The following is a 43,309-nucleotide window of genomic DNA, read 5'->3' on the forward strand; positions in this document are numbered from 1 at the left end:
CGTCCGCACCGCCCGCCGAACCGACCGGCGGGCCTGTGGGCGGGGCTCCGTGTCCCCGGGCCGCGCGACCCGTCCGCGCTCGCGGGGCACCGCGCGGCAGGGTCGGGCGGTGCGGTTCACCCTGCTCCACCCCGACCCCGCCCGCGGCGGCGGCCTGTACCCGACCGACGTCGAGGCGGACCCAGGCACGGCGCTGACCGCACTGCGGCCGGCCCTGGCGCGCCTGAGCGGCTACGGCGGCTGGGCGGACGCACGGGTGCCGGTGTCCGTCGACGGGGTCGTCCTGGACGACCACCACCTCCTGGGGCAACCGCCGCTGGTCGACGGCTGCGTACTGCGCGCCGGCGTCGGCCGGCGACCGGCGGCTCTCGTGGCCGCGCACGCGCCGTGGCACGTGGCGGTCGTCGCCGGACCCGACTGCGGCGGGCTGCTCGCGGTTCCCGACGGGTGCACAGTGAGCATCCGACCGCCGACCGGAGCACCGGGCCGCAGACCACGCCACGACGGCGACCCGCCGTGGCGCGACGACGTTCTGGTGGTCGAGGACCCGACGATCGGGCACCTCCAGGTCCGCCGACGCGGCGACCGGGTGCAGGTGCGGCACGACGGCCGGGTCCGATGGCGGCGGTGGCGGCCGGACCGTCCGCGGCGCTGCGGCGCCTCCACGCTGGTCCTCCGGGGCACGCGCGCTCCCGAGCCGCACGAGCCCGCCGAACCAGGGCTCCTCGCCCGTCCCGCCACCTGGCTCACGCCGCTCGCCGGCTCCGTCGCGCTCGCCCTGGCTCTCCGGCAACCCGTGCTCGCCCTCGTGGGCCTCGCGGCGCCGCTCGTCACGCTGGGCACCGCCATCGTGACGAGGCTGCGACGCCGTTCCGCCGGCGGACCGCCCTCGGCTCGCGGACCCACCCGCGCCGTTGAGCTCGCCACCGGCCGCACCGAACGCGCGTCCGACCACCGGCACGCGCCGCTCGGCGCCGTCGACCCCGGGGCGGGGTCGGCGGCGGGTCCCCCGCTGCTTGGCGTCCGCGGCCCCGGGTCGGCCTCCATGGGAGACCCGCCGCGGCTGGATGTCGCGGCCACCGGGCCGGCGTCGCGGCTCCCGGGGCGCGCCGTCGCGACGCTGCGGGACCCTGCGGAGCTCGCCGTGGCGACGCTGCGGGCGCGCGGCACCGGCGCGCGCCCCGCGATCGTCGAGCCGCCGTGGGACCCGGGCGGGTCGCTGGCCGTCGTCGGACCCCGCGACCTCGCCATGCCGGTCGCACGCGCGGTCGTGGTCGGGACGCTCGGCACCCACCTGTCCGCGACGCTCACGGTGCGCACGCGACGCTCCGAGGACTGGGCCTGGTGCGCCTGGGCGGCCGACGGCGACGGTCTCGATGCCCTCGTCGTGGCCGACGACCCGCCCGACCCGGCCGCGCTGGCCCGGTGGCGATCGTCGGCATCGGCGACGCAGCGCCTGCTCGTGCTGGCAGGCAGCGCCGCCGACGTGCCGGCATGGTGCCGCGCACACCTGGCGGTGGGACCGCGATCGGTGCGGCTCGACGACGGCTCGGGCCCGGTGCGCGAGCTGCCCCGGCACGCCGTCTCGGCGGCGCACGCGCTCGCCCAGGTCCGCGCCGCGGCCGCCGCTCGCGCGGGCGCCAGTGGGCACGGCAGCGGTGACGTCCCGGAGCAGGTGGCGCTCGGCGCGCTCGACGGCATCCCCGCTCCCGAGCGGGTGGCCGAGGCGTGGTCGTCGCGCCGGCCGGGCCTCGTCGCGGCGCTCGGTGTCGGCACGGGCCGGCGCACGTTCGCCGTCGACCTCGTCGCGGACGGGCCGCACGTCCTCGTGGCGGGGACCACCGGCGCGGGCAAGTCCGAGCTGCTCGTGACGCTCGTCCTCGCGCTCGCGGTCACGCACCCGCCGGACCGCCTGGCGATCCTCCTCGTCGACTTCAAGGGCGGCACGGGCCTGGGCCCGGTGGCCGGGCTCCCGCACGTGCTGGAGCACGTGACCGACCTCGACCCGGCGCACGCGCGACGGGTCCTCACCGCGCTGCGCGCCGAGCTCCGCCGACGCGAGTCCATCCTCTCCGGGGCCGGCGCCCGCGATGTGCGCGACCTGGACGCCCCGGGGTCGCCCCCGCGGCTGCTGGTCGTCGTCGACGAGCTCCGCGCGCTCACCGAGGACGTCCCGGACGCGTCCGCGACGCTCACCCGGATCGCCGCCCAGGGCCGCGCGCTGGGCGTCCACCTCGTCCTGGCCACGCAGCGGCCGGCCGGGGCGATCGGAGCGGACCTGCGCGCCAACGTCGCGCTCCGGGTCGCCCTGCGCGTCACCGACACGGCCGACTCCACGGACGTCCTCGACGCCCCCGACGCCGCTCGGATCGACCCGGCCACCCCGGGACGCGCCTGGGTGCGCCGGGGCACGCGGTCGCTCGAGCCGGTCCAGGTGGCCCGGGCGGTCGCGGCGAGCGCGGAGCCGGCCGTCCGCCCGGCCCGGGCGTGGTCCAGCGGCGGCGCCTGGACACCCGGGGCCGTCGAACCCGGCGCGACGGGCCTCGAGACACCTGCCTTCGCGCCGGAGCCGCCACCGATGACGTCCGCCACCCGGCAGACCGCCGTCGACGCGGCACAGGACGCCGCCGCGAAAGCGCCGCGCCACACCGTTGACGACGTCGCGAGGTGGGTGGACGCTGCGGCGCGCGCCGCTCGTGGGCGGCCGAGCGCAGGCCGACCCCCCTGGTTGCCCGCGCTGCCCGCCGAGGTAGGGGTGGCCGACGTCCCCCACGGTCCGGGGTTCCCGATCGCGGTCGCGGACCACCCCGACGAGCTGCGCCGCGGCGCCGTGCGCTGGGACCCGGGCGCCGGACACCTGCTGGTGCTCGGCGGCCCCCGGTCGGGCCGGACGACGACCCTGGTCACCGCGGGGGTCGGTGCGCTCGAGCGCGGCTGGCACGTGCACGCCGTCGGGCTGCCCGCCGAGGCGATCGGTCAGCTCCGCGGCCGCGACCGGTACGGCGGTCTCGGCAGCGTCCTGGAGCCGGACGACGCGCGCGCGACCGCTCGGCTGCTCGAGCTGCTCGCCGACGCCGCCGCGCCGTCCGTGCTCCTCGTCGACCGCCTGGACCTGGTCCTCGAGTCCCTCGGCGGGCTCGCTCGCGGCGCCGGCGCGGACCGGCTGACAGCCCTCTGGCGCGGGGCCGCGCGAGGGACCGCCGTCGCCGCCGGTGCCGACGCGTGCGCGTCCGCGATGCACCACGCCGGCGCGTTCGCCCAGCGTCTCGTCCTGCCGCTGCCGGACGCGACGCTCGACGCCCTCGCGGGCGTGCCCGCGGCCCTGGCCGGCCGGCGGTCGACGCCGGGCCGGGCGGTCCACCTGCACGCGGCCGGCGCGGAGCTCTGCCAGGTCGCGCTGCCCCGCCACCCGGACCAGGAGGCGGGCCCGCGGCGCTCACGGCACGCGGACGAGCGGTTCGACGGTGCCGTGATCGTGGGACCCGCGTTCGACGCGGAGAAGAGGGTCGCCGGTCCCGCGATCGTGGGACCCGCGTTCGACGCGGACGCGAGGGTCGCCGGCTCACCCTGGGCGACGAGGCTCGGGCAGACCGGACCGGGCAGCCCGGTCCACGCCACGCCCGCGGACCACGCCGAGCATCGGGCCGGCCCCGTCCTCGTCCGCACCCTGCCCGACCGCGCCGACCTGCCCGAGAGGTTGCCTGCTCCGTCGGCGACGCTCGAGGTCCCGCTCGGCCCGGGCGGCGACGATGCCCGGGTCGTCTGGGTGGACCTGACGCACGGGCTGCTCGTGGCAGGACCGCCGGGATCCGGCCGCAGCACCGCCCTCGAGCTGGTGGCGCGGACGCTCGTCCGATCCGCGCGGCACCCGCTGCGGCTGGTCGATCCGTCCGTCGCCGATGCCCCGGCGATCCCCGGGGTGCGGGACGTCGGACCCGCGGACCTGCTCGACGCGTGCCGGGCGACGAGCGGACCGCCCGTGGTCCTGGCCGACGACCTCGACGACCTCGAACGGGTCCACCCGTCGCTCGGCGACCTCCTCGCCTCCGTCGGGGCCGCGAGCATTGTCGCCGCGGTCACCTCGGCGTCGGCGGTCCACGCGCTGCGGGGAGCTGTCCCGACCCTCCTGCGACGCCGGCGCGCCCTCGTGCTGGACGTGCACGACCCGGCGTCGGCCGAGCTCGTCGGCCCGCGCGCTCCCTGGAGCGTGGACCCACGCCGCCGCCCGCCGGGCCGCGGTGTGCTGCTGCGCGGGCGCGACGCGCTCGTCGTGCAGGTCTGGTCCCCTACTCCGGGGCGTCCCGGGGCGAGGTCGTGACGGCGACGACCGACGGCAGCAGCAGGCCGACGCCGACCAGGGTCGCGACGACCAGGACCACGACCGCCCAGGCGGACGGCTGCGCCCCGAGCCAGCCCAGCGCGAGCACGACCAGGAGGATCTGCCACATGATCACCGGCGACCGGGCCCAGCGACGCCCGCGCCAGAGCCCCCGCGCGGCGAGCAGGAGGAGGAGTGCGATGCCGATGCCGAATGCGGCGAGGAACAGGCTGGCGCCCGGCATCGTCGCCGCGCCGCGCACCACGTCCGCGGTCCAGGCGATGCCGAGCCCGAGGAAGGCGGCGGCCTCAAGGATCACCAGGAGGCACACGAGCAGCAGGAGGGCGGGGCGTCGGTCGGTCACACGCAGGAGCGTAGGCACCCGTCCTGACCTGGGTCGATCCGCTCCGGGCTCGGCTGCGCTGATACCACGCCGTGAAGGTGTCTCACGCCACGACGTGACGCCGATCACCCCGTCCGATCGGCGCGTTGACCTGGACATATGTCCAAGAATGCCCCTCACCTGCAGCAACACGCGGGCTCAGGGCGCACACGGGTGAATCACAGGTGTGACGAACGCCTCAGTCGTTACGGAGATGAAACCTTCCCGTAACCCCTTGTGCAGTCCCCATACCGGTGCGAGCCTTGTTGCAGCAAGGAACCCACCCCCGATCTCACGTTCAGACACGCGCGCCCTGACCCCGGGCGCCGGCTCGGCGTGTGCCTAGGAGAGCAACCATGGATTGGCGCCACCGCGCAGCGTGTCTCGACGAGGACCCGGAGCTGTTCTTCCCCATCGGGAACACCGGCCCCGCGCTGCTCCAGATCGACGAGGCGAAGGCCGTCTGCCGCCGCTGCCCCGTCGTCGACACGTGCCTGAAGTGGGCCATCGAGACCGGTCAGGACGCGGGCGTCTGGGGCGGCCTCTCCGAGGACGAGCGCCGAGCCCTCAAGCGCCGCACCGCGCGCCAGCGCCGCGCCAGCTGATCTCTGGCTCCACCGGCCCCGTCACGCTCCGCGTGGCGGGGCCGAGCCACGTCCGGGCGCGTCAGATGAGCGAGGCGGCGTCGCGCGGTGCACGGAGCCGCGCCTCGATGACCACGGACGTCCCGCCGCCCTCGCGGCCGGTCCACTCGATGGTCCCGCGCATCTCGTTGGTGACCAGGGTCGAGACGATCTGCGTCCCGAGCCCGGTGCCCGCGCCGCGCTCGGTGGGCAGGCCCGACCCGTCGTCGGCCACCTCCACCCGCAGCTGGTCGTCCTGACGGTCGACGATCACCTCGACCGTCCCGGACTCCCGCCCCTCGAACCCGTGCTCGACGGCGTTGGTGACCAGCTCCGTGAGGATCAGGGCCAGCGCGGTGGCGTCCTCGGCCGGGATCGACCCGAACGACCCGCGCACCAGCGTGCGGACGTGGGCTCCCTCGGTCGCGACGTCGGCGGCGAGCCGCAGGCTCCGACCGACGAGGTCGTCGAAGGGCACGCTCTCGTCGAGCGTCTGCGACAGCGTCTCGTGGACGAGCGCGATCGTCGCCACCCGCCGCATGGCCTCGCCGAGGGCCTCCTTGGCCTCCGGCGAGTCGACCCGGCGGGACTGGAGCCGCAGCAGCGCGGCCACGGTCTGCAGGTTGTTCTTCACGCGGTGGTGGATCTCGCGGATCGTCGCGTCCTTCGTGATGAGCTCGCGCTCGCGTCGTCGCAGCTCGGACACGTCGCGGCACAGGAGCACCGCGCCGACGCGCTGGCCGTGCTCGGTGAGGGGCACGGCCCGCAGCGAGAGCGCCACGCCGCGCGCCTCGACGTCCACGCGCCACGGTGCCCGGCCCATGAGCACCAGCGGCATCGACTCGTCCACGGTGTCGTGCTGCTCGATGAGCTCGGCCGTCACCTCGACCAGGGACCGGCCGACGAGGTCGCCCACCACCCCGAGCCGGTGGAAGCAGGACAGGGCGTTGGGGCTGGCGTACAGCACCTCGCCCTCGGAGTTGAGGCGCACGAGCCCGTCGCCGACACGAGGCGCGCCACGCCGCGGACCCGTCGGCGCGTCGGGCGCGGGGAACTCGCCGCGCCCGACCATCGCGAAGATGTCGTCGGCAGCCTCGACGTAGTTGAGCTCGAGCCGGCTGGGCGTCCGGGCGCCGCCCAGGTTGGTCTGGCGCGCGAGCACCGCGATGGCGCGGCCGCGGCGGACCACGGGGACGGCCTCCTCGCGCACGGCGTAGGACCCGAACCAGCGCGGCTCGCGCGAGCGCTGCGCGGCACGCTCGTCGAGCGAGCGCTGCAGCTGCGGCCGCTGACCCTCCGGGGCGCTCGAGCCGACGACGTCGTCGTAGTGCACGGTCGCGCCGGTCGACGGGCGGCACTGCGCGATCGCGACGAAGTCGCCGTCCGCCGTCGGCAGCCAGAGCACCAGGTCGGCGAACGCGAGGTCGGACAGCACCTGCCAGTCGCCGACGAGCAGGTGCAGCCACTCGAGGTCATGGGCGTCGAGCGCGGCATGACGAGCGGCGAGGGTGCTCAGCGTGGACACGGGGACCAGGGTAGGTGTCTGCGCAGCGGCGGCGGGCAGGACGGCCAGGTCGTGGGCAGATAGCCTCGGACCACACCCCGACCCCTGAAGGACCCGCCGTGCGACTGAGCGTGACGCTCGACCTGCCGACCGACGCCCATGCGGCGGCGCGACTGCTCGCCGACCCCGACTACGTGCACGAGAAGGTTCGCGCCAGCGGCGCGCTCGAGCAGCACGTGGACATCACCGGCTCGCCCGACGACGCGTTCACCGTGACCACGCGCCGCGCGCTGCCCACGGACCAGATCCCTGCGCACCTGCGCAGCTTCGTCGGCACCCGGATCGACGTGCGCCAGGTCGAGGCGTGGGAGGCACCCGGGCCGGACGGGTCGCGGGTCGGCAGCGTCGTCGTGGAGATCGCGGGGGCACCCGTGCGGCTCAGCGGGCGGACCGCGCTCGCGCCGGCGGCCGCGGGGTCCACCACCGTCACGTACGACGGCGAGCTGCGCGCGACGGTGCCCCTCTTCGGCTCCGCGATCGAGCAGGCGACGGCCGGGGCGATCCGGTCCGCCCTCGAGGTCGAGCAGGATGTGGCGCGGCGTTGGATCGCGGGTCACGGACAGGCGCCGCAGCCGTAACGATTCGGTAACACGGACCGGTGTCCATATCGCTCTGACCTGCGCAAACGTTGGTGTGGGATCGCTACCACGCCGCAACACGCACCCGCGCTCCTTGACACCTGCGGGGCCGCCGACGACAGTATCCGCAGCGCGTGGGAACGCTCCCGCATCACTGCGGATGGGAACGTGTCCACGCCGGGTCCACACGGCCCAACCCGACGTCCGTCCGCGCCCCCTGCGGCGAGCGGTCGGCGGGTGCCCTAGGGGTACGGCGAGGACGCCGTCCGACTGACAAGGGAGTCACAGTGCGCAAGACCACTAGCAAGATGTGGGCGGCCGCGGCGGGGGTCACGGGCATCGCCCTCCTCGCCACCGCCTGCTCCGGCAGCTCGGACACGCCCAGCGACGAGGGCTCCGACGGCGGTGCAGCCGAGAACATCACGCTGACGCTCGGCACCTTCAACGAGCCCGGCTACACGGACGAGATGTTCAAGGCTTACGAGGACGCCAACCCGGGCATCACGATCGAGAACAAGAAGGCCGCGACCTCGAACGAGGCCCGCGACAACCTGAACACGCGCCTCGCGTCGGGTTCCGGTGCCTCTGACGTCGAGATGATCGAGATCGACTGGCTCCCCGAGCTCATGCAGTACCCGGACAAGTTCGTCGACCTGACGGACCCGGCCCTCGACGGCCGCTGGCTCGACTGGAAGGTCGCGCAGGCCACGACGCCCGACGGCGTCCTGCTGGGCTACGGCACCGACATCGGCCCCGAGGCCATCGCGTACCGCTCCGACCTGTTCGCCGCTGCCGGCCTGCCGACGGACCGCGAGGCCGTCGCCGAGCTGCTCGGTGGCAAGGACGCCACGTGGGACAAGTACTTCGAGGTCGGCAAGCAGTACCAGACCGCCACGGGCAAGCCCTTCTTCGACGCCGCCGGTGCCATCTACCAGGGCATGATCAACCAGGTCGAGAACGCGTACGAGGACAACGACGGCACGATCATCGCCGCCACGAACCCCGACGTGAAGGACATCTACGACGCCGTCACCAAGGCCTCGGTCACCGACAACCTGTCGGCGCACCTGGGCCAGTGGAGCGACGACTGGACCGCCTCGTTCCAGAACGACGGCTTCGCGACCATGCTGGCCCCGGGCTGGATGCTCGGTGTCATCGAGGGCAACTCGGCCGGCGTGACCGGCTGGGACATCGCGGACGTCTTCCCCGGCGGCGCCGGCAACTGGGGCGGCTCGTTCATGACGGTCCCCGCCCAGGGCAAGCACACCGAGGAGGCGAAGAAGTTCGCCGCCTGGCTGACGGCTCCGGAGCAGCAGCTCCAGGCCTACAAGAACAAGGGCACGTTCCCGAGCCAGACCGAGGCGCTGTCCTCGGACGAGCTGCTCAGCTCCACGAACGCGTTCTTCAACAACGCTCCGGCCGGCCAGATCCTGGCCAACCGCGCCGTGGGCATCGTCGCCCCTTTCAAGGGCCCGAACTACTTCGCCGTCAACGACGCGATGCAGTCGGCTCTGACCGAGGTCGACGTCAACGGTGGTGACCCCGCTGCTCAGTGGGACACCTTCGTGAGCGCGGTCAACGCACTCGGCTGACCCTAGCCAGGGGCCGGGCCGGTGGGTCACCCATCGGCCCGGCCCCGCCAGCGTAGGCTCCTGCCCACCAGCACGAAGGACTCCTGATGGTCACCTCCACCACCCCGCCTCAGCTGGACCGCGGTCCGCAGCCTGACCCCGAGCGCCTGCCGCGCCGGGTCGGGTTCAGCCAGACCCTCGGTCGCTGGGACGTCAAGGTCTCCCCCTACCTCTACATCTCCCCGTTCTTCCTGCTCTTCGCGCTCACGGGCCTGTTCCCCCTCGCGTACACGGCCGTGGTGTCGTTGCACGACTGGAACCTCATCGGCGGCAAGGGTGACTTCGTCGGGCTGCAGAACTATCTCTTCGTGCTCCAGGAGCCCAACTTCTGGAAGAGCATCCGCAACACCTTCAGCATCTTCTTCCTGTCGACGATCCCCCAGCTGATCATCGCGATCGTGCTCGCGGCCCTCCTCGACGCGAACCTGCGTGCCCGGACGTTCTGGCGCATGGGTGTGCTGCTGCCGTACGTCGTGGCGCCGGTCGCGGTCAGCCTCATCTTCGGCAAGCTGTTCGCCGACAAGTCCGGCCTCATCAACACGGTGCTCGGCTACATCGGCATCGACCCGATCGGCTGGCACGCCCAGATCCTGCCCAGCCACATCGCGATCGCGACGATGGTCGACTTCCGCTGGACCGGGTACAACACCCTCATCCTGCTGGCCGCGATGCAGGCGATCCCGCGCGACCTCTACGAGGCGGCCGTCCTCGACGGTGCCACGCGCGTGCGCCAGTTCTTCTCCGTCACCGTGCCGATGCTGCGGCCGACGATCATCTTCGTCGTCATCACCTCGACCATCGGTGGCCTGCAGATCTTCGACGAGCCGCGCCTGTTCGACCAGACCGGCCAGGGTGGCCCGAGCCGTCAGTGGATGACGACGACCATGTACATCTACGAGCTGGGCTGGGGCAACCAGAAGAGCTTCGGACGCGCGTCCGCGGTCGCCTGGATCCTGTTCCTGATCATCGTGCTGATCGGCATCATCAACTTCTCGATCACCCGACGGATCTCGTCCGACACCTCGTCGACCAAGCGGAAGAAGGTCTCCCGATGAGCGCCCCCTCGCTCCCGGTCATCCGGCAGACGGCCGGCCGCGGCGCCGCGCGTGCCGCCGGGCGGAGCCGCTCCACAGCCGCCGGGTCCGAGCGTCGTCCGGGCTGGGTCACGTACACCCTGCTCGCGGTGGCCATCGTCCTGGCGATCGCGCCGCTGTACTACGCGTTCCTGCTCGCGTCGTCGAACTCGGCGTACATCGCGCAGCACCCGATCCCGTCGCTGATCCCGCAGGGCGAGTTCTTCGACAACGTCGGCAAGGTTCTCAACGGCGACATCCAGTTCTGGAAGGCGCTCGGCAACTCGATCATCGTCGGCACGATCACCGCGCTCTCCGTGGTGCTCTTCTCGACGCTCGCCGGGTTCTCGTTCTCGAAGCTCCGCTTCCGCGGCCGCAGCGGACTGCTCGTGTTCGTCATCGCCACCACGGCCGTGCCGACGCAGCTGGGCATCGTGCCGCTCTTCATCGTGATGTCGCAGCTCGGCTGGACCGGCAAGCTCGTCGCCGTCATCGTGCCGGGCCTGGTCACGGCGTTCGGCGTCTTCTGGATGACGCAGTACCTGGAGTCGGCGCTGCCCTACGAGCTCGTCGAGGCCGCCCGCGTGGACGGCGCGTCGATGATCCGGACGTTCTGGCACATCGCCCTCCCGGCGGCGCGCCCGGCGGCCGTCATGCTCGGCCTCTTCACGTTCGTCGCCTCGTGGACGAACTTCTTCTGGCCGTTCATCGTGCTCGGACCGCAGAACCCGACCCTGCCGGTGGCCATCCAGCTGCTGCAGGCGTCGTACTTCAAGGACATGTCGCTGATCATGGCGGGCGTCACCGTCTCCACGATCCCGCTCATCATCCTGTTCTTCGTCGCCGGTCGACAGCTCGTGGCCGGCATCATGCAGGGTGCCGTCAAGGGCTGAGCCCCGCACACTGTTCACGGCACGTCCCGGACGTCGCGTCGTCACCGACCGGCAGCCCGGCCGACGGGTTGGGCGGGGTAATCCCCCAGCACCCCGCCCACCCCGTCACCAGCTCGTCATCGCTGCTTCGGCAGCCACAGGAGGGAAGACCAACGGTGGTCGACAACATCCCGGTCCACGTGGACCCTGCGCGGCCCCCCGCGCCGACGCTCGAGCAGGTTGCCGAGCGCGCAGGAGTCTCGCGCTCGACAGCCTCTCGCGCCATCAACGGCGGCCTGCGCGTGTCTCCCGAGGCCCTCGCCTCGGTCGAGGCCGCGGTCTCCGACCTCGGCTACACCCCGAACCGCGCCGCCCGCTCGCTGGTCACCAAGCGCACGGACTCGATCGCCCTGGTGGTGCCCGAGCCCGACGAGCGCGTCCTGTCGGACCCGTTCTTCGCCGGCACGCTCAACGGCCTGAGCACGGCCCTCGTCGACTCCGACATCCAGGTCGTCCTCGTGATCGCGCGCCCCGGCGAGAGCGAGCGCACCGTCCGCTACCTGCGCAACGGGCACGTGGACGGCGCGATCGTGGTGTCCCACCACGCCAACGACGAGCTCGACCGGGCGCTGCAGATCTCGCGCGTGCCCAACGTCTTCGTCGGACGGCCGCTGTCCGCCGACGAGCGCGACGTGCAGTACGTCGACACCGACAACGTCGAGGGCGGCCGGCTGGCCACCCAGCACCTGATCGACCGGGGCTGCCGGCGCATCGCGACGATCGCCGGACCGGCCGACATGTCCGCCGGCATCGACCGCCTGACGGGCTGGCGCAACGCCATGCAGTCCGCCGGGATGAGCGACGACGCCGTCGTGCACGGGGACTTCACCATGGCGTCGGGCACCATCGCCGCGCGCGAGCTGCTGGCCCGGCACCCCGACGTCGACGCCATCTTCATCGCGTCGGACCTCATGGCCGCCGGTGCGCTCACGGTGCTGGCGGAGCACGGCAAGGACGTCCCCGGCGACGTCGCCGTCGTCGGCTACGACAACCTCGGCGTCGCCGCGTCGACCACTCCCCCGCTGACCAGCGTCATCCAGCCGGTCGTCGCGATGGCGCGCGCGGCGGGCGCCCGCCTGCTGGACCAGCTCAACGGCGCGCCGCCGTCGCCGCCGCTCATCTTCGCCCCGGAGCTCGTCATCAGGGCGTCGGCCTAGCTCGTCAGGGCGTCGGCGCAGCGGGAGCGCGCCGAACGGTCGCGAGGGCCCGGTGGGATCTCCCACCGGGCCCTCGCCTCGTCCGGGCGTCAGTCGGCCGCGGGCGGCACGTGGCCGAAGCGGTGCAGCGTGCGGCTCACGGCCTGCTCGCGGACGACCGTGAGCAGCTCCCGCGCCCCGCTGGCCAGCACGGGCCCGTCGAGCACGGTGACCTCGCCGACGCGCACGGCAGCCGCCTCGCGCAGGCCGGGCGCCGAGCCGATGACCCGGACCCGCCCGCTGACGAGCCCGGCGCGCACCCGGCGGGCGAACGCCTCGTCGGACTCCGTGGCCGCGTCGCTCACCGTCACCGGGACACCCGCGGTGGACGCCGCGTGCCGCACGCGCGCGACGTCGCGGTCGCGGGCGTCGGAGCCGACGCGCACCACGAGGTGGGGCACCGGCCGGTAGCGCAGGATGTTGGCCTCGACCCGCAGCCCGGACGGGTCGTGCTCGCGCGCGAGGTCGTCCGCCCACACCCGGTCGTCGTCGCGGGAGGCCCACGCGAGCCAGCCGGCGTCGTCCTGCGGGACGTCGGGCGCGTCCTGCCACCGACCGATCTGCGCGACGTAGTGCGGGCCGCCGGCCTTCGCGCCGGGTCCGACGGTGGACGCCTTCCAGCCGCCGAAGGGCTGGCGCTGCACGATCGCCCCCGTGATGTGCCGGTTGACGTACGCGTTGCCCACCTCCACGCGGCTCAGCCAGTGCTCGATCTCGTCCTCGTCGAGCGAGTGGAGGCCGCCGGTCAGGCCGAACGCGACCGCGTTCTGCAGGTCGATCGCCTCGTCGAGGGTCTCGACGCGCATGACGCCGAGAACCGGCCCGAAGCACTCGGTGGTGTGGAACCACGAGCCGGGCGCGACGCCGTGCTTGACGCCCGGGGTCCACTGGCGGCCCTCGTCGTCGAGCTTCCGGGGGGCGACGAGCCACGACTCCCCCGCGTCGAGCGTGGTCAGCGCCCGCAGCAGCTTGCCCGACGCGGGCTCGGTGAGGGGACCCACGGCGGTGCCGAGGTCGGTCGCCGGCCCGACCCGCAGCGACGCGACGGAGTCGGCGAGCTGGCGGCGCAGCCGGTCGGACCGGCCCGCGGTGCCGACGAGGATCGCGAGCGAGGCGGCGGAGCACTTCTGACCGGCGTGCCCGAAGGCGCTGCGGACCAGGTCGGCCACCGCCAGGTCCACGTCCGCCGACGGCGTGATGATCAGCGCGTTCTTGCCGGACGTCTCGGCCAGGACGTCGAGGTCGGGCCGCCAGCCCGCGAACAGCTGCGCGGTCTCGATCGACCCTGTCAGCACCACCCGGGCGACGTCGGGGTGGGTGACCAGGCGTCGCCCGACGTCGCCCTCCGGGCTGAGCACGACGGTGAGGATGCCGGCGGGTGCTCCGGCGGCGTCGAGCCCGCGCTGGATCGCCGCCATGGCGACCTGACCGCAGCGCGGTGCCTGGGGCGCGGGCTTGACCAGCACCGGGCTGCCGGCGGCCAGCGACGCGAGCACGGAGCCGACCGGGATGGCGACGGGGAAGTTCCACGGGGGCGTGACGACGGTCAGCCCCTCGGGCCGGTGCACGGCACCCGCCACCACCCCATCGGTCAGGTCCGCGGCGCGCTCGGCGTAGTAGCGCGCGAAGTCGACGGCCTCGCTCACCTCGGGGTCGGCCTCCGCGACGGTCTTGCCGGTCTCGTGGACCATCGTCGCGACCAGGTCCGCGCGCGCGTCCTCGAGGGCGGCGGCGACCGCGTGCAGGGCGCGGGCGCGCTCGGCGGGCGCCGTGGCGGCCCACGCGGGCAGGGCCGCGGCGGCCCGGGCGACGACGACGTCCACCTCGTCGACCGTCCCGACGGTGACCGCCCCGTCGGGGGTCGGCACGTCGCGAGCCACGATCCCTCGGGCCCAGGCGCGCGCGACGCCCACGGCAGGGTCGGTGTCGGGGGTGTTGACGAAGCCGTCTGCCGCGGGCGCGTCGGCGAACGGCCGGGCGGCGCGGCGGGCGGCCGTCGAGGGCAGGTCGCGGTCGCGGAACGCGACCCGGAACGCCTCCTCCTGCCCGTGCATCGCCTCACCAGGAGCGAAGAGCGCGTGCAGGAAGTTCTGGCTGGCGGAGTTCTCCTCCAGGCGCCGCACCAGGTAGGAGATCGCGACGTCGAAGTCGTGGCGCGCGACCACCGGCGTGTAGAGCAGAACAGCGCCGACCTCGTCGCGGACCGCGCGGGCCTGGGCGGGCGCCATGCCCTGCAGCATCTCGATGTCGAGCGCCTCCGAGACGCCGCGCTGCTGCGCGATCAGGTGCGCGGCCGCGACGTGGAAGAGGTTGTGGCTGGCGACCCCGACGCGCAGGGCCTGCGTGCGCGCCGGGTCGAGCGCGCGGTCGACCAGCCGCAGGTACGCGGCGTCGACCTCGGCCTTCGAGCCGTACGGCGCCTGCGGCCAGCCGTGCAGCTCGGACTCGACCTGCTCCATCGCCAGGTTGGCGCCCTTGACCAGCCGCACCTTCAGGCGCGCACCGCCGGCCTCGCGCCGCTCCTGGGCGATCGCGGTGAGCTCCTCGAGCGCGTCCGCGGCGTCGGGCAGGTAGGCCTGCAGCACGATGCCCGCCTCCGCGGCGAGCAGCTCGGGGTCGGAGACCAACCGCTCGAACACGCGCAGGGTCAGCGTGAGGTCGCGGTACTCCTCCATGTCGAGGTTGAGGAACGTGCCGTGACGCGCCGCCGTCAGGTAGAGCGGCCGCAGGCGCTCGACGACCCGCGCGACGCTGGCCTCGGTGTCCCAGGTGGACAGCTGGCTGGCGACGGCGGACACCTTGACGGACACGTAGTCGACGTCGGGCCGCTCGACCAGGGCCTGCACGCGGGCCAGGCGGGCGGTGGCCTCGCGCTCGCCGAGCACGGCCTCGCCCAGCAGGTTGAGGTTGAGCCGGAAGCCCTCCGCCCGCGTCGCGGCGAGGTGCTTGGCCAGGCCGGGGCCGTCGTCGGCGACCAGGTGACCGACGAGGCTGCGCAGGCGCTGCCGCGCGGCGGGCACGACAACGCCGGGCAGCACGGGCGCCACGCGAGCCCCGGCGCCGAGCATCGCGCGGTCCAGCGTGCCGAGGAAGCCGGACGCGTCGCCCGAGGTCAGGCCGGCCAGCTCCCGCGCCGCCACGCGGACGTCCTGGGGCCGCGCGACGCGGTCGACGAAGCGCACCGCCAGCTCGAGCCCGGCGGGGTCGGCGACCAGCGCCGCCAGCCGACCGGTGGTCCGCCGTTCGGTGGCCGTCTGGCCCTCCGCCGTCGCCGAGAGCCAGCTTCTGGCCAGCCGGATCGCGTCCTCGGTGACGTCGCCTGTGGTCGACATGGTGCTCCTCGTCCTCCTGGGTGGACCGGGTCTCGGCCCGGTGCCAAGTCTGTGCCGTCGAGGACCGTCCTGCGACGCGCCTCGCCCGGATGCCGGTCGGTCGCCCGGTCAGTGTCGCGCCGCGGTGGGACCGGCCGCTCACGACGGCATCGTGCGGATGAGCCGACACCACTGTCGACCCACCCGTGACCACCATGATCGCTCCTGCCCGCCGTGCGCTCCTCGCCGGCGTCGCCCTCACCGTGTCCCCGCCGTGCGCGTCCACGACGACGCGCAGGGCTGCTGAGCCGCGCCGCGCACCGGGTGAAACTCGCGCCGAGGACCGTCCGTGCCCGTGGGCTCTGACCAGCCACGTCGGGTGCGCGCGCCCACCTTGTCCGAAATCATCGTGCCCGCGCCTCGGACACTCCCGGCTCGCCCTTCGGGCCTGCCGGGCGCGGGCCGAAAGCGGTGACAAGGTGGGGGACGTGACGGACCTCACAGCGGAGACCCCGCAGCAGACCACGCCCCTCGCCACCGCCCAGGCACAGCTCGCCTCGGCCGTCGAGATCCTCGGCTACCCCGAGGGGCTCCACCGCATGCTCGCCACACCCCGGCGCGAGATGAACGTCGCTGTCCCCCTGCGTCGGGACAACGGCGAGATCGAGCTGTTCACCGGGTACCGCGTGCAGCACAACATCTCCCGTGGCCCGGGCAAGGGCGGGCTGCGCTACTCGGCCTCCGTCGACGTCGACGAGGTGCGGGCGCTCGCCATGTGGATGACCTGGAAGTGCGCGGTCGTCGACGTGCCCTACGGTGGCGCCAAGGGCGGCGTCACCATCGACCCCCGGCTGTACTCGCAGGCCGAGCTCGAGCGCGTCACGCGCCGCTACACCAGCGAGATCATGCCGATCATCGGGCCGGAGCGGGACATCATGGCGCCGGACATCGGCACCAACGAGCAGACCATGGCCTGGGTCATGGACACGTACTCGGTGAACCTCGGCTACACCATCCCCGCCGTGACCACCGGCAAGCCGCTGGCGGTCGGCGGCTCCCTCGGGCGCGCGACGGCCACGTCCCGCGGCGTCGTGCACTCGGCCTCGGCCGCCCTCGGTGACGCGGGCGTGCGCCTCGACGAGGTGAGCGCGGCGGTGCAGGGCTTCGGCAAGGTCGGCTCGCACGCGGCGCGGTTCCTGCACGACGCCGGTACCCGCGTGGTCGCGGTCAGCGACGAGCAGGGCGGCGTGATGAACGGCGACGGCCTCGACATCATCGCCCTCGTGCGGCACGTGGACGCGACGGGGACCGTCACCGGGTTCGAGGGCGGTTCGCCCATCGACAACGCCGAGCTCCTGGCGCTCGACGTGGACGTGCTCATCCCCGCGGCCGTCGAGGGCGTGCTCGACGGCGAGGCCGCCGGACGGGTCAAGGCGCGCTGGGTGGTCGAGGCGGCCAACGGCCCCACCACCCACGAGGGCGACCGCATCCTCGCCGAGCGCGGCGTCGTCGTCGTGCCCGACATCCTCGCCAACGCCGGCGGCGTCGTCGTGTCGTACTTCGAGTGGGTGCAGGCCAACCAGGCGTACTGGTGGACCGAGCAGGAGATCGAGGACCGCCTCGAGCACCGCATGATCTCGGCGCACCGGGCGGTCGCCGCCCTCGCCGGGGCGGAGGGCATCTCGCTGCGCGACGCCGCCCTCACCATCGGCGTCCGGCGCGTCGCCGAGGCGCACCAGATCCGGGGCCTCTACCCCTGACGGACCCCGCGGGAGTACGGACGGGGGCGCGGGTGTTGCTGACGAGGTGACTCGTCCGAACCCCGTGCCCCTGTCCGTGCTCGACACGTCGCCCGTCGCCGTCGGCCAGTCGTCGTCCGACGCCCTCGCCGCGACCACCACCCTCGCCCGCACCGCCGACGCCGCCGGGTACGCGCGGTTCTGGGTCGCCGAGCACCACGCGATGCCCGCCGTCGCGTCCACGTCCCCCGGCGTGCTGCTGGCGCACCTCGCGGCGGCCACCGACCGCATCCGGGTCGGCTCCGGCGGCGTCATGCTGCCCAACCACCCGACGCTCGTGGTCGCCGAGCAGTTCGCGATGCTCGAGGCGCTGCACCCGGGCCGCATCGACCTCGGCATCGGCCGCGCGCCCGGCGCCGACCCCATGACCGCGGCTGCCCTGCGCCGCACGGTCGAGGGCCTGGGTGCCGACGACTTCCCCGCCGAGGTGATCGACGTCCTCGCCCTGCTCGGCCAGGACCTGCCGGGCCGGTCGCCGTCCCTGCGCGCCACGCGCCTGTCCGCGACGCCGGCCGCGACGTCGACGCCCCAGGTGTGGCTGCTGGGCTCCAGCTCGTTCAGCGCCGAGCTGGCCGGGGAGCTGGGCCTGCCGTTCTCCTACGCCCACCACTTCAACACGGGCCACACCCTGCAGGCCGCCGACGCCTACCGCCGCGCCTTCCGGCCCTCACCCGTGCTCGACGCGCCCCGGCTCATGGTGTCCGCCTCGGTGCTGGTGGCCGACTCCGACGACGAGGCCGCCTACCTCTCCGGGCCGAGCCGGGTCATGGCGCTCTCGCTGCGGACCGGCCGGCCGCTCGGGCCGATCGTGTCCCCCGAGGACGCCGCCCGCGAGCTCGGTGCGCTGGACCCGGTGGCCGCCGCCGAGTTCTTCGCCCGCGTGCCCGGTACCCAGGTGGCCACGACCGCCGACCGCGCGGTCGACGAGCTGGCCGCCCTCGTCGCGCGCACCGGCGCCGACGAGCTGATGATCACCGGGACCGCGTACGACGTGGCCACCCGCGTGCACACCCTCGAGCAGGTCGCCGCCCGCTGGCCCGCGGTCGCGGTCGCCGCCTGACGGGTCGTCAGACCGGCGAGTCGCCCGCCGTCCGGTCCCGGACGAGCCGCGCGGACCCGGCGCCGTCGAGCACGAGGGTGTCGGCGTCGGGGGCCGACGCGGTGACGGCCTCACCGAGCAGGCGGAACACCCGCTGCTCGCAGGCCATCGCGTCCGGCGGGCCGGCCATGAGGGTCGAGACGACCGGGCCGAACGTCAGCGTGTCGCCGTCCAGCTCCCACGTCCCGCGGACCCGGTTGACGCCGGCCATGCCGAACACGACGCCGTCGCCGTCGAACGTCAGCCACGGGGTCGCGCGGCGCGGCCCCTCGACCTCGGCACCCTCGAGCGCCGTGAACCGCCAGGTACCCGCCAGATCGACCATCCGACGATGATGTCACCCGCGAGGCTGGCGGTCCGCCCAGGTCTCCAAGGTCACGCGCGGGCCCGTGTAGAAGGGCACCTCCTCGCGGACGTGCAGGCGCGCGTCGGTGGCGCGCAGGTCGCGCATGAGGTCGACGATGCGGTGCAGCTCCTGCGCCTCGAACGCGAGGATCCACTCGTAGTCGCCGAGCGCGAACGCCGAGACCGTGTTGGCGCGGACGTCGGCGTACCCGCGGGCCGCCTGGCCGTGCTCGACGAGCATCCGGCGGCGGTCGTCCTCGGGCAGCACGTACCAGTCGTACGACCGCACGAACGGGTACACGGTCATGTAGTCGCCCGCCGGCTCGCCCGCCAGGAACGCCGGGACGTGCGACCGGTTGAACTCGGCGGGGCGGTGCAGGCCGACCACCGACCACACCGGCAGCAGGTGCCGACCGAGGTCGCTCGCGCGCAGCCGCTGGTAGGCGCCCTGCACCTCCTCGATCGTCTCCGCGTGCCACCAGACCATGAGGTCCGCGTCCGCCCGCAGCCCGGCGACGTCGTACCACCCGCGCACCACGAGGCCGTCGTCGGCGACCGCGGCCAGCGCCGCGGTGATCAGCTCGGCGCGCTCGTCGTCGTCCTCGGGCAGCACCTCCTCGAGCGCGAAGACGCTCCACATCGTGTACCGGACCGTGGCGTTGAGGATCTCGGGGTCGTGCGTCATCTCGGGCGCTCCAGAGTGAGGGTTCAGGACCAGGGGTCGGTCGAGCAGGCGGCGGGGATGCCCGTGGGCTGGCCGGCGCGCATCTGGCAGCAGCCCGGGCGGCAGACGGACCGCCACGGCGGCAGGTCGCCGACCGTCGCCTCGTCCACGGGCCGGGCGGCGGCGTCGGCCGCGACGTCATCCGTCACGGGCGCCGCGCCGGACGCGTCGTCGTGGCGGGCCAGCGCGGCGCGCTCGAGCACGAGGTCGACGAGCCCGCGGACGAACGGCTCGCGCGTGCCGACGGTGTCGGCGCGGACGGCGGCGAGACCGAGCTCCGCGGCGGTGGCCAGCGCCTCGGTGTCGAGGTCGAACGCGACCTCCATGTGGTCCGAGATGAACCCGATCGGCGACAGGACCACGGCCTGCACGCCCTCGGCCGCCAGCGCGGCCAGGTGGTCGTTGACGTCGGGCTCGAGCCACGGCTGGGTGGGCGGCCCCGAGCGCGAGCAGTACGTGAGGTCCCACGTCACGGGCCGACCGAGCCGCTGCTCGACCGCTGCGGCGACCGTGGCCGCGACGTCGAGGTGCTGCGCGCTGTAGGACGCGCCGCTGAGCGTCGACGCCTCCTCCATCGTGTCCGGGATGGAGTGCGTGACGAACACCAGGCGGGCGTCGCGGCCGAGGGACTCGAACGCCTCAGTCACGGCGTCGACGTTCGCCTGCACGAAGCCGGGGTGGTTGAAGTAGGAGCGGACCTTGTCCACGACCAGGGGGTGCTCGCCCTCCCCGAGGCCGACGTCGAGGCCCAGCTCGTCGAGCGAGGCCCAGAGGTTCTCCCGGTACTGGCGGCAGCCCGAGTACGACGAGTACGCGCTGGTCACCAGGGCGACCATGCGCCGCGCGCCGTCCGCGTGGGCCGCCGCGAGGGCGTCGCGGGTGTACGGCTCCCAGTTGCGGTTGCCCCACAGCACGGGCAGCTCGATCCCGCGGCGCGCCAGCTCGTCGACGAGCGCCTTCTGCAGCGCCAGGTTCTGCCCGTTGATCGGGCTGGCCCCGCCGAAGTGGTGGTAGTGCTCGGCGACCGCGGCCAGCCGCTCGTCGGGGATGCCCTTGCCGGCCGTGACGTTGCGCAGGAACGGCAGCACGTCGTCGGGTCCGTCCGGGCCGCCGAACGAGAAGAGCAGCAGCGCGTCGTACGGGGCGACGGGGCTGGTCTCGGACGGGGGCGTGCGGGTGCTCACGGCGGTGTCAGGGGCCACCGTCCGATCATCGCACCGGCCGCGCGGCGCCCTCGCGGCGAGCGGCCGGACCGGCCCGTGAGATTGTCGAGACGCGTTGTCAGAAAGCGCTCCGACGCCCGGCGGCGACCTGCACCACCGGGCGTCGGGACGGGCGAACGCTGCGGACGCTCAGCCCTTGACGGCACCCCCGAGCCCGGCACCACGCAGGAACATCCGCTGGAAGATCAGGAACATGAGGATCGGGATGACGGTCGCGATCGCGTAGGCCGCCATCAGCGTCCCCTTGTCGGTGGTCGCCTCCAGCGAGGGCAGCCGGACGGACAACGGCTGCAGGTCCGGGTTGCGCAGGACCAGCAGCGGCCAGAGGAAGTCCTTCCACGACGCGATGACCGCGAACACGGACACCACGCCGAGGATCGGCTTGCTCATGGGCAGCACGATCGACCAGAACAGCCGGAACGGTCCGGCGCCGTCGACGCGCGCCGCCTCGAAGATCTCGCGCGGCAGGTTGTCGAAGAACCGCGCGACCAGGACCACGTTGAACGCGCTCGCGCCCGCGGGCAGCCACACGGCCCAGTACGAGTTGACCAGCGAGTGATCGATCACCGGCGGGTGCAGGATGATCAGGTAGAGCGGCACCAGCAGGACGACGGCCGGCACGAACAGGGTCGCCAGGACGAGACCCTGGGCGTAGCGGGCCCACCGCGGCCGCAGCACCGACAGGACGAACCCGCCCGTGGTCGCGACGAGCATCTGCGAGGCCCACGACCCCGCGGCCAGCACGACGGTGTTGACGAAGTACTTGCTGATGTCGATGTCGAACCACGCGTCGTGCAGGTTCGACCACTTGACGCCGTTCGGGAAGATCGCGAGCGGCGTGCGCAGGATGTCCTGCGTCGGCGTGATGGCGAACTTGGCGAGCAGGAGCAGCGGCCCGACGCACCACACGATCAGCAGGATCAGCAGGAGCACGTGCATCGTGTTCCAGGTGTGCCGCACGCGCGGGCGTCGCCAGTCGGCGGTGGAGACCGCGGTGCGGTCCTCCTCGGGCGGAGGCGTCTGCACACCCTCGGCGGGTCCGGTCGGGACCTCGGTGGGCAGGACCGCCTCCGGCAGGGACGGGGTCGTGGTCGTCACGAGGTGCTCCAGCTGCGGGTGAGGCGGAAGTAGATCAGGGACATCACGGCGAGGAACACGGCGAGCATGAGGCTGAGCGCCGTCGCCATGCCGTAGTTGCCACCGAGGCTGTTCTGGAACGCGTAGCGGTACACCAGCAGGAGCACGGAGATCGTCGCGTTCGCGGGTCCACCGCCGGTGAACAGGTACGGCTCGAGGAACACCTGAGCGGTCCCGATGATCTGCAGGATGAAGGTGATGAGCAGGACCCCGCGCAGCTGGGGCATCGTGACGTGCCAGATCTTGCCCCAGACGGAGGCGCCGTCGACCTCGGCGGCGTCGTAGAGCTCGGTGGGCACGGCGGTCAGCGCGGCGAGGTAGATGATCACGGTGCCGCCGGCCGCGGCCCACGTGGCCTCGAGCACGAGCGACGGCATCGCCGACGTCGCGCTCTGCAGCCAGGGTTGGGGTGGTATCCCGACGTAGCCGATGATCGTGTTGAACACGCCCTCGGGCCGCGGATCGTAGAAGAACTTCCACAGCAGGACGGCGACCACGGGCGGCACGACGACGGGCAGGTAGGCGAGGGCCGAGTACAGCCCCTTGGCGCGCCGGACCTCGCTCATGAGCACGGCTGCGACGAGCGGCACCGGGTACCCGAAGATCAGCGCGAGCAGCGCGAAGTACGCGGTGTTGCGGATGGCCATCGGCAGCACAGGGTCGGCGAACACCCGCTGGAAGTTCTCCAGCCCGACCCACGACGTCACGATGAGGTTCGTCTTCTGGAAGCTCATGATGACGGCCTTGACGATGGGCGCCCACGAGAAGATTCCGAAGATCACCAGCATCGGCAGGGCGAAGATCAGGGTGGACAGGCCACCGCCACGCACCCACGTCGCCGGGGTGCGTCTGGCGGCGGGCTTGTCGACGAGGGTCTGGGAGCTCATGCGGTCCTTCTCTCGGTGCGTGTCGTCACGGGGGTCGACGACGACGGGGACGGGACGGCGACGGTGCCCGGCCCGGGGACGGACCCGGGCCGGGCACCTCGCCGCACGTCAGCCGGCCTGGTCGATCAGTTCCTGCGACTGCTCGTTGGCGTCCGCGAGCAGCTTGTCCAGGTCGACGGAGGGGTCGGTCATGACCGCCTGCACGATCGGGAAGAGCAGCCCGTAGGTCTCCTGCGTGGCCCGAGCGGCCTCAGGGATGACCGGCTGGGTGAACATGACGTCGGTGTAGCCCGTCATGTGGTCCAGCGGGACGTTGACGTAGTCCTTGATCCAGCCCAGCGACTTCTCGTACTGGTCCTTGCTGAAGATCGGGAGCGTCGGGGTGCCCACCGCCTGCGGCGGGTCCTGCTCCGCGAGGATCTTGGCGTCCGCCACAGCCTGGTCCTGGTCGACCAGCTTGGACAGGTACCAGAAGTCGATCCACTTGACCGCGGCGTCCTTCTCCTCGTCCGTCGCCTGCGGCGCGACGGCGGCGTAGGTGCCGCCGCCGAGCGTGCCGGAGTCGTCACCCTCGTTGGGCAGCGCGGTCAGCCCGTAGTCCAGGTTGTCGGACGTGACGCCGTTGTTCTGCACCAGGGCGGTGTAGATGTCCGAGCCCGACGTGTACATGGCGAACTGGCCGGCCGCGAAGGCCCCGTTGATGTCGCCCCAGCCGAGCTGGGTGTTCTCCAGCAGCGAGCCGTCCGTCTTGAGGTCGCCGAGGAACTGCAGCGACTCCTTGACGGCCGGGTCCGTCAGCGTGGCCTTGTACTGCTCACCGTCGAGCACCTGGGTGCGGCCGCCGCGGGAGTAGGCCGCAGCGGTGAGCTGCCAGCCGCCCGCGTTGTCCAGCGCCATCATGGCGTAGCCCGGGATGCCGGTCTTGTCGTGGATGATCTTCGCGTCCTCGCGGATCTCGTCCCACGACGTCGGCGGCTTGTCGGGGTCGAGCCCGGCGTCCGTGAACAGCTTCCGGTTGTAGTGCAGCGCGACGGCGTAGATGGACTTGGCGGGGACCGCGTACACCTTCCCGTCGTCACTGAGCCCGGCGGCCAGGACCTCCTTGTTGAAGTCGTTCGCGTACGGGAGCTGCTTGACCTGCTCGTCGATGTCGGCGATCTGGCCGTTCTGGATCAGCACCTTGGTGTCGGTGGCCGGCACCTCGAAGACGTCGGGCAGGGTGCCACCGGCGAGGTCGGCCGCGAAGGTCGACGCCAGCCAGTTGTACTCCTGCGTCTCGATCTTGATGTCCGGGTACTTCTCCTCGAACTGCTGGACGCGCTCGTTCAGCGCGTCCACAGCCGTCTGCTCGGCGCCGGGCTGCAGGCCGGCGACCGTGATGGTGACCTGGTCGCCGTCGGCGGACGACGAGTCGCCCGAGGGCGTGTCGTCGCTGCACGCGGCCAGCAGGCCGATCGAGAGCACACCGGCCATGGTGAGCGCGGTGGTGCGTGAGGACCTCATCGTCACTCCTTCGTGAGGGAACGCCCCTGACAGGGTGCCAGGTCGCGATCGTTTTCTGCGGTCGGATCACTACGGGTCGTGCGGGGGATGGTGCGGTCGGGTCAGGCGGGGGTGCGCAGCCACGCGGCGGTGTCGCGCGGCAGCAGACCTGCCTCGAGCGGGGCGCTCGAGAGCAGGACATCGGTGTGGGCGGGCAGGGCGGCGGGTTCGTCGCCCAGGTTCACGACGCACACGAGCCCGCCACGGGCGAACGCGAGCACGTCGTCGGCCGAGTCGATCCACGTCATCGGACCGTCGCCCAGGGCGGGCTCGGACCGGCGGATCGCCAGCAGGTCGCGGTACAGGTGCAGGGTCGACGTGGGGTCGCCCTCCTGCGCCGTGACGGTCAGGTCGGCCCAGACGGCCGGCTGCGGGAGCCACGGCTGCGCCGTGGCGCCGTCCGGGCTGAACCCGTAGGGCGACGTCGAGCCCGACCACGGCAGCGGCACGCGGCAGCCGTCCCGGCCGGGGTCGACACCCTCGGAGCGGAAGTGCATCGGGTCCTGCAGCACGTCCAGCGGCAGGTCCTCGACCTCGGGCAGCCCGAGCTCGTCGCCCTGGTAGATGTACAGGGAGCCCGGCAGGGCGGCCGTGAGCAGGGCCGCCGCGCGCGCCCGGCGCAGGCCGACCGTGAGGTCGGTCGGCGTGCCGAAGCGCTTGGCCGTGAAGGCGAACGACGTGTCGTCGCGCCCGTACCGCGTCACCGGGCGCGTGACGTCGTGGTTGGAGAGCACCCAGGTGGCCGGCGCGCCGACAGGCCCGTGGGCGGCCAGCGTGATGTCGATCGACTCCCGCAGCTGCTTGGCGTCCCACGGCCGCGCCATGAAGTCGAAGTTGAAGGCGGTGTGCATCTCGTCGGGGCGCAGGTACTGCGCGAACCGCGCCTTGTCCTGGAGCCAGACCTCGCCGACGAGCACGCGGGTGCCCTCGTACGAGTCGGCGACGGCCCGCCATCCCCGGTAGACGTCGTGCAGCTCGTCGCGGTCGACGTGCGGGTGCTCGCCGGGGCCGGGGTGCGCGGGCACCTCCGGCAGCGACGCGTCCTTGACCAGCAGCGCCGCCGAGTCGATCCGGATCCCCGCGACGCCCCGGTCGAACCAGAACCGCAGGACCGACTCGAACTCCTCGACCACCTCGGGGTGCGACCAGTTGACGTCGGGCTGCTGCGGTGCGAACAGATGCAGGTACCACTCGCCGGGCGTGCCGTCGGGGTTCGTCGTGCGCGTCCAGGTGCTGCCCTGGAAGTCCGAGACCCAGTGCGTCGGGATCTGCTCGCCCTGCTCACCCTTGCCGGGGTGGAACCAGAACCGGTCGCGCTCCGGCGAGCCCGGCCCGGCGGCCAGCGCCGCCTGGAACCACTCGTGCTGGTCGGAGACGTGGTTGGGGACGACGTCGATGATCGTGCGGATGCCGAGGGCGAGGGCCTCCGTGATGAGCTGCTCGGCCTCCTCGAGCGTGCCGAACGCGGGGTCGATCGCGCGGTAGTCCGCGACGTCGTAACCACCGTCGGCCAGCGGCGAGACGTACCAGGGAGTCACCCAGATGGCGTCGACGCCGAGGTCCCGCAGGTACGGCAGGCGGGAGCGCAGGCCGGCCAGGTCACCGGTGCCGTCGCCGTTCCCGTCGGCGAAGCTGCGCGGGTAGACCTGGTAGATCACTGCCCCACGCCACCACTGCGGGTCCGTCTCGGGCTGAGCCTGCGCCACTCGGGTCTCGTCTCTCGTGGGCCACCGTCGTCGTGACCGGGGCCGGTTGTCCGTCTGCCTGCGGCCGCGACGTGCTCCGCGGGCCCGGAGGAGGACCACGAGACGTCGATGTCGCGTTCCAGACACTAAAGGACGCGACTGGAACCACGCAAGAAACTGACAGGACAGTTATCGAAGTGTGACCGAGACGCCGCCGAATCTCGATGAGCGCCGACTCTGCAGGGCCGCACGACGAAGGCCCCGCCCTGCCCGGAGGGGCGGGACGGAGCCTGTGGGCCGCGCGTCAGCTCACGTCAGTCGGCGATCGCCACCGCGTGCGCACGTGCGGGACCCGTCGAGCCGCGCACCACGAGCTCCGGCTCGAAGAGCAGCTCGTCCTGCGGCACCGCTCCCCCGTGGATCTGGCTGACCAGCAGGTCGATCGCGGCGCGGCCCATGGGCTCGATGGGCTGGCGCACGGTGGTCAGCGGCGGCTCGGTGCAGCTCATGAACGCGGAGTCGTCGTAGCCCACGACGGAGATGTCGTCGGGCACGCGCAGCCCCGCCCGGCGCGCCGCGCGGATCACGCCGAGCGCCAGGGGGTCGCTGGCGCAGACGATGCCGGTGACGCCCTCGCGCAGCAGGCGGTTGCCCGCGGCCTGCCCGCTCTCGAGCGAGTAGGCGCTGCGGACCACCTGGTGGGCGCCGAGCTCGAGGCCCAGCCGCTGCGTGATCGCCTGCGCCGCCCGCAGCTTGCGCTCGGACGGCACATGGTCGATCGGGCCCAGGACGAGGCCGATCTTGGTGTGGCCGAGCGACGCCAGGTGGCCGACGGCCTGCTCGATGGCCACCTCGTCGTCGCAGGAGACCCGTGGGAACGGGAGCTCCTCGATCGACGCGTTGATCAGCACGACCGGCAGGTTGCGGCCCGTCAGCCGCTCGTAATGACCGTGCGTCGCGTCGCGCTGCGCGTAGTGCCCGCCGGCGAACACGATGCCCGACACCTGCTGCCCGAGCAGCAGCTCGACGTAGTCCGCCTCGGACACGCCGCCGGCGGTCTGCGTGCACAGCACCGGCGTGAAGCCCTGCTGCGCGAGCGCCCCACCCACCACCTCGGCGAACGCCGGGAAGATCGGGTTCTGGAGCTCGGGCAGGACGAGCCCGACGAGCCGGGCGCGCTCCCCCCGCAGCTTGGTCGGACGCTCGTAGCCGAGCACGTCGAGCGCCGTGAGCACGGCCTCGCGCGTCGTCTCCGAGACGCCGGGCTTTCCGTTGAGCACGCGGCTGACGGTCGCCTCGGAGACGCCGACCTTGCGTGCCACCTCTGCGAGTCGCCGTGACATGTCCGTCACTCTACAGTCGTGCGCCTGCAAGTCACTTGCATCCGGCTGCAAACATCGAACGCGTCGATTCACCCGTTCGGTCGGCGCCCTGCGCCCCCAGGGTGCGCAGCGCCGCACCTGCTCCTACCGTCGAACCTGCTCGGGCGGAGTCCGAGTCGCACCCGAGAGACAGGCGTGTCCGTGCCCCTGACCGAGTCCGCCCCGCCGGCGAGCCCCCCGCTCGGCCGGCGCTACCGCCTCGAGCGCAAGCTCGGCCGCGGCGGCTCGGGCGAGGTGTTCCGGGCGACGGACGCCCGCCTGGACCGTGCCGTCGCGCTCAAGCTGTTCGCCATCGGCGCGTCCTCCCCGGAGCAGATCCGTCGCTACGCCCACGAGGCACGTGTGCTCTCGTCGCTCTCGCACCCCAGCCTCGTCGCGCTGCTCGACGTGGGCGCCGACGTGCTGCCGGACGTCGGGCCCGTCGCGTTCCTCGTCATGGAGCTGGTCGACGGGCAGACGCTGCGCGACACGATCGCCGCCGGCCCGCTGGCGCCCGCCCTCGCCGCGGACGTCGGGCGTCAGCTCGCCCTGGCCCTCGGGCACGCGCACGCGGCCGGCGTCGTGCATCGCGACGTCAAGCCCTCGAATGTCCTCGTCGCCGCGGACCGCGCCGGCGGCGGGGCGCGCGACGCCCCCTGGCTGCCCGTGGTGCTCGCCGACTTCGGGATCGCGGTGACCGCCGCGAGCGCCGCGCCGACGCCGAGGGGGACCTCGGGCACGGCCGGGTACCAGAGCCCGGAGCAGGCGCTCGGCGCCCCGGCCGGACCGGCCAGCGACGTCTACTCCCTCGGTCTCGTGCTCCTCGAGTGCCTCACGGGCGAGCGCGCGTACCCGGGCGACCCGCTGACCAGCGCGCTCGCCCGGTTGCTCGACCCGGTGCGGATCCCCGAGCACCTCGGCCGCGACTGGACCCGGCTGCTGCGGGCGATGACGGCGGACGACCCGGCCGCGCGGCCGGCGCCGACCGCGGTGGCGGCGGAGCTGCGGGCGCTGCGGGGCTGACGGTCAGGACGGGTCCGGGATCGTCGCCTGCGCGGCCCGCAGCTTGTCCGTGAGGGACTGCAGGGTGGCCAGCTCGTCGGCGTCGAGCGCCCCGCCCACCAGGCGCCGGATCGAGCGCACGTGCCGCCGCCCGATCTCCCGCTGCACCCTGGCCCCCTCGTCGGTCAGGCTGACGGCCACGCCGCGGGCGTCGCCCTCGACCGGCCCACGGCGCACCAGCCCGTCGAGCTCGAGCCGCTCGACCATGCGCGACAGGCTCGGCTGCGTCAGCAGGCTGTTCTCCCCCAGGTCCTTGAGCCGCGCGGTGCCGTCCGGGCATCCCGCGAGCGTGAACAGGACGTCGTACTCGCGGATCGACAGGTCGCCCCAGACGTCGTCCCGCTGGAAGCGCCGCATGAGCGCCACCTGGGCGCGGAACAGTGACTCCCAGGCCTCCGCCGCCTCGCGCGTCCCGGGCAGCTCGCGTGCTCCGTCGTCCATCGTCGTGACTCCTGCTCCCTGAAGGTCCATGCAAACGTATCGAGTTCAACATCCTCCGCGAGGGCCGTGTTCCGCCGCGGTATCGAAACAGCCGCGCGCGGGCTCCTGAAACGCTTCGGCACCTCGCGGCGCCCGTCGCCCGGCGACCACTCTGCGATCCGGCACCGGCTCAACGAGGAGGAACCCCCATGCCCGTCTCTCGCCCATCCCGCCGATCGACCCTGCGCACGGCCGCGGTCGCCCTCGCGGCGACCATCGCCGTCGGCGCGGCGGTCGCGGTCCCCGCCCAGGCGGCGACCACCCTCAAGGACCTGGCCACCGCCGCCGGCAAGGACATCGGCTTCGCGCTCGCCCCCGACAGGCTCTCGGAGTCGGCCTACACGTCGGTCGCCGACAGCGAGTTCACGCTCGTCGTCCCCGAGAACGCCATGAAGTGGGACGCCACCGAGCCGTCCCAGAACTCGTTCAGCTACGGCGCCGGGGACCGGGTGGCGAGCTACGCGGCCACCACCGGCAAGAAGCTGTACGGCCACACGCTGGTGTGGCACTCCCAGCTGCCCGGCTGGGTGAACAACCTCTCGGGCACCGCGCTGCAGTCCGCGATGACCAACCACGTCACCAACGTCGCGACGCACTTCAAGGGCAAGGTCGTCGCGTGGGACGTGGTCAACGAGGCGTTCGCCGACAACGGCGCCCGGCGCGCGGAGTCGCCGTTCCAGCAGAAGCTCGGTGACGGCTACATCGAGACCGCGTTCCGGGCGGCCCGCGCCGCGGACCCGAACGCCAGGCTGTGCATCAACGACTACAACACCGACGGCATCAACGCGAAGAGCACGGCGATCTACAACCTGGTCAAGGACTTCAAGTCGCGCGGCGTGCCCATCGACTGCGTCGGCTTCCAGGCCCACCTGATCATCGGACAGGTGCCGTCGGACCTGCAGGCCAACCTCAAGCGGTTCGCCGACCTGGGCGTCGACGTCCGCATCACCGAGCTGGACATCCGCATGCAGACCCCGTCCGACGCCACCAAGCTGGCGACGCAGGCGGCGGACTACAAGAAAGTCTTCCAGGCGTGCCTCGCCGTCACCCGCTGCCAGGGCGTGACCATCTGGGGCATCACCGACAAGTACTCGTGGGTCCCGGACACGTTCCCCGGCCAGGGTGCCGCGCTCGTGTGGGACGCCGGCTACGCCAAGAAGCCGGCGTACGACGCGATCGCCTCGGCGCTCGGCGGGGTCACCCCGACCACGCCGCCCGTGACTCCGACCACGCCGCCCGTCTCGCCGACGACGCCGCCGGTCACCCCGACCACGCCGCCGAGCGCCGGGTGCCGGGTCAGCTACGGCGTCAACCAGTGGAACACCGGGTTCACCGCGAGCGTCGTCGTGACGAACACGTCCGCGACCGCGATCACCGGCTGGGCGCTGAGGTTCACGTTCCCGTCGGGCCAGGCGATCACGCAGGCGTGGAGCTCGGTGGCGACGCAGTCCGGGTCGGCCGTGACGCTCACCAACGCCGCCTGGAACGGCACCATCGCGCCGGGCGGGAGCCAGCAGATCGGCTTCAACGGCTCGCACACGGGCACCAACGCGGCCCCGGCCTCGTTCACGCTCAACGGGACGACCTGCGCGGTCGCCTGACGCACGAGCACCGGCCCGGGGACCCGTTCGTCGGGACCCGGGCCGACGTGCGCCACCTGCGGATACGCTGACGCGATGACGACCGAGGCGGCCCCGCGCACCACCTACCTGCTGGTGGACGGCGAGAACATCGACGCGACCCTCGGGTCCTCGATCCTGGGCGGCCGGCCCACCCCGGAGCAGCGGCCACGCTGGGAGCGCGTGCTGACGTTCGCGCAGCAGACGTGGGACCAGCCCGTCAAGGCGCTGTTCTTCCTCAACGCCTCCAACGGCTCGCTCCCGATGTCGTTCGTGCAGGCCCTGCTCGCCATCGGGTTCCAGCCGATCCCGCTGTCGGGCGAGTCGTACGAGAAGGTCGTCGACATCGGCATCAAGCGCACGCTCGAGGCCATCTCGGGCCGCGGCGGTGACGTGCTGCTGGCCAGCCACGACGGCGACTTCGCCCCCGAGCTCGAGGTGCTCGTCGACGACGAGAGCCGCCGCGTGGGGCTGCTCGCGTTCCGCGAGTTCACCAGCACGCAGCTGTCGGCCCTGGTGGCCCGGGGCCTCGAGACGTTCGACCTCGAGGGCGACGTCGCCGCGTTCAACGTGCAGCTGCCCCGCCTGCGCATCATCCCGCTCGACGAGTTCGACCCGCTGCGCTACCTCTGAGGCGGTCGATCGTGACCCAGGTCACGACGACATAACGATGTACCTGCTACCGGTCCTGTTTTACCTAGTACCGCGTGGCTCAGATGCTTTGTGCGCTGGTAGACAGGCGCCTGGTTCCGCCCGAGAAGTCTCCTGAGCTGACCCGTCAACGGCGACGGCGCAGGTCAGCGGCGTCTCGGGCGGCCATCTACCGGCAGCACCGACCGGACGGCCCACGCCGCCCGGCGGTCACCACGACGAGGTGGTCATGAAGCGTCACATCTTGGCGGGGCTCGTCCTCGCACTCCTCACGACGGCGATCGTGCTGTTCTCCGGACCCGAGCTCCAGGGCGTCGCCCTGCTCGGTGCCGCGCTCGGCGGCGCTCTCGGGCTCGTCCCGGACCGGTCCCCCGCGCAGCGGGCGGGCGGCTTCGCGGTCGGCTTCGCCGCCGCGTGGCTGGGCTACGCGCTGCGCGCCGCTGCCCTGCCCGACGCCGCCGCCGGCCGCGCCGTCGCCGTCCTGATCGTGCTGGGGCTGTGCCTCGCCGTCGCCGGCCTCTCCCGCGGGCGGCTGCCCCTGTGGTCGGCCCTGCTCGGCGCGGCCGCGATGGCCGGCGCGTACGAGGCGACCTACTCGGCCGACCCCACCGCGTTCGTGAGCTCGTCGGCCACCACGGCGACGTCGATCCTGCTCGCCGCGGGCGCCGGCTTCCTCGCGACGTCGGTGCTCGGCGTCGTCGTCGTGCAGGACCGCGAGGAGGAGCGGGCCGCCGCCGCGGCCGCCGGCGAGCCCCCCGTGCTCGCGCCGACCGAGCCGGCCGTCGGCGAGTACGAGGGCGCCGGCAACCACGCGCCCGCCCGCCCGTACGCCGCGCCGGCCGTCGGCACCGAGGCCACCAACGCCCCGCGCCGCGGCCTGCCCGCCACCCGTCCTTTCGACCCCCAGCCGGAGGCCTGACGTGCGACGCACGACCACCTCGGCGGCGGCAGCCGTCGTCCTGATCCCCCTGCTCGTCTGCGCCGCCGGCTCGCCCGCGCTCGCCGCGGACTCCGGCGACGTCGCCGTGACCAACACGGAGACCGTCCAGGCCCGCCTGTCGGCCACGGGCGCGTTCCAGGAGGCGCGCGTCTACGACCAGCTCGCGCTCAGCGGCACCGGCACGGCGACCATCTCCAACCCCGTGTCCACCAAGGGGCTGCGCAACCTCGACGGCTTCACCGGCTACAAGGTGGTCGACGGCAACCTCGTGAGCACGATGAGCGTCGACGGTGAGCGCCGCGAGCGGACCGTGAGCACCTACGACAAGGACCTCCCGCTCACCGTCCAGGTGACGTACACGCTCGACGGCAAGCCGGTCCAGCCGGGTGCGGTCGTCGGCAAGAGCGGCACGCTCGGCGTGCACTACAAGGTCACGAACGTCACCGGCAAGACCCAGGACGTCAGCTACGACGACGGCACGGGCGCCACGGCGACCGCGTCGGCCGAGACCGTCATCCCGATGATCGGCCAGCTGGTCACCGTCCTGCCCTCCTCGTTCACCGACGTGCAGTCGGACGAGGCCGGCATGGCCGGCGACGGGCACGGCGGGACGCGCATGCAGTTCCAGATGACCCTCTTCCCGCCGATCGGCTCGGCCACGGCCGAGTTCGGCTACACCGCGAAGGTCAGCCACGCGGTGGTGCCCAAGGCCAACCTGACGTCCATGCCGGTCTCGCCGCTGGACTACCCGTCGTTCAAGGGCGGCGCGGAGAGCTACAAGGCCGGCGCGCAGAAGGGCGTCGACCTGACGTCCGGTGCCCTGCAGATCGACGACTCGGTCCTCCAGCTGCACGACGGCGCGGCGGAGCTCCTGGCGGGCCTGCTCCTGCTGCGCGACGGCGCGGCCCAGCTCAAGGCCGGGCTCAACGACTCGGCCGCGCCGGGTGCCGCCGAGCTCGCTGCGGGGGCCGGAAAGCTCAGCGCGGGCCTGTCGCAGGCGAGCGCGTCGGCGCCGCAGCTCATCGCCGGGCTGAACCAGGTCGACGACGGGCTCGCCCAGGTCGACGGCGGTCTGGCCAAGATGTACGGCGACATCGGGAACCTCCCGAACGACCCCAAGGTCAAGCTGCTCCAGGCCGGGATCGCTCAGATGCGGGCCGGCATCGGCTCGACGACGACGCCCGACACCCTGCTCGCAGGCGTCGACCAGCTGCGCCAGCAGGTGGGCACCGGCGCACCCGCGGCGCTCGCGACGATGGCTGAGGGCATCTACAACGCCAGCGCCACCGACCCGGGCGCCTACCAGAAGCTCGGGTGCGCGATCGACGTCCTCACCGACGTGAAGAACGGTGCCGCAGCGGCCGCCAACGCCTGCTACCCGGGCGGCCTGCGACCTGCGCTCGCCCCGACGACCGACCCCACCAGCGCGTACGTGCTCGGCAAGGTCATCGACCAGCTGGCGGCGGGCCGGGCCGAGCTCGCCGATCCGGCGCACCTCGGCGACCCGACGTCCCCGGCGTTCTTCGGCGCGCCGGCTGCCAAGGACCCGACGCTGCAGCAGGGCCTCACCTACCTGCAGGGGCGCCTGACCTACATCGCGGGACCGGGCCTCACCAAGATCGAGTGCGGGCTCAGCTCGAGCTCGTTGATCGGCGTGTGCGACGCGAAGAAGCCCGGCCTGCTCGAGGGCCTCACCAGCGTGGATGACGGCGTGACGCTGCTCCTGACGACCGTCGTCAAGAGCGTCCAGGCCGGCGTCGGCGGGCCGAACGACACCGCGGCCAACGGCACCCTGCGCGGCGGCGTCCACTCGCTGCAGGCAGGGACGGACAAGCTCGGCGCGGGCGGCGGCTCCCTGGTCGACGGGTTGCGGCAGCTCAACGCGGGCGCCAGCCAGCTCAACGCGGGCGCCGGCGCACTCTCCGACGGCCTGCAGACCGCGGCCGCCGGGTCGACGGAGCTCTCCGACGGCCTGAACACCGCCGCCGAGGGTGCACCGAAGCTGGTCGACGGCACGCAGCAGCTGTCCGACGAGGGCACGTCGCAGGTGGTCGTCAGCGGCCAGGCGACGGCGGAGGACTTCGGCGTGAAGTACGCGGTCCTCAGCGCCGGCGCCGAGCGGGCGTCGGCCGAGGGCATGGCGTACGGCGCACCCCAGGGTGCGGTGGGCGCGACGGCCTACTCGATCGACATCGCCGGGGCCGACGGCGCCGGGGTCAGCTCGCTCGGTCGGTTCATCGCGGCGATCGTCCTGTTCGCCGCGGGCATCGGCCTCGCGACCTTCGCGCGGCGCCGCTTCGTCTGACCGGTCACCCCGAAGGCGTGCGACCTCACCGGGTCGCACGCCTTCGGTGTGTCTAGCCGCCGAACGCCGAGGACAGCATGTCGTCGATCGCCTGTTCCACCTGGGCGCGGTGCTCGCCCGCGAAGAGCGCGACGCCGTGGGCGTTGCCGGTCAGCTCGAGGAACGTGCCGGGGTCGTCCGCGCGGGACACCAGCTTCGACGAGAGGGCCGGGACGTTCCGGTCGTCCGTCGACGCCACGACCAGCAGCGGCCCGGTGTACGTGCTCGACGCCGAGCGCGCGTCGTGCCCCTCGTACCGGTCGGGTGGTCCGAGCGCGACGACGGCGACCGGGTCGAGGTCGTCGGCGAGCGCCGCCGCGTACATGCCGCCCTTCGACGCCCCGACGAACGCGACGTCGGCCGCGCCGAGCGAGTGCAGCACGTCGACCGCCGCCGTCAACGACCGCTCGCCGTCGGCCGACCAGCCGAAGGTCGCGACCAGGTAGCCCTCGCCCACGAGGCGCTCGAGCTGCCGCGACCACTGGCACACCTGGCCGTCGCTCTGGGGCGCCAGCACCACGCCGCGGGTCCCCGTGCCGGCGTAGCCCACCAGCGTCGGGTCGTCCTCGGGCCCGACGGCCACCGCCTTGGCATCCTTCGGGAGGCACAGCGGGACGTCCGCGGGGCGCGGGGTCGACCCGGCGTCGGCAGGAGCCGACGTGCTCGGCGGCGTGGGCTCACCCGACGTGCAGGCGCCCGTCGACAGCAGCACGGCCAGCAGGACGGCTGACGCACGGGCGAGCGCGGCGGTGGGCATCCCTCGTTCCTAGAGGCACGGCAGGTCCGGCCGCAAGCCGCGTCTCAGGTCGCGGCGTCGTACCGGTCGAGCACGATGTCGACCAGCCGGCCGTCCGGGGCGAGCGGCGCGGCGACGACGTCCGCGCCCGCCTCGAGCACGCGGTCGTAGAAGTAGCCGGGAGCCAGCAGGTAGGAGGAGACGACGACGCGGCCGCCCGGGGGCAGGTCCGCCTTCGCGGCCGCGACCGCGGCGGGCACCCGGGGCTCCGCGCCGGCGCCGTAGCCGATGGTCACGGGCTGGACGAGGCGGTCGGCGAGACCGGCCGCGATGGACTCCACCGCGAGCGCCGCGGCGGGGTCGGTCGAGCCCGCGGCGGCCAGGACCACGGAGTCGTCGACGCCGAGCCCCGCGGTCTCCAGGCGGTCCACGAGGATGTCGACGAGCCGGGGGTCCGGGCCCAGCGGCGAGGCGGCGGTGGCGCCCGGCTGGTCGACGGCCGTCGCGATGTCGACCTTGACGTGGAAGCCGATGGACAGCAGCAGCGGCACGACGACCGCGCCGGACGCGTCGCTCTCCAGGGCGTGCGCGACGACGTCGGCGACCTCCGGCTCCTGCACGTCGACGAACGCCTCGCGGACGTCGAGCTCGGGCCGCGCGGACGAGACGCCGGTCAGGATCGAGCGCACGGCGGCGCGGCCGACCGGGTCGTCCGTGCCGTGCGAGCAGCCGACGAGCACGGGCCCCTCGAGGTCCAGCGGCGGCACCGGTCCGCGGGCGTGCAGGGCGTTCGTCATCCGACCTCCTCCAGCTGGAGACGGTATCCCCTCTTGACCACCGTGCGAATCAGCTCCCGGCTCCCGGTGGCCTCGCGCAGGCGCGCGATCGCGACCTCGGCGGCATGCGGGTCGCGCGAGTCGCCCGGCAGCGCGGCCAGCACCTGGTCGCGCGGCACGACGGCACCGCCCGCCGCGGCGAGCAGCCGCAGGACCTCGAGCCCGGTCGGGGTGAGGGCGAGCACGTGACCGTCGAGCACCGCGGTCCCGCGATGCACCTGCAGCGGGCCGGCGACGGTCTGCAGCGCCTGCAGCCCGCCGTAGTGGCCGACCAGCGCGCGGACCAGCGAACCGAGCCGGCCGCGGTCGGGGACGAGCGGCTGCATGCCGCGCTCGAGCAGGGGCTTGGCGGTGATGGGGCCGACGGCGGCCATGACGACCGAACCGCGGCGGACGAGCGTGACGATCCTGTCGGTGACCCCGGCGGCGTCGGCGGCCTCGAGCCACGCGGCCGCACCGGGTGCGGACGTGAACACGACGGCGTCGATCTCGCCCGCGGCCACCGCCCGGACGGACGCCTCGACGACGGCCGGGTCGGGCGGAGGGCCCCACCGGTACACGACGAGGCTGCGCACGCGGGCGCCCGCAGCGGCGAACGCCTCGTCGAGCCCGTCGGCGCCGGCGCCGTGGTGCTGGACCGCGATGTCGCGCCCGGCCACGCCCTCGTCCAGCAGCACCTCGGCGATCTCCGCGCTGGTCTCCGACTCGGCCACCCAGTCGGCGGTCAGCCCCGCGGCCTGGATGGCGCCGCGCGCCTTGGGCCCCCGGGCGACGATGCGGGTGCCCCGCAGCATCTGGACCAGCGGCTCGTCGAGACCCGCCGCGTCGGCCGCCTCGATCCAGCCGCGGAACCCGATGCCCGTGGTCACGACGACGGTGTCCGGCGGGTCCGCCAGCAGCGACCGGGTGCCCTCGAGCAGCGCCGCGTCGTCGGTGTGCGGGACCATCCCGAGCGCGGGTGCGTGCCGGACCGCGGCCCCGCGCCGACCCAGGGCGGCCGCGAGCTCGGCGGACCGGCGGTCGGCGGTGATGAGCACGACGAGGCCCGCGAGGGTCTGGTCGATGGGTTCGCTCACGGCGCCATTGTGACGGCCCCGGGACCCGTTCGGTCCGGCGATCCTGCGGTGTGAGCGGCGTCACCAGGCTCGAGCAGACCCTCCGCCGCCACCGCCCCCAGGACGATCACGGCGGGAGCCCGCACGGCGGCCGCCGCGGCGACGTCGACGACCGCGTCCAGCCGTGCGCGCGTGACGCGCTGACCCGGCAGCGTGCCCTCCTCGACCAGGGCGACCGGCGTGGCCGGATCAGCCCCGGCGGCCAGCGCCTCGGTGGCCAGCGCGGCCAGCGCGCTCACGCCCATGAGCACCACGACGGTGCAGGACGCCTCCCGCAGGCCCGTGAGCGCGGCGGCCGACCAGCCGTCGTGCCCGTTCATGACGTGCACCGCGCCGACCGTCCCCCGGTGCGTGAGCGGGATGCCCGCGGCGGCCGGCGCCGCGAACGCGCTGCTCACCCCGGGGACCACCTCGACCGCGACGCCGGCCTCGCGGCACGCGAGCACCTCCTCGCCGCCCCGCCCGTACACGAACGGGTCGCCGCCCTTGAGCCGCACCACCGTGCGACCGCGCTGCGCCTGCTCGACGAGGATGCGTCCGATCTCGTGCTGCGGGACCGGATGGTGGCCGGGCGTCTTGCCGACGTCGATGATCTCGACGCCCGGCGCCAGCTCGTCGAGCACCGCGACCGGGCCGAGCCGGTCGGTCACCACGACGTCCGCCTCGGCGAGCGCCCGCCGGCCCGCCAGCGTGAGGAGCCCGACGTCGCCGGGACCGCCGCCGACGAGCACCACGCGCCCCTGCCGTGCGCGGCGGTGCCGCAGGTCGACGCGCCCCTCGCGCAGCTGCTCCGCGAGGGCGTCCCGCACCGCGACCGTGCGTCGCGGGTCGGGGGCGCCGCTGGACACGACGCCGACCAGGACGTCGCCCTGCTGGGTGGTCGCCGGGGTCCGGGCCGATCCCTGCTCCCCCGCGCCCGCGTCGACGCAGAACGTCTGCCGGGCCTCCGCCCACGCGACGACCGCCGCGTCGGTGCCGCGGTCCCCGGTGGCCGTGTGCACCAGCCACACCCGGTCGAGGTCGTACTCCTCGACCTCGCGGGCACGCCACTCGACGAGCCCCCAGCGGTGCAGGTCGAGCAGCACCTCGCAGATCTGCGGCGCGACGACGACCACGCGCGCGGCGTCGGCGAGCAGGGACTGCACGCGCCGCGCGGCGACCGGCCCGCCGCCGACGACGAGCACGCGTCGGCCGGTCAGCTGCAGCCCGAGCATCGTCGTCATCGCGCGATCTCCACGACGCCGTCGCGCACCCGGACGGGCCAGGTCCGCAGGTCGGGGGACAGGTCGCGGGCGGGGTCCTTGCCGGCGACGTCGAGGCAGCGGCCCGTCGTCAGGTCGAAGACCTGCTTGTACATCGGCGAGGCGACCGTCGGTACCTGCACGCCGTCGACCAGCCGGGAGCCGACGATGCCCCGCGAGATCACGTGCGCGTCGCTGAACGGGTCGTGCTGCTGCACGGCGAGCACGCGGCCGTCGAGCAGCCGGAACAGGGCCACCTGCTCGCCGTCGAGGAGCGCGGCCGCGCCCCTCTCGGGCGCGAGGTCGTCGACGCGGCAGACGGCGGTCCACACGGCCGTCTCCACGGCGGTCATGCGCGGACCTCCAACGTCGTGCCGGCGACGAGCACGGGCTCGCCGCGCCGGGCCGCGTCCTTCTCCTGCGCCGTCGCGGGTCGGGATTGGCCGCGCTCCGGCACGTACGCGAGCGACGGGTCGGCGACGTCGGGGGCGTTGACGAAGCTGGCGAACCGGCGCAGCTTCTCGGGGTCCTCGAGCGTCGCCCGCCACTCGTCCTCGTACTCGTCGACGTGCCGGGCCATCTGCTCGTCGAGGTCGGCACCGATGCCGAGGGAGTCGTCCAGCACGACCGCGCGGACGCCGTCGAGGCCGCCCTCGACGTCGTCGATCCACGGCGCCGTGCGCTGCAGGCGGTCCGCGGTGCGCACGTAGTACAGGAGGAACCGGTCGATGGTGCGGACCAGCGTCTCGGTGTCGAGGTCCTCGGCCAGCAGCTGCGCGTGCCGCGGGGTGAAGCCGCCGTTGCCGCCGACGTAGACGTTCCAGCCCTTGTCGGTGGCGATGACCCCGACGTCCTTGCCGCGGGCCTCCGCGCACTCGCGCGCGCAGCCCGAGACGCCGAGCTTGATCTTGTGCGGCGAGCGCAGGCCGCGGTAGCGCAGCTCGAGCATGACCGCGAGCGCCACGGAGTCCTGCACGCCGAACCGGCACCACGTCGAGCCCACGCACGACTTCACCGTCCGCAGCGACTTGCCGTACGCGTGACCCGACTCGAAGCCGGCGTCGACCAGCCGCTGCCAGATGAGCGGGAGCTGGTCGATGCGGGCGCCGAACATGTCGATCCGCTGGCCGCCCGTGATCTTGGTGTACAGCCCGAAGTCCTTGGCCACCGCGCCGATCGCGATGAGCCCCTCGGGCGTCACCTCGCCGCCGGCGATCCGCGGGACCACCGAGTACGAGCCGTCCTTCTGCAGGTTGGCCATCACGTGGTCGTTGGTGTCCTGCAGGGCGGCGCGCTCGCCCTCGAGGACGTGCGCGGGCGACGTCGTCGACAGGATGGACGCGACCGTCGGCCGGCAGATGTCGCAGCCGCGCCCCTCGGCGCGGGTGCCGAACCGCTCGATGACCTGCGTGAACGACGAGACGCCCGAGACCCGGACGGCGTCGTAGAGCTGCGCGCGGCTCAGCGCGAAGTGCTCGCAGAGCGCGGTGCTGACGGCGATGCCCTGGGCGGCCAGCTCGGTGGTCACCAGCTTCTTCACCAGCGGGAGGCACGAGCCGCAGCTGGTTCCCGCCTTCGTGCACGCCTTGACCGCGCCGAGGTCGGTGCACGCGTGGTCGGTGACCGCGCCGCGGATCGTGCCGGCCGAGACGTTGTTGCAGGAGCACACCGCGGCGTCGTCGGGCAGCTCGAGGTCGGGCGCTCCCCCGCCGCCCTCGGGCAGCAGGTACGCGGCCGGGTCGCCGGGCAGCTCGCGGCCGAGCATCGGGCGCAGGCTCGCATACGCGCCGGCGTCGCCGACGAGGACCCCGCCGAGCAGCGTGCGGGCGTCGTCGGACATCACGAGCTTCTTGTAGACGCCGCCGACCGGGTCCGCCCAGACGATCTCGAGGGCGCCGGGCGTCTCGCCGAACGCGTCGCCGAAGCTGGCCACGTCGACGCCCGAGAGCTTGAGCTTGGTCGCCGTGTCGGCACCGGGGAACTCCGACACGCCACCGAGCAGCCGGTCGGCGGTGATCTCGGCCATCGCGTAGCCCGGCGCCACGAGCCCGATGCAGGCGCCCTGGATGCAGGCGACCTCGCCGACCGCGGAGATGTCGGGGTCGCTGGTCAGGCACGTGTCGTCGACGACCACGCCGCCGCGCTCCCCGATCGTCAGCCCGGAGGCCCGGCCCAGCTCGTCGCGCGGCCGGACGCCCGCGGCGATCACGACGACGTCGGCGTCGACGCGGCCTCCGTCGGCGAGGTCGAGGCGACCCACGCCGCCGCGGCGGTGCGGGCGGATACGCGTGGTCATGGCGTTGAGCCGGACGCCGACGCCCAGCTGGTTGATGAGCCGCCGCAGGGCCTCGCCGCCGCCCAGGTCCACCTGCGCCGACATGAGGTGCGTACCCACCTGCAGGACGGTCGTGCGCGCGCCGAGCGCCTGCAGCGCCCCGGCCGCCTCGAGCCCCAGGAGGCCGCCCCCGAGGACGGCACCCTTGACCACCCGGTCCTCGGACAGCTTCTCGACGTAGCCCCGCAGGGCCGCCACGTCGTCGACCGTGCGGTACACGAACACGCCCGGCAGGTCGGCGCCCTCGAGCGGAGGGACCCACGCCGACGAGCCCGTCGCGAGCACCAGGTGGTCGTACCGCTCGACGCGGCCCCGGGACGTCGTGACGGTCCTGGCGTCCCGGTCGATCTGCGTCACCGCGTCGTCGCGGACGAGCGTCACCAGCGGGTCGGACCAGAGCGCGGGGTCACCCAGGGCGAGGTCGTCGGCGTCGCGACCCGAGAAGTAGCTGGTCAGTGCGACGCGGTCGTACGGCCGGCGCGGCTCCTCGGCCAGCACGGTGATGCGCCAGGCGCCGTCGGCGTCGCGGTCCCGCAGGGCCTCGACCAGCCGCTGCGCGACCATGCCGCCGCCGACGACGACGAGGTGCTGGTTCATGGGGGCTCCGTCTGGCTGGGGTCCGGGGGCGCCCCCCACGCTAGGAACGGCGTGTTTCCGCCGGGGGTGTCGGCCGGTTACCTCGGAGGAACAGTTCCCGCACACCACGGGGGCGGTCGGTGTGAGAGTGGGGTCATGAGCCCCGTCATCGCGCTCCTGCGGGCCGCCAACGTGGGCGGCCGGACCATCAAGGCCGCGCAGCTGCGCGCCGCCGCCGAGGGCCTCGGCCACACCGAGGTCGCCACGTACGTCAACAGCGGCAACCTCGTGCTGATGCCGGCCGGACCGGCCGCCGGGGTCGGGCCCGGGCTGTCGGCGGCGCTGTCCGACGAGCTCGGCTTCGACGTGCCGGTGCTCACCCGGACGCTCGCGCAGTGGGACGCGATCGTCGACCGGCTGCCGTTCCCGGACGAGGCCGAGTCGGACCCGTCGCACCTCGTCCTGTACTGCTGGGACGGGGCACCGAAGGACACGTCGTTCGATCCCACGCCCTACGGCAACGAGAAGCTCGCGTTCGCCGGCCACGAGCTGTACGCCTACTTCCCCGACGGCATCGGGCGCTCCAAGCTCACGCTCCCGCTGATCGAGAAGTCGGTCGGCCGCAAGGGCACCGCCCGGAACTGGAACACCGTGCTCGCTCTCCAACGGCTCGCGCGCGAACGTGCCTGACTAGCGTGGGCGCCATGAGCACCCTGTTCACCAAGATCATCGGCGGCGAGATCCCCGGGCGGTTCGTGTGGGCCGACGAGGTCGCCGTCGGCTTCGGCACCATCGCGCCGATCACCGACGGGCACGTGCTCGTGGTCCCGCGCGCCGAGATCGTGCAGCTCACCGAGGCGCCCGACGACGTGCTGGCCCACCTCGTGCTCGTCGCCCGCACCGTCGGCCAGGCGCAGCAGCGTGCGTGGTCCGCGCCGCGCGCCGCGCTGCTCGTCGCCGGCTTCGAGGTGCCCCACCTGCACCTGCACGTGCTGCCGGCCTGGGACGAGGCGAGCCTGACCTTCCGCAACGCGCGCACGGACGTCCCCGCGCCGGAGCTGGACGCGGCGGCGCAGCGAGTCCGCGACGCCCTGGTCGAGCTGGGCCACGGCGCCCACGTCCCCGCATCGCTGAGCTCCCCGGCACTCTGACGCCCCCGCGACGTCCGCACGATCGAGCGCCTGAGCGCGCGAATCGGCGACGTCGCGCCCAAGAGCCGTGGCGTCCGCACGATCGAGCGCCCCGGCGACCGAATCTGCGGACGTCCGCATCCCTGCCGCTGACGTCCGAGGAAGGCAGTGCCGTGGCGACCAGCTGCTCGGACGTCCGGGGAGGGGCCGGTCGCGGCATCGTGGCGGCGGGTTCCGGTGTTGTGCCTGCGGGGATGCACAGGAGGCGCGCGGAGGATGGGTGACGACATCGGGGCGTCGGCGGTGCAGAGTCGGTCCAGCAGTCACCACGGGAGGCAGGCAGCGATGGCAGGACGTCGGGACACCGGGCTCGCCGCGCTGGCGGGGCTGGCCGCGGGTGCCGTGACGCTGGGCGTGGGTGCGATCGTCGCGCTGGTGACCGGGCCGACGTCCGACCCGCTGGTCGCGGTCGGGTCGGCGTTCGTCGACGCCACCCCGGCCTGGCTCAAGGACTTCGCCGCCTCGACGTTCGGCACCGCCGACAAGCTGGTGCTCGGCATCGGCGAGGTGGTCGTGCTGCTCGCACTGGCGGCGCTGGCCGGGGTGCTGGCGGCGCGGCGCTGGGCGTGGGGCGCGACGTTGGTCGTGGTGCTCGGCGCGGCGGCCGGGCTGGCCGCGATGGGCCGCCCCGACGCCGGCGCGCTGGCCGCTCTCCCGAGCGTGGCGGGCGCGGTCGCCGGCCTGATGACCCTGCGAGCGCTCGTGCGGCGGCTGCCCGGCGCGCCGAGCCGCCGACCGCAGCCGGCGGCGGCCGAGCGCCGCGCGTTCCTGCAG

At 73.7% G+C, this 43,309-nt stretch carries 34 protein-coding genes and 1 pseudogene; 17 read left to right on the plus strand and 18 right to left on the minus strand.

The features are described from left to right. Positions 1-109: 109 nt before the first annotated feature. Positions 110-4,318, plus strand: a complete 4,209-nt coding sequence (locus AC1DT4_RS15840; RefSeq protein WP_477090758.1) for an FtsK/SpoIIIE domain-containing protein — start codon at positions 110-112, stop codon at positions 4,316-4,318. On the opposite strand, the gene AC1DT4_RS15845 is transcribed toward AC1DT4_RS15840, so the two are convergent. Next, positions 4,287-4,682 carry a hypothetical protein gene (locus tag AC1DT4_RS15845; RefSeq protein WP_477090759.1) on the minus strand — a complete coding sequence of 132 codons (396 nt, stop codon included), beginning with the start codon at positions 4,680-4,682 and terminating at the stop codon, positions 4,287-4,289. The two genes, AC1DT4_RS15840 and AC1DT4_RS15845, sit on opposite strands and share 32 nt — an antisense overlap. A gap of 374 nt (positions 4,683-5,056) precedes the next feature. Between AC1DT4_RS15845 and AC1DT4_RS15850 the strand changes: the two genes are divergently transcribed. After that, positions 5,057-5,305, plus strand: a complete 249-nt coding sequence (locus tag AC1DT4_RS15850) for a WhiB family transcriptional regulator (protein WP_123370111.1) — start codon at positions 5,057-5,059, stop codon at positions 5,303-5,305. 61 nt (positions 5,306-5,366) lie between these two features. Here AC1DT4_RS15850 and AC1DT4_RS15855 read toward each other — a convergent pair whose 3' ends face one another. Then, positions 5,367-6,848 (minus strand): sensor histidine kinase, encoded by a 1,482-nt coding sequence (locus AC1DT4_RS15855; RefSeq protein ID WP_477090760.1) that lies wholly within the window; start codon positions 6,846-6,848, stop codon positions 5,367-5,369. A 98-nt stretch (positions 6,849-6,946) separates the two neighbouring features. Between AC1DT4_RS15855 and AC1DT4_RS15860 the strand changes: the two genes are divergently transcribed. The 5 genes from AC1DT4_RS15860 to AC1DT4_RS15880 all read left to right on the plus strand — a co-directional run bounded on the left by AC1DT4_RS15860 (position 6,947) and on the right by AC1DT4_RS15880 (position 12,258). Then, positions 6,947-7,465, plus strand: a complete 519-nt coding sequence (locus AC1DT4_RS15860; RefSeq protein WP_477090761.1) for a DUF2505 domain-containing protein — start codon at positions 6,947-6,949, stop codon at positions 7,463-7,465. 287 nt (positions 7,466-7,752) lie between these two features. Then, positions 7,753-9,057, plus strand: a complete 1,305-nt coding sequence (locus AC1DT4_RS15865) for an ABC transporter substrate-binding protein (RefSeq protein WP_477090762.1) — start codon at positions 7,753-7,755, stop codon at positions 9,055-9,057. An 86-nt stretch (positions 9,058-9,143) separates the two neighbouring features. Continuing rightward, positions 9,144-10,151: a carbohydrate ABC transporter permease gene (locus tag AC1DT4_RS15870; RefSeq protein WP_477090763.1), complete on the plus strand. Its 1,008-nt coding sequence runs from the start codon at positions 9,144-9,146 to the stop codon at positions 10,149-10,151. Beyond that, entirely contained in the window at positions 10,148-11,062 is a 915-nt protein-coding gene (locus tag AC1DT4_RS15875; RefSeq protein WP_477090764.1) for a carbohydrate ABC transporter permease, read from the plus strand. Before AC1DT4_RS15870 ends, AC1DT4_RS15875 begins: the two co-directional genes overlap by 4 nt. 155 nt (positions 11,063-11,217) lie before the next feature. Then, positions 11,218-12,258 (plus strand): LacI family DNA-binding transcriptional regulator, encoded by a 1,041-nt coding sequence (locus tag AC1DT4_RS15880; RefSeq protein ID WP_477090765.1) that lies wholly within the window; start codon positions 11,218-11,220, stop codon positions 12,256-12,258. A gap of 89 nt (positions 12,259-12,347) precedes the next feature. Here AC1DT4_RS15880 and AC1DT4_RS15885 read toward each other — a convergent pair whose 3' ends face one another. After that, on the minus strand, positions 12,348-15,629 hold the full coding sequence (locus tag AC1DT4_RS15885; RefSeq protein ID WP_477090766.1) for a proline dehydrogenase family protein: 3,282 nt from the start codon (positions 15,627-15,629) through the stop codon (positions 12,348-12,350). A 467-nt stretch (positions 15,630-16,096) separates the two neighbouring features. On the opposite strand from AC1DT4_RS15885, the gene AC1DT4_RS15890 reads away from it, so the two are divergent. After that, on the plus strand, positions 16,097-17,368 hold the full coding sequence (locus AC1DT4_RS15890) for a Glu/Leu/Phe/Val family dehydrogenase (protein ID WP_477090767.1): 1,272 nt from the start codon (positions 16,097-16,099) through the stop codon (positions 17,366-17,368). Between the two features lie 46 nt (positions 17,369-17,414). Next, positions 17,415-18,467: an LLM class flavin-dependent oxidoreductase gene (locus AC1DT4_RS15895; protein WP_477090768.1), complete on the plus strand. Its 1,053-nt coding sequence runs from the start codon at positions 17,415-17,417 to the stop codon at positions 18,465-18,467. 7 nt (positions 18,468-18,474) lie between these two features. Here the strand turns inward: AC1DT4_RS15895 and AC1DT4_RS15900 are convergent, their stop codons facing one another. The 8 genes from AC1DT4_RS15900 to AC1DT4_RS15935 form a co-directional block, all read right to left on the minus strand. Then, positions 18,475-18,831: an META domain-containing protein gene (locus tag AC1DT4_RS15900; protein WP_477090769.1), complete on the minus strand. Its 357-nt coding sequence runs from the start codon at positions 18,829-18,831 to the stop codon at positions 18,475-18,477. A 12-nt stretch (positions 18,832-18,843) separates the two neighbouring features. Continuing rightward, entirely contained in the window at positions 18,844-19,536 is a 693-nt protein-coding gene (gene hemQ, locus AC1DT4_RS15905) for a hydrogen peroxide-dependent heme synthase (protein WP_477090770.1), read from the minus strand. Between the two features lie 23 nt (positions 19,537-19,559). After that, positions 19,560-20,777 (minus strand): ferrochelatase, encoded by a 1,218-nt coding sequence (locus AC1DT4_RS15910; protein WP_477090771.1) that lies wholly within the window; start codon positions 20,775-20,777, stop codon positions 19,560-19,562. A gap of 150 nt (positions 20,778-20,927) precedes the next feature. Then, positions 20,928-21,896 (minus strand): carbohydrate ABC transporter permease, encoded by a 969-nt coding sequence (locus AC1DT4_RS15915; RefSeq protein ID WP_477090772.1) that lies wholly within the window; start codon positions 21,894-21,896, stop codon positions 20,928-20,930. Further along, positions 21,893-22,822 (minus strand): carbohydrate ABC transporter permease, encoded by a 930-nt coding sequence (locus tag AC1DT4_RS15920; RefSeq protein ID WP_477090773.1) that lies wholly within the window; start codon positions 22,820-22,822, stop codon positions 21,893-21,895. Before AC1DT4_RS15920 ends, AC1DT4_RS15915 begins: the two co-directional genes overlap by 4 nt. 108 nt (positions 22,823-22,930) lie before the next feature. Then, on the minus strand, positions 22,931-24,325 hold the full coding sequence (locus AC1DT4_RS15925; RefSeq protein WP_477090774.1) for an ABC transporter substrate-binding protein: 1,395 nt from the start codon (positions 24,323-24,325) through the stop codon (positions 22,931-22,933). A gap of 101 nt (positions 24,326-24,426) precedes the next feature. Further along, positions 24,427-26,070: a glycoside hydrolase family 13 protein gene (locus tag AC1DT4_RS15930; RefSeq protein WP_477090775.1), complete on the minus strand. Its 1,644-nt coding sequence runs from the start codon at positions 26,068-26,070 to the stop codon at positions 24,427-24,429. Positions 26,071-26,363: 293 nt separating this feature from the next. Further along, positions 26,364-27,392 carry a LacI family DNA-binding transcriptional regulator gene (locus AC1DT4_RS15935; RefSeq protein ID WP_477090776.1) on the minus strand — a complete coding sequence of 343 codons (1,029 nt, stop codon included), beginning with the start codon at positions 27,390-27,392 and terminating at the stop codon, positions 26,364-26,366. A 174-nt stretch (positions 27,393-27,566) separates the two neighbouring features. On the opposite strand from AC1DT4_RS15935, the gene AC1DT4_RS15940 reads away from it, so the two are divergent. Beyond that, positions 27,567-28,433 (plus strand): serine/threonine-protein kinase, encoded by an 867-nt coding sequence (locus tag AC1DT4_RS15940; protein WP_477090777.1) that lies wholly within the window; start codon positions 27,567-27,569, stop codon positions 28,431-28,433. Between the two features lie 3 nt (positions 28,434-28,436). Here the strand turns inward: AC1DT4_RS15940 and AC1DT4_RS15945 are convergent, their stop codons facing one another. Beyond that, on the minus strand, positions 28,437-28,913 hold the full coding sequence (locus AC1DT4_RS15945; RefSeq protein ID WP_477090778.1) for a MarR family winged helix-turn-helix transcriptional regulator: 477 nt from the start codon (positions 28,911-28,913) through the stop codon (positions 28,437-28,439). A gap of 188 nt (positions 28,914-29,101) precedes the next feature. On the opposite strand from AC1DT4_RS15945, the gene AC1DT4_RS15950 reads away from it, so the two are divergent. The 4 genes from AC1DT4_RS15950 to AC1DT4_RS15965 all read left to right on the plus strand — a co-directional run bounded on the left by AC1DT4_RS15950 (position 29,102) and on the right by AC1DT4_RS15965 (position 34,467). Then, positions 29,102-30,553, plus strand: a complete 1,452-nt coding sequence (locus AC1DT4_RS15950; RefSeq protein WP_477090779.1) for a glycoside hydrolase family 10 protein — start codon at positions 29,102-29,104, stop codon at positions 30,551-30,553. 75 nt (positions 30,554-30,628) lie between these two features. Continuing rightward, positions 30,629-31,204 (plus strand): NYN domain-containing protein, encoded by a 576-nt coding sequence (locus AC1DT4_RS15955; protein WP_477090780.1) that lies wholly within the window; start codon positions 30,629-30,631, stop codon positions 31,202-31,204. 247 nt (positions 31,205-31,451) lie between these two features. After that, positions 31,452-32,141: a hypothetical protein gene (locus tag AC1DT4_RS15960; RefSeq protein WP_477090781.1), complete on the plus strand. Its 690-nt coding sequence runs from the start codon at positions 31,452-31,454 to the stop codon at positions 32,139-32,141. Position 32,142: 1 nt separating this feature from the next. Beyond that, on the plus strand, positions 32,143-34,467 hold the full coding sequence (locus tag AC1DT4_RS15965; protein ID WP_477090782.1) for a hypothetical protein: 2,325 nt from the start codon (positions 32,143-32,145) through the stop codon (positions 34,465-34,467). A gap of 52 nt (positions 34,468-34,519) precedes the next feature. Here AC1DT4_RS15965 and AC1DT4_RS15970 read toward each other — a convergent pair whose 3' ends face one another. Genes AC1DT4_RS15970 through nirB form a run of 6 tightly spaced genes read right to left on the minus strand, consistent with a single transcriptional unit; the run spans position 34,520 to position 41,366 of the window. Next, the gene (locus AC1DT4_RS15970) at positions 34,520-35,263 is read right to left on the minus strand and encodes an alpha/beta hydrolase family protein (RefSeq protein ID WP_477090783.1); all 744 of its coding nucleotides are present in this window, start codon (positions 35,261-35,263) and stop codon (positions 34,520-34,522) included. Positions 35,264-35,307: 44 nt separating this feature from the next. After that, complete coding sequence (locus AC1DT4_RS15975; RefSeq protein ID WP_477090784.1) at positions 35,308-36,039, minus strand: sirohydrochlorin chelatase; 732 nt, start codon at positions 36,037-36,039, stop codon at positions 35,308-35,310. After that, positions 36,036-37,154, minus strand: a complete 1,119-nt coding sequence (locus AC1DT4_RS15980) for a uroporphyrinogen-III synthase (RefSeq protein WP_477090785.1) — start codon at positions 37,152-37,154, stop codon at positions 36,036-36,038. The genes AC1DT4_RS15975 and AC1DT4_RS15980 overlap by 4 nt, the downstream gene beginning before the upstream one ends. Then, the gene (gene cobA / locus AC1DT4_RS15985; RefSeq protein WP_477090786.1) at positions 37,151-38,416 is read right to left on the minus strand and encodes a uroporphyrinogen-III C-methyltransferase; all 1,266 of its coding nucleotides are present in this window, start codon (positions 38,414-38,416) and stop codon (positions 37,151-37,153) included. Before cobA ends, AC1DT4_RS15980 begins: the two co-directional genes overlap by 4 nt. Continuing rightward, a complete protein-coding gene (gene nirD, locus AC1DT4_RS15990; protein ID WP_477090787.1) occupies positions 38,413-38,787 on the minus strand; it encodes a nitrite reductase small subunit NirD in 375 nt (124 codons plus the stop codon). Before nirD ends, cobA begins: the two co-directional genes overlap by 4 nt. Continuing rightward, positions 38,784-41,366 (minus strand): nitrite reductase large subunit NirB, encoded by a 2,583-nt coding sequence (nirB, locus tag AC1DT4_RS15995; RefSeq protein WP_477090788.1) that lies wholly within the window; start codon positions 41,364-41,366, stop codon positions 38,784-38,786. Before nirB ends, nirD begins: the two co-directional genes overlap by 4 nt. Positions 41,367-41,501: 135 nt before the next feature. Between nirB and AC1DT4_RS16000 the strand changes: the two genes are divergently transcribed. The 3 genes and pseudogenes from AC1DT4_RS16000 to AC1DT4_RS16010 all read left to right on the plus strand — a co-directional run. After that, positions 41,502-42,035 (plus strand): DUF1697 domain-containing protein, encoded by a 534-nt coding sequence (locus AC1DT4_RS16000; protein WP_477090789.1) that lies wholly within the window; start codon positions 41,502-41,504, stop codon positions 42,033-42,035. Positions 42,036-42,049: 14 nt separating this feature from the next. Next, positions 42,050-42,496: an HIT family protein gene (locus tag AC1DT4_RS16005; RefSeq protein ID WP_477090790.1), complete on the plus strand. Its 447-nt coding sequence runs from the start codon at positions 42,050-42,052 to the stop codon at positions 42,494-42,496. A gap of 324 nt (positions 42,497-42,820) precedes the next feature. Continuing rightward, positions 42,821-43,309, plus strand: a pseudogene (locus tag AC1DT4_RS16010) (molybdopterin-dependent oxidoreductase); the annotation flags it as partial.

The organism is Cellulomonas sp. P4_D11, from assembly GCF_056401915.1.

Excerpts from the sequence above, each read along its gene's own strand:
- AC1DT4_RS16000 (WP_477090789.1), top strand. The coding sequence starts at position 41,502 with ATGAGCCCCGTCATCGCGCTCCTGCGGGCCGCCAACGTGGGCGGCCGG.
- AC1DT4_RS15935 (WP_477090776.1), bottom strand. The coding sequence starts at position 27,392 with ATGTCACGGCGACTCGCAGAGGTGGCACGCAAGGTCGGCGTCTCCGAG.
- AC1DT4_RS15960 (WP_477090781.1), top strand. The coding sequence starts at position 31,452 with ATGAAGCGTCACATCTTGGCGGGGCTCGTCCTCGCACTCCTCACGACG.
- AC1DT4_RS15900 (WP_477090769.1), bottom strand. The coding sequence starts at position 18,831 with ATGGTCGATCTGGCGGGTACCTGGCGGTTCACGGCGCTCGAGGGTGCC.
- AC1DT4_RS15875 (WP_477090764.1), top strand. The coding sequence starts at position 10,148 with ATGAGCGCCCCCTCGCTCCCGGTCATCCGGCAGACGGCCGGCCGCGGC.
- nirB (WP_477090788.1), bottom strand. The coding sequence starts at position 41,366 with ATGAACCAGCACCTCGTCGTCGTCGGCGGCGGCATGGTCGCGCAGCGG.
- AC1DT4_RS15955 (WP_477090780.1), top strand. The coding sequence starts at position 30,629 with ATGACGACCGAGGCGGCCCCGCGCACCACCTACCTGCTGGTGGACGGC.
- AC1DT4_RS15920 (WP_477090773.1), bottom strand. The coding sequence starts at position 22,822 with ATGAGCTCCCAGACCCTCGTCGACAAGCCCGCCGCCAGACGCACCCCG.
- hemQ (WP_477090770.1), bottom strand. The coding sequence starts at position 19,536 with ATGACGCACGACCCCGAGATCCTCAACGCCACGGTCCGGTACACGATG.
- cobA (WP_477090786.1), bottom strand. The coding sequence starts at position 38,416 with ATGACGACGATGCTCGGGCTGCAGCTGACCGGCCGACGCGTGCTCGTC.
- AC1DT4_RS15945 (WP_477090778.1), bottom strand. The coding sequence starts at position 28,913 with ATGGACGACGGAGCACGCGAGCTGCCCGGGACGCGCGAGGCGGCGGAG.
- AC1DT4_RS15975 (WP_477090784.1), bottom strand. The coding sequence starts at position 36,039 with ATGACGAACGCCCTGCACGCCCGCGGACCGGTGCCGCCGCTGGACCTC.
- AC1DT4_RS15850 (WP_123370111.1), top strand. The coding sequence starts at position 5,057 with ATGGATTGGCGCCACCGCGCAGCGTGTCTCGACGAGGACCCGGAGCTG.
- AC1DT4_RS15870 (WP_477090763.1), top strand. The coding sequence starts at position 9,144 with ATGGTCACCTCCACCACCCCGCCTCAGCTGGACCGCGGTCCGCAGCCT.
- AC1DT4_RS15885 (WP_477090766.1), bottom strand. The coding sequence starts at position 15,629 with ATGTCGACCACAGGCGACGTCACCGAGGACGCGATCCGGCTGGCCAGA.
- AC1DT4_RS15970 (WP_477090783.1), bottom strand. The coding sequence starts at position 35,263 with ATGCCCACCGCCGCGCTCGCCCGTGCGTCAGCCGTCCTGCTGGCCGTG.
- nirD (WP_477090787.1), bottom strand. The coding sequence starts at position 38,787 with ATGACCGCCGTGGAGACGGCCGTGTGGACCGCCGTCTGCCGCGTCGAC.
- AC1DT4_RS15925 (WP_477090774.1), bottom strand. The coding sequence starts at position 24,325 with ATGAGGTCCTCACGCACCACCGCGCTCACCATGGCCGGTGTGCTCTCG.
- AC1DT4_RS16005 (WP_477090790.1), top strand. The coding sequence starts at position 42,050 with ATGAGCACCCTGTTCACCAAGATCATCGGCGGCGAGATCCCCGGGCGG.
- AC1DT4_RS15950 (WP_477090779.1), top strand. The coding sequence starts at position 29,102 with ATGCCCGTCTCTCGCCCATCCCGCCGATCGACCCTGCGCACGGCCGCG.